Source organism: Enterovibrio sp. FF113, from assembly GCF_041439165.1.
In the GTDB taxonomy this organism is placed as follows: Bacteria; Pseudomonadota; Gammaproteobacteria; order Enterobacterales; family Vibrionaceae; genus Enterovibrio; species Enterovibrio norvegicus_A.
The window spans coordinates 1-57,671 of record NZ_JBGONO010000016.1 but is presented as its reverse complement, the minus strand read 5'-3'; the positions used below and the strand labels follow the sequence as shown (position 1 = coordinate 57,671).

Here is a 57,671-nt window from a genome sequence, read left to right as displayed (position 1 = left end):
TTGTCGGATCGTTTTGAAACGTGCGAATAAGAAGGCTGGTTCGCATCAATTGGGTGATCAAATCACCCGAGGCGACGACCATGGGTGTGGATTGGTTGGTAATTTGTTCTACTTTCCCTTGCAGTGTTTTGGCATTGAACAAACTGATACTGCTAAGTATTGCCATTAACACAAACATCAAGGCAAAACCGGCGATTGTTCTCTGAACGACGGACAACTTCATTGTTCTCTCACTCTACAACAGTCTTGAAAGATAAAGACTAAAAGTCTTGCTGGGCTCTAATTTCACGCTTGAAAATAATTATCTTCAAAGCGGCTAAAAATGCCAGAGATTGTGACACTAATCAGGGGTATCGGCACCCATAAGTCATTTCTTTAATGAAAAAGTGATATATCCACACCAATATTTTACATGACGAATTAAATGAGGAACGAATGTCACACTGTTTCAGGTGGGCATTGGGCGTTGAGTGAGGGGGGGAATGAAGGATGCTTCTTTGGCATAAAAAAAGCCCCAGAAGGGGCTTTTACAGAATGTGTGAAATTACCATTTCTTCTTCGGTGCAAACAGCTCGTCTAGCTCTTTGTTTTCATCATTTTTAGGCCTGTTGGCTTCGTGACCTTTGCTCAGTGATGTGTTGACTTCTTCAAGCATGGCAGAAAGACTTTCTTTTGCAGATTGGCAATACGGGTCACTTTTACTGCTAACCACATCTAATGCCTTTTTCAGCAATTGTTGAGCTGTACCCATCTGGCCTTTGATCTTCGCATCGTTAACGCGTTTGAGAACGTTTTCGATATTGATCTTCATCTGCATCTGTTCCAAGCGCGAATTTTCAGACACAAATGCTTGTGTAGGCAAACGACCTTTGGTGTGCTCAGCTTTGATTACTGCTCTCAAACGTTTTACCAATTTAAGCATTGAGATGGCTTCACGATCGCTGTCAGGTACACGAAAAGACGTCGATTCTTTGTTTTGGTAAGTTTGTTTGATTTGATTGATCTGTGCTTGCACGTCCGAGATGCGCTGTGGAAGTGAGCGATCAGTCTTATCAATATCATGCATTGTCTTCAATGCATCTAGAATTTTCTGGTTAAGACATACCAGCAGGGTGCCGCTATAAGGCAGGTTGTGTGCATTACCGATCAGCTCTTCAGTGGCATCAATAACTGCAATATATTTTGCCATTTCCTGGCGCTTTGATGACTCTACACGTTGACGCTGCTGAGCCATAATGTTGTAGCCAACAATGAGACCGAGCAGGATGACGCATAAGCCAACCACTAAGGCGATATTCATAAGTGAGCGTCGATAATCCCTGTTAAAACTAAGACGGCCTAAGATACACGATCTGCAAGTATGGTCATAGTTTGTTAGTACTATTTTCGATCTTAGCTAAATTCTGGCGTGTCGTATTGCTTTTCTATGATTTAGTGCGTTTCACTGCACGTTTATTTGCGAAGTTATGATGGCATTACTTGGTGTTTCAGCCTGCATTAATATCAGCAACACCGCAGCCAGTTTGTCGGTATTTTGGGCGCTGTGTAATGGTTATGCATCTCAGCACTTCGTCCGCTTGCCAATACACGATATAACATATGTAGAATCATTCACGGTTACTACAACCTTATGAAATTACAACAACTTAAATACATCGTTGAAGTGGTCAATCACGACCTCAATGTTTCTTCGACGGCGGAAAGTCTTTACACCTCGCAGCCGGGGATCAGTAAGCAAGTTCGCGCGTTGGAAGACGAACTGGGGGTGCAAATATTTGGTCGCAGTGGAAAACACTTAACCAAGCTGACACCCGCAGGAGAACAAATTGTTGATATTGCAAGAGATATCTTGTCTCGTGTGGATAGTATCAAGTCAGTAGCTTACGAATACACCACACCCGATAAAGGTAAACTCAACATCGCAACAACCCATACTCAAGCAAGATATGCGTTGCCTGATGTCATATCTCGTTTTGTGAAGCGCTATCCGAATGTTTCTTTGCACATGCATCAGGGCGCGCCAAGCCAGATCGCCGATTTGGTTCTGAAAGGAAAGTCCGATTTTGCTATCGCGACAGAGGCATCCCATCTCTATGAAGATTTGGTCATGCTGCCTTGCTATCACTGGACACGGTCTCTGATTGTGAGAAAAGACCATCCTTTGGCGCGGCGTTCTGCCGTGACCATTCATGATATTGCGCGTTTTCCATTGGTTACTTATGTTTTTGGCTTTACTGGACGCTCTTGTCTTGACAGTGCGTTCAATAACGCCAAGCTGAAGCCGAATATTGTGTTTACAGCAACAGATGCAGACGTTATCAAAACGTATGTTCGCCTTGGCATCGGTATTGGGGTGATGGCGAGTATGGCCTATGACAAAGACCTGGATGAGGATTTGGTCGCTATTGATGCCAGCCACATCTTTGATGCAAGCACGACACGCATCGGTTTTAGGCGTGGCACGGTGCTGCGTAATTACATGTATGATTTTATCGAGAGTTTTGCGCCGCACCTTGATAGGAATACCATTGATACCGCCATGCAGATTAAAGATCCCAGCGAGTTAGATAGCTTCTTTGCACCGTTTGAGCTCCCTATTAGATAGCGTTAGACGCGGTGTACCATATTGTAAGTGCTCTGCTATTCGTGCAGATTTAGGTGTTTTTGCCGCTTTTACGGTGCTATATACTCGGGTATACACTGTTTGTGTCGGCTGATAGTTGGAATTCACCTTGTCTCAATCCTTCCTCGTTCAAAAAGAGCGTTTTCTGCAAATTGATGCCTTACTGCAGCGTCATGTTTCGCTATGGCAAGGAATGCCTTTTGATTGTCTTGATCTGCCGTGGAGAGCTTCTCATCCTGAGCTATGCCAATGGTTAGATTTGCTGTGTCTAAAAGAACTGCAAGCGTATAAGGAATCGCCAGAGCGGTTAGCAGAGACGGTGAAAGCGTGGCTGCCTGAGGCGGCTCAGTTGGTATCATTATGTGGCACTGAAGTAGAACCCCAAAATGGGCCAGAGATACATTGCGACAGCCATATTGCTACAGGTATCCCAGGTCGAAAGTGGTCGCAGATAACTGCTTTCAACAGTGCGATACCACTATCTAGCAAGGGTGCCTGGTTGGAGTGGTGCGCAGGGAAAGGGTATTTAGGGCGTGTCATTTCTGCTACACGTCAGGTTGGTGTCACCAGTCTAGAATGGCAGGAAGCGCTGTGCCAAGACGGCCAGGCTTATGCCAATCAACATCAGTTACCGATGCATTTTGTCCAAGGTGATGCATTTTCCCCCGAGAGTGAATTACTGGTCAGTCATTGTGATCATGCGGTAGCGTTGCATGCCTGTGGTGACTTGCACGTGACACTGTTACGCCATAGTGTGAAAGCCAAACCGCAAAGTCTTTCTGTCTCACCTTGTTGTTATCATCTGATCAATGAAGTCTACTATCAGCCATTGTCCATTGTGGCGACGGGCTCTTTACTGTCCTTGAGTCGTCACGATCTAAAGCTGCCACTGCAAGAAACCGTCACCGCAGGGAAAACGGTGCGAAACAAGCGTATTGTTGAAGTGAGTTTTCGCTTGGGCTTTGATAGCTTGCAGCGTGCTCTAGGCCATAGTGACAGTTATCTGCCTGTACCCAATATACAAAAGTCTTTGTTAAATGAAGGCTTTGAGGCATTTTGCCGATGGGCTGCTGATAAAAAAGGTATTTCCATTCCAGATAACACAGACTTTGCAGCTTTTCTCTCGCAGGGAGAGCAAAGGTTTTCGACCGTTGAAAAAATGGAAACCATACGTACGCTGTTTCGCCGACCATTAGAGATGTGGCTGGTTCTCGATAGAGCGCTGTTTCTGAGCGAAAACGGTTTTGATGTCGACGTAACTACATTCTGTGCGCGTGAGTTGACGCCGAGAAATCTTCTTATTCAAGCCACAAGGAAAGGCTAAATGGAACTGAGCTATGAACAGCTCATCATGGTGATGTTGGCATTGGGTTTGGGCGCGTTTGTTCAAAGCATTATTGGCTTTGGGCTGGCGATTGTTGGCGCACCCCTCCTTATGATGATCGAACCTTCGCTGGTACCAGCGACCGTCACGTTGGTAACCTTGTTTCTTGCCATGGTGAATACGTGGCAATATCGCCGTCAACTGTCATTGCGCGGTATTGGTTGGGCTTTTGTTGGCCGTATCCCTGGTACCTTTGTTGCTGGCGCATTGCTGTTGTATCTCTCAATCAATGCGTTAGAAATTATCATGGGGCTAGCTGTTTTGTTTGCGGTTGTCGCTAGTGTGTTCAAGTTTTCTGTGGAGCCGAGCAATAAGAATATGTTTTGGGCGGGCTTTGCTGCTGCGGTTATGGGCACAACAACCAGTATTGGTGGTCCACCAATGGCATTGGTTTTGCAGAAAATGGACATTGTTAAGTTAAGAGCAAACTTGGCAGGTTACTTTATTTTTAGCTGTGCCATATCTCTTGTTGTGCAGGGAATGACTGGCTATTTCGAATGGTGGCATGTCAAAGTCGGTGTTATGTCGTTGCCCGTTGTATTTCTTTGTTCGTGGGTAGCGTTTAAAGTGGCACCGCGTGTTCGTGCTGAATGGGTAAGACACGGCTTGCTGATTCTATGCTCGTTTGCTGGTGTGACAACATTCGTACGTGGTTTTTCCTGAATCAAAAAAAGCCGACATACATCATGTCGGCTTTTTCTTACCAGCACATTTCAGTGTGCAGTATCAAACTATTCGTTATTAAAACTTCAAGCTGACTTGCATACTAATAAACTGGCTGTCGTAAGGTGCGCCCGCATCTGCTGCATACCGTGCGGCTTCTTGGTTGTTGAACCAAGGGTCATAATTCATGCGCACGTCAGTGTCACCCTGCCACATGTCGGTTATCCAGTGGTGGATATGTCCGACAGGGTTAAGGAAGAACAAGCTGACGCCACCCATTGTGTCTGAGCCCATGACTTCGCCGCCGTTAGCGACAATATCTTGTTCAGTGAGGTACATCCATTCACCGACAGCTGCACCAAATAATGGTGTCACGATAATATCTTGGATAGATGGCACTTCAGCGAAACTCTCTACACCATATTCCCAGAAGAACGTCGACATGGTGAATGAGTACAAGAATGACTCGAATTCATTGAAACCAGAGTGACGCGCAGCCGTATAGTAAACACCGCCAAAGTAAGGGTGCATCACGTAGTTCAGGTAATGGTCGTCCTGGTCCCAGACTGGACCCGCAGACACATTGTCCCACCATTTACTGGAAAGGTTACTAAAGTCGCGATCTTCTGCTGTCCAGTTAGTGACGCTTTCAGGCAGTAATGTCATCAAGCCGACGGTCGCGACACTTAAACCCAAAATGGTATAGGTTTGACCCATCAGGTAGTCCCAGTCTTTTTCTGGGGCCGTAGACAAATATTTTGGTAGACGGTGCGCTGGAGCTTCGTTAAAACGAAGCGCATTGTCTTGGGGTTGTGTTTGCGCCTGGTTCAATGCAAGCGTGTCGAAGCCATAGTTGCTCGAATAGTTATAAGCTTGCTGCTCGAAATCGAGGGTAGATGCATCAAAAGCAAAGGCCGATTGAGCACAGAACAGAGCGGCCGCAGCCACGGTTGAGCGATAGCGCACGTAGGATCTCCCACACAACAAAATGCCAAACCATTCAGCAATGTGTTTTGCTGGTAAGGCCTGGCAAGAAAAGTGTTTAGTAATAAGATGTTATTCAGTCGGTGTTCAGCGAAATACGTCCATGATAACAACACCGATACGGAAGGCGTTAAACCGATACCGCGTACCAATTGTGAGGCACTCACAATTAAGCCGCTAATCATAGCAATGGAAAGGCCCATATTTCCACCAAAAACTTGATAGAGGTCGCACTTTTGTCTTGGTTGAGAGAGCTAATTTCTCTTTAAGTGGGAAGTCTGACGAGAAAATCAACCTAAACCCAGTTCGCCTAGCGGGTTCGAAGCATGAAGTTTCCTAAGGAAAAAACGGCATACTACGATTCATGCGAATAAAAGATATCGCGGGTTGCGATAGCGGTAAGTGTCTGGGCATAATGGATTTACGTCATGGCATACAAGGAGATATCGGTGGGACAGAGCAAACTTCGGGTCGCAATGTTAAGTACTGGCGAGGAAGTGCTGCACGGTGATATCACCGATACCAATGCAGCTTGGTTATCGAGACGCTGTTTTGAGGAAGGCTTTGCTTTGCATCGTCGAGTCACTGTCGGTGATGCGGTAGATGATATTGCCATTGAATTGGTGAGATGCAGTCAAGTTTCCGATGTGGTGATCGTGAATGGTGGGCTTGGGCCAACCACAGATGATCTGACCACTGAAGCCATGGCGATGGCCATGAACGTTGACCTTGAATTAAATAATCACTGGCTAACCGAGCTCAAAGAGCGGTTTGAAAAAAACGGTAAAGCCATGCCGAAAAGCAACATTAAGCAGGCAATGCTCCCTGAAGGTGCCGAACTAGTGGATAATCCAGTGGGCAGTGCGTGTGGATTTGCCGCGACACTTAATGATTGTCTGTTCTTCTTCACGCCGGGTGTACCAAGTGAATTCAAGCACATGTTTGAGAATGAAATTGTGTCACGTCTTCAAACACGATTTCCTAATACGAAAAAGCAAGAAATTCAACGTCTGTACACCTTCGGTTTTTCCGAGTCCCTTCTTAACGACAAGTTAGAAGCGCTCGCACTGCCAGATGATTTTGAACTGGGATACCGTTCATCGTTACCTTTTATTGAGGTAAAGCTGTTCTCTCCGCGTCAACACTCCGATATTTCGTTGATCACCGATGCGATACGAAATGTGTTGGGTGATCGCTTAGTGGGTGACGGTGTGCCGATGCTTGAAACTGTCGGTGGTTTGCTGTCGCAGGAAAATACAACCATTGCAGTGGCTGAAAAATTCTCTGGCGGGTATTTGGCTAATTGGCTAAATCAGGCAGAGGAAACGAAAGAGGCGTTCGTTCAGGGGTGGGTGCTCAGTGACTCGACACTGATTACGGATAGTGAATATAACCCGCTCGCGGCGGTCTTAGCGATGGCAACGGCGTCTCGCGAAAATGCAGGTGTAAACATCGGATTGGCATGTGGAAACATGGAGGCAGGGCGTGTTGCTCTGGGGCTTTCTGCTGCAGATGGTGATTGGGGTATTATAGTGAAGCCTCGTCGTTCTCAGTCCAACGAGAACTTTCGCTGTTACACGGCGACCATGTTGCTTGATATGTTAAGGCGTTATCTTTCGGGGCACACGATGTTCCCAGATATCGCTTCGTTGGTGACGCTAGAATCGCTGCACATTCCTGTCGAAGCTGACGATGCGAATTGATACCCATTGAAGTATTTAGAGAAAAACGCCTGACATTGTCAGGCGTTTTTTTGATTCGCTAAAAGCTGTTACGAAGCATACAAGTTGAGATTCAGTGTCTTAGCAACATGAGAAATCATCCGTTGCGCGCGAACACTATTGCCGGACTCATCCAAGGGTGGGGAGAAGGCAGCAATACCCAGCTTGCCAGGGGCGACCGCCAACACACCACCACCCACCCCGCTTTTACCGGGCATGCCGACTTCAAATGCCCAATCACCTGAGTAGTCATACAGACCTTCCATCGTCATCTCTGCCAGTATGGGTGCAACATTGCCCGCTGAGATGACTTGCTCTCCAGAGATAGGGTTCTTACCGCGATTCGATAATGTTGCACTCAGCACCGCAAGATCTTTGCAGGTGACCAAGGTTGAGCATTGCCGCGTGTAGACATCAACAGCTTCCATTGGGTCGCAGAAACAGTTGCCCGCCGCATACAGAATCCATGCAATACCGCGATTGTGAAAGTTGGTGGTTTGCTCAGACGCATTGATGTCATCAGAAAGCACAATATTTCCAGCCGTGATCCGTTGCTGCATGTCTAGAATACGCGCCCATCGTGTTTCAGGGTCAGAGGCGGTGAGCAAGCTGACACTCGCCATCGCCCCCGCGTTAACGAGAGGTGACAATGGTTTGTCCTGATGTTCACAAAGTGCCACAACAGAATTGAAAGGCAACCCGGTAGGCTCTGCGCCAATTTTTTCACGCACCATTTCTGGGCCAACATCCTCCATCAGTAAAGCCAATGTCGGCACCTTCGAGATGGATTCAATCGCGAAACCATAACTGCTATCGCCTGCCTGATAAATGTCACCATCTGCAGTGACAATCACCAATGCCGCAAGATCGGAAGGCACAGAAGCGAGGTATGGGATATAGCTTGCGTTCTCGCCCCCTGGTAACGCCCGAAATTGAGCATAAGTTTCATCCACTAACGTTTGCAGGGCTTCGGGAGACGGTAATGCACTCATGATGCTTCTCCTTTACCTTCACGATGAATCGCCGTTACGGCTTCAGTGTGTGTGACAGATTCGTTTTTAAGGCCAGGGTGAACGCCTTCAATTTGCCAAGTAAACGGCGCAAAATCTGAGTTCTCGTCTCGCCAATGCGGTTTGCGAATGGCATAGATAACAAAGGGAATCGTGATAAAGACAACGCTTAACCCTACCAGTATTGACATGAACACGGTTGGGCTGCCAACAGCAATCTGGCTTGGTGGAATAAAGCTAAAAGCAAAGGCAATGGCAGAACTTGTGAAACCAACGCCAGCAAAAAGATATAAGCCTTTTTTCCCACCGGGAACATTGTACGGGCGCGGACGATTAGGCTGACTAAAGCGCAGATAAATCGCGGCTGAAAACATCAGCATATATAGGGTGAGGTAAATCACCGCGGCCAGTTGACTCAGAATTTGGTAAGCCGCTTCGACGGAGGGCAGCACGACAAAGGTTATCGCGAGAAAGCTTACGATGATGCCTTGCACCAAAAGGATATGGGTCGCCATTCCGTTTTTGTTGGTCTCTTGCCAAAACCGCGGCATATAACCCGCTTTTGCCACTTCAAGTAAACCGGTCGAGGGACCCGCTACCCAAGTCACAATACCGGCGAGCACGCCAATGGCGAGGCAAATAGCCATAATTGGCCCCAGAAAGCTCAGGCCCGCCCAGCGGAACATATCAAAATAGGCCACAAGCAGACTTTGTGTGAGATTGATGTCGGTACTGGGTATAACAAAGGCGATGGCAAGTGTACCTAGCACAAAGATCACGACGGTACCTAGCGCAGCAATACCTATGGCGATCGGGTAGGAGCGCGTTGGATTATCTAGGTCTTTCACGTGAATCGCATTCATTTCCATCCCCGCATAAAACAGGAAAATACTGGCCGCGAGTACCACGTTATTGAAGTTAGAAAAGTCGGGGATAACGTCTTTCCACGCCATCTCTATTTGGATTTTCTCGCCGCTGAACAGAAAAGCAAAACCAAGCAAAATAAGGATGATCGCGGGGATGATGGTGCCGATGATCCCACCCCACTTGGACAGCAAAGTAAATGCTGAAACACCACGAAAAGCGATGAAAGTGGCAAACCAATAGATAGCCAGCACAATGGCCAGAACAAAGAATTTATTTTGTGACAAGGCTGCATCAAAGGTTTGATCGGGGCCAATGAAGGCCAGTGATACAGCACCAAAGGTGAGCGCAGTGGGGAACCATACACACACTTGAACGAACAGCAGGAACATGGCCATAAAGGCTAACCTTGGACCAAAGGCTTCTCCGACCCAACGGAAGATCCCTCCTTTTTCTGGCCACCCAGTAGCAAGTTCCGCAGCCACCAGTGAAACAGGCACGAGGAAAAATACGGCGGCAAACGCATAATAAAATACAGAGCTGAGCCCGTATTCTGCTTCAGCGGGTAAGCCACGCAGACTCACCACGGCCACAACATTCATAATGGCAAAAGTGAAAACGCTGATTTTGCCGACTGATGAGGCACTGATTTTCTTATCCATCTTTTAATCCTTAGATATGAAGGCCACGGTTTATTTGTGGCCTTTGGACTAAATTGAACGATTCATCGACGCTGTGATGCTCAGTATCAGCCGTGATGGAACGAGGAAGTGGTACCGGATTTTGCTTGCGGGTACTGCTTGAAGTAGTCGATACACCGCTTAAGGTCCTCTAACAGCATCGCAACCATATCTAAGCTAACGCCATGACGGATCATGATGCGCTGTATGACGGTGTCTTGGCGGTTGCTTGGTAGGGGATAAGAAGCAATTTGCCATCCTCGCATTCGCATCCGATCGGATAAGTCATACAGAGTGAAGCCCCAATCGCCTTCTTTTAGGCTGTAGCTGAGTGCAGGAAGTCCACCACGGCCATCGTAGAAGAGATCGAAAGGACCAATTTTGGCAATTTCATCTGCTAGCCATTGTGCTGTGCTGAAACACGATTCGTGAATGCCTTTGTAGCCTTCAAAACCAAGACGCAGAAAGTTGTAGTATTGCGCGACGATTTGACCGCCGGGACGAGAAAAATTGAGCGCGAATGTTGGCATATTCCCGCCGAGGTAATCGACATCAAACACGAGTTCCTCGGGCAGATGTGCCTTATCTCGCCATACTACCCAGCCCACGCCAAGAGGCGCCAGTCCGTACTTATGACCAGAACTGTTGATGGAGACAACGCGAGGTAGCCGGAAATCCCACTTCAATTCCGGGGTAACAAACGGCGCAATAAAGCCGCCCGAAGCACCATCAACGTGAATGGGCACATCGAGTCCGGTCTGTGCTTGGAGCTCATCGAGTTTTTGTGAAATGGTTTCAACGGGTTCGTACACGCAGGTGTAGGTCACACCTAAGGTAGGCACGACGCCTATCGTATTTTCATCTACGTATTGAGAGAGCTTGTCTGGGTTCATTCCCACTTCATCGCCGTCGAGTGGGATTTCACGCATTTCTACATCGAAGTAGCGGGCGAACTTATGCCAGCAGATTTGTACGGGGCCGCAGACAATATTGGGCTTGTCAGTCGCAAGGCCTAAGGCTTCGCGTTTTTTGCGCCAGTTCCATTTCATAGCAAGGCCACCGAGCATGGCAGCTTCTGATGAACCCGTGGTTGAGCAGCCGACGGTGGTGTCACTTTCCGGGCTATTCCAAAGTTTGGCGAGAATATGTACGCAGCGAGATTCAATTTCCGCAGTCTGCGGATACTCGTCTTTATCAATCATGTTCTTGTCGATACATGCGTCCATCAACTCGTGAACACTCGGCTCCATCCATGTTGAACAAAATGTGGCAAGATTTTGTCTGGCGTTTCCATCCATCAACAATTCATCACGTAACAACTGTGCAATCAACTCTGGAGATTGGCTATTGGCTGGTATGGCATGCTTAGGTAATTGAGTGCGGGAAAGAGCCTCTTCATAGAAATCTTCATTTTGAGGGTCTTGTTGTTTGGTGAAATGCAATCCCATTTTGTGTCTCCTGACGCGCTGGAAATGGTTGAGAAAAAGTGTTCTCTGACGAATGATTTCGTCCAGCTATCAGTATTGGAAAGGCAGAGAAAAAGAAGTGTTCAATAAATGAGATGATAACAGTAAAAAAGACGGTTTTTTGGACATCGCAATGCGGGGTGTGATTTTCTATCAATGTAATAACACGAAGAGTCGAGATATTAGCGAGAGATCGGTGGACGAGATTGTAGGCAATGTATCTTGACGATGGGAGTGAAAAAAACGCCGCAGAACCTGAATAAGCGTTTTGCGGCCTATTTTGGCAACAAGATATGCGATGGCATCTTGTTGAAACGATGAATCAATTAAAAAAGGTTTGGTAAGAACATCACCAGCCCTTCCCAGTAAGTCAGAATCATCAATACAGTCAGTAGTGCTGCCAGTAACGGCGCTACTTCTCGCACAAAATCAACCATCCTTACCCGAAGAATGGAGCAAACGGTAAACATCATTGAACCAAACGGTGGAGTGACACCACCAATCATGATATTGACGATGATAATGATACCGAAGTGAACTGGGTTGACGCCGAGATTGAGTACAGCGGGCAACAGCAGTGGTGTCAGGATAATCATTGCTGCGCCACCCTCAATGAACATACCAACAACGATCAGAAGAATATTGATGATGAGCAGCAACACGGCTTTGTCATCCGTCAGGCTAATAAGCATTGACGCAACGTCTTGAGGTATTTGCTCCAACGTCATGTAATACCCAAAGACCATTGCACCAATAATGATGAACATGACGCTGCTGGTGCCCTGAATGGTTTCGCGCAAAATGGCCGCAAAATGATGGATCTTTAACTCGCGATAGATAGCAAAACCAATGATGGTACAGAGCAATACGGCAATAGCGCCAGCTTCCGTCGGGGTAAAGAGACCAAAGCGCATGCCTAATATGATGCCAAACGGGATCAGCAACGCAGGTATCGCTTTGCCGAAGTAGCCGAGCCTTTCTTTTCCGCTCGCAGGGTGCTCCCGTGAAGGCTTGTATTTACGTTTTTTGGAAATGAAAGCAATAGTGATCATCAAGGCTGCAGCCATCATAAACGCAGGGACATACCCAGCGATAAACATGGAATGCACGGATACATTGGCAAGCAAAGCGAAAATGATCAGGTTGATACCTGGTGGTATAACAGGACTGATGCTTGACGACGCCGCAGTGACAGCGGCGGTGAAAGGCAAGTCGTAACCGCGTTTTGTCATCTCTGGTGCGAGTATCTTTGACTGCATGGCAGCATCCGCATTCGCCGACCCAGAAATGCCGCCCATCAAGGTACTGAGCAACACATTCACATGTGCTAATCCACCGACTTTATGTCCGATGAGTGAGTCTGCAAATGCCAGTAGATTTCGGCTTATTCCCGCGTAGTTCATGATTGAGCCAACCATGATAAAGAAAGGGATTGCAAGAAGTGGGAAGGAAGAAACCGTAGAGATGAACCGCTGCATGACCAAACTTACTGGGATGGAGTCATTGATGAATAGGAAGTAAAACATCGATGAAGCGATCAAGGAAAAGGCAATGGGTATGTTGAGAAGGAACAACACAAATAAAAGAATAATAGGTATATAGATATCCACAGCAGCCACCTATTGCGCTTTGTTAAGCGTGTCGTTATCTGACGGCTTCAAATCATCGATGATGAATCTGATGGTGTGAAACGCCATCAAAGAAAAGCAGACAACAAGAACGCTGTTAATTGGGAAATAAGACATGCCCATCACTGGGGTGACCTTTGTCGAAAGCATGGTGTAGCTGACGCTGAGGTAGGCCATCGTAACGTTGAGTACCAATAGGAAAAACGAGATGAAAAGTCTGAAATATCGCTGTCCACTCTGGGGGATGAAGCTCAAGATGACATCGACACCCATATGCAGCTTATGCTTGTAGCAAGAGCTAATGCCGAAGTAGACGGACCATGTAAAACAGATCACTGAAAGCTCTTCACTCCAAGGCACAACAAACCCAAAGCAATAGCGAAGAAAAACATTGATGATAACCACCACGACTGTGATGGAAATGGCGATTGAGGCCAAGATTTCTTCGAAGTTAGCTAGAAACCGCATGGTGACTCCAAGACAGTAAGGCTGAAAAGATCTAGCCCCAGCATGAGATGCGCTGGGGCAGAGGTTAGAGGCTTACTTAGCAGCGCGGATTTTTTCCAATTCTGCGTTGATAGTGCCGTGAACACCTTCGCTCCATGCAGGGAATTGATTATAGACATCAGCGGTTAGCTTGTTGAACGCGGCGGTATCCACATCATTGAACGTCACACCCTGTTCTTTAAGCTTTTGCTCGTACTCAGCGTCAAGCTTCACCAATTGCTCGGTGTTTGATACTGCACCGGCATTGATTTCTTCCATCACGATTTTTTGTTGTTCTGCGGTCAGTTTGTCCCAAACGCTTGGAGAGATGTAAAGGCCAACGGTGCCGAGGAAGTGGCCCGTTTTAGACATGTTCTTCGCCACTTCATAGATTTTGGTCGAATACATAGTCAGAATTGAACCTTCCAGTCCGTCAACCACGCCTTGCTGAACGCCTGCGTAGGTTTCTGGGAACGGCAATGCGGCTGGAGATGCGCCCATTGAGGACAGTGTATTGATGAAGAGCTGGCTACCTGGTACGCGAATACGCATTCCGTCCATGTCTTCTGGTGTATTGATTTCTTTATTGGTGATCATGTGACGGAAACCAAAGATGTAATCCGCGCTGAGCACTTTTATGCCTTTCTTCTCGACTTCTTCAGTTAACTTCGCAACGTAGTCGGTGTCCATCATCGCCAGGTATTCATCGTAAGAGGTATAAAGCATTGGCCCTGCTAGTGCGGCGAAATCAGGGACGTAATCGCCGAGGTAGCTTAAATCTTCAACCGCAATCCAGTTTGCGCCGTTTACAACTTGCTCAAGGTTATCTTTGTATACTGGGAGTTGGCCACCAGGGAAAACTTTGATGTTTACACCGCCGTCAGTGCGTTCTTTGATTTTATCAGCAACTTTAATCAACTCTTGAGTGAGGAGTTCATTTTGGGTGAAAACGAGACTCATATTGATTTTTACTGGGTCATTGTCGCTGGCGATGGCTGCAGTCGAGGCCATACCAAACCCAAATAAGGTTGTGGCAGAAAGTAAGGTTCCAAGTAATAGCTTTTTCATTCGGTCGTTCCCTTCTTTATTGATGAAAGTTCACTTTCTTTCATTGATTTTATATGCAACCGTGATTCTTGTTGCAGAAATGTAACGAGCTCTAGGCAAGATATAGTAAATGGGGTGAGTTTCACATGAACATATAAATGTTCATACGAACGCTGTGATCACGTTAACAAAGCTAAGGGAAGCGCTTTCTTGGCGGAAAGACCCGTGTTTAAAGGGCGTTGTTGGGGATATAAAAGCGGCTGCTCGTTTTCATATGAACATGTTTGAATTGGTGTGGTGCAAAACGCGGTTGAGGCAGTTGACGTTAAGCTAGTCAGCTTGGGTCAGAGTCTAGGAAGGGAATAGTGCCGCGAAGGCTGATTCAGAGGTTCGCGGCTTTTTTAGTGACTAAAGAAACCTGGTAATCAAATTCTAGGTCCACGCTTTCACGTGGTGTAGAACGGCATGTAAGGATTTCACCTGCGGCCAGATAAGCCATCGCATCTTGTTGAGAAACGGCGCCTTTGTCCAACTTGCAACGACACGCGCCGCAAACACCATTTCTGCATTGAAACTCAGGTTGCAACCCAGCCTGCTCGATTTGCTCAAGCAGAGGCTGGTGGGTATTTCCCACCAGCGCTTGTCCGTTCACTGTGATAGTGATTCGACTCATAGTTCGAAGTCACCCAGATCGTCCATATCAACATCGTTGTCGATTTGGCCAACCAGATAAGAGCTGATTTCAGCTTCTTGCGGTGCGACTTGCACGTTGTCAGAAGAAAGCCACGCATTAATCCAAGGAATTGGGTTTTGCGATGCACCCGGATAGGCTGATTTTAGGCCGACCGCTGCCATGCGCAGATTGGTAATGTACTCGACGTACTGACAAAGAATGTCTTTGTTCAAACCAATCATAGAGCCATCTTTGAATAGGTATTCTGCCCATTCTTTTTCTTGCTCGGCAGCTTCTTTGAACAGCGCAAAACACTCCTGCTCGCATTCTTTTGCGATTTCAGCCATTTCTGGGTCGTCATCGCCGCTGCGAAGAATGTTCAGCATGTGCTGTGTGCTTGTCAGGTGCAAAGACTCATCACGTGCGATTAGCTTGATGATTTTTGCGTTGCCTTCCATCAACTCACGCTCTGCGAACGCAAATGAACAAGCAAAGCTGACATAAAAGCGAATGGCTTCAAGCGCATTAACTGACATCAGGCACACATAAAGCTTTTTCTTCAGTTCACGTAACGACACAACCACGGTTTCGCCGTTTACTGTGTGTTCACCTTCGCCTAAACGGTGATAGTCACTGGTGGCCAGGATTAAGTCGTCATAATACTTAGCAATGTCATTTGCACGCTTGATGATCTGCTCGTTGGCAACGATGTCATCAAACACCACGGATGGATTGTTGACGATATTACGAATGATATGCGTGTAAGAACGAGAGTGAATGGTTTCAGAAAAAGACCATGTTTCAATCCACGTTTCTAGTTCAGGAATAGACACCAATGGCAGCAGAGCGACATTCGGGCTTCGGCCTTGAATGGAGTCCAACAGTGTTTGATATTTCAAGTTACTGATGAAAATGTGCTTTTCATGTTCTGGTAGCTTGTTGTAGTCGATGCGATCGCCTGATACATCAACTTCTTCGGGACGCCAGAAAAAGCTAAGTTGCTTTTCGATCAGTCTTTCGAAAATTTCATATTTCTGTTGGTCGTATCGCGCGACGTTAACAGATTGACCAAAGAACATTGGTTCTTTGAGTGCATTGTTGTTTTCTTTTGAAAAAGTGCTGTAAGCCATTGCTTTCAATATACCGTGTAGAATGAAACCTCAAAGAGGGAGCATGTGCTCCCTCCCGTTTGGGTATTAGATTTTACAAGCGCCGCCTGCGCAGTCATCGTCTTGTACTGCTAGATCTTGCTGCGCATCATCCGCACCGTCTCGGGTGTTGTGATAATACAAGGTTTTTACACCCAGCTTGTACGCTGAAAGCAAATCTTTCAACAGCAGTTTCATCGGTGTTTTACCGCCAGCTTGTTTGCTTGGGTCATAGTTGGTGTTTGCCGAGATCGCTTGGTCTACAAACTTCTGCATGATACCGACTAACTGTAGGTATCCATCATTAGATCCGATGTTCCATAGCAGTTCGTAGTTTTCTTTGTACTTGTCGTACTCAGGAACAACCTGCTTCAGAATGCCGTCTTTCGATGCTTTGACTGAAACAAAACCACGCGGTGGCTCGATGCCATTGGTTGCGTTCGAGATTTGTGACGACGTTTCTGACGGCATTAATGCAGACAGCGTCGAGTTGCGAAGGCCATGCTCAACGATTTCACCACGTAAGGTTTCCCAATCGTAGTGAAGTGGCTCTTCACAAACTTTGTCTAAATCGCGCTTATAAGTGTCTATAGGCAGCACACCTTGCGAGTAGGTTGTTTCGTTGAACGACGGGCAAGCGCCTTTTTCTTTTGCTAAACCCAAAGAGGCTTTCAGCAGGTAATACTGAATCGCTTCGAAGGTGCGGTGTGTTAGGCCATTCGCGCTTCCGTCAGAGTAGCGCACACCATTTTTCGCCAGATAGTAAGCGAAGTTGATCACGCCTACACCTAGAGTACGGCGGTTCATCGTCGCTTTGCGTGCCGCTGGCAGCGGGTAGTCTTGGTAATCAAGTAGAGAATCCAATGCGCGGATAGTCAGGTCGGCCAAGTCTTCCAGTTCATCCAACTCTTTAATTGCACCCAAGTTAAACGCCGACAGGGTACAAAGCGCAATTTCGCCATTGTCGTCTTCAACATTGGTCAGCGGTTTGGTCGGCAATGCGATTTCCAAACATAGATTTGACTGACGAATTGGCGCAACTTTTGGGTCGAACGGGCTGTGTGTGTTGCAATGGTCAACGTTCTGAATATAGATACGACCTGTTGATGCTCGCTCTTGCATCATCAAAGAGAACAGCTCAACAGCTTTCACTGTTTCACGTTGGATTGATGTATCTTGTTCATACTGAACGTAAAGACGTTCGAACTCTTCTTGATCAGCAAAGAATGAGTCATAGAGACCTGGGACATCCGATGGAGAGAACAAAGAGATGTTTCCACCCTTGATGAGTCGGGTGTACATCAGTTTGTTGATTTGCACACCGTAGTCCATGTGACGGACGCGGTTCTCTTCAACACCACGGTTGTTTTTCAGGACCAGTAGGTTCTCTACTTCGCGGTGCCACATTGGGTAGAACAATGTCGCTGCGCCACCGCGTACACCGCCTTGTGAGCAGCACTTAACGGCTGTTTGGAAGTACTTATAAAACGGGATACAACCGGTGTGGAAAGCTTCGCCGCCACGAATTGGGCTACCGAGTGCGCGAATGCGACCTGCATTGATGCCGATACCAGCACGCTGGCTAACATAGCGCACTATAGCGCTGGCCGTTGCGTTGATAGAGTCTAGGCTGTCATCACATTCGATCAGTACACACGAGCTGAATTGTCGAGTCGGCGTACGAACACCAGACATGATTGGCGTTGGCAGTGAGATTTTGAATTGTGACACTGCATCGTAGAAACGGCGAATATAAGCCAGGCGCGTTTCTTTGGGATAGTTAGCAAACAGACAAGCAGCAACCATGATGTACAAAAACTGTGCACTTTCGTAGATTTCACCAGTAACACGGTTCTGTACCAAGTATTTGCCTTCTAACTGCTTAACGGCAGCGTAAGAAAAGTTCATATCACGCCAGTGGTCGATATAACCGTCGAGAATGTTTAACTCTTCTTCTGTGTAGTCTTCCAATATGTGTTTGTCGTACTTACCCATATCGACCATTTTGCGGATATGTTCAACCAGTTTCGGTGGCTCAAACTGTCCATAGGCCTTCTTGCGCAAGTGGAAGATGGCAAGACGTGCCGAGAGGTATTGGTAGTCAGGCGTCTGTTCAGAGATTAGATCGGCAGCCGCTTTGATAATGGTCTCGTGGATGTCTTCAGTTTTAATACCGTCGTAAAATTGGATGTGAGAACGGAGTTCGACTTGTGATACTGAGACATTATCTAGATCTTTAGCTGCCCACTCGATAACGCGGTGGATTTTGTCTAGATCAATGTTTTCCTTCGCGCCACTGCGCTTTTGGACGGTAAGTTGTTGGTTCATTTATCTCGTTCCCGGTATTTCCTTGCTTGAAGACGTGTTTTTGAAACATTTCACAAATTGCAAGGAAGATTTGTGATCAATATTAAACTAATGGCGTACACACTCAAACACTATATGTAGGGGGTAGGCCTTACTTGAGTAACAAGATAGTGGTGCACTGATGATATTGCAAGTTGAGTAAATTGTGACTTCTGTGGATATCTTGGGGATGAAGATTGCCATGTTAGTGCTTACTAACTGTTTTGTCCCATAAGATGCAATGGCATAGAGAAATGCAACGATTTTTAGGGTACGGAATCAAATAAAAAAAAATATTATCCTTGCCTAGGAATGCAAACAATGTTTCAAGTTAACTAACTGAAAAGTGGTTATTTTATGTTCTCCATGCTTGTGACGAGGATCAGAATAATGACAGAATTCCTACAGCTTTGTTAAAAATAAGATCTGCATCCCACTCGATAGGGTTTTGCTCCGCGCCGATGTAACCCCAAGCAGCAACAGCAGAATGCATATCCGCAGCTTTAGCGGAGACAATGTCGTTTTTGATATCACCGACATATAAACACTCTGATGGCAGCATAGACAGTAAGCCTGCAGCGAAGATAAGTGGGTCAGGATGCGGTTTCGCTCGGCTGAGCGTGTCGGCACACACGAGTGCTTGTGTTTGTTCGAGTTCGGGAAAGTAGGGGAGTAACATTTCAGTAAGAAAGCCAGGCTTATTAGTGACAATACCCCATGGGATATTGCGCGCTGAGAGTTGCGCAATGAGATCGGTAACGCCCTCGTAAAACTTGGTGTCAGTGCAGATGTTTTTCTCATAGTGGTCAAGAAATGACAGCCGGAGAGAATCAATGTCTCTACCCTCTAGAGAGTCTCCAAACCCTGCACGTAATAGGCCGCGCGCCCCGTGACTGGTGTTAGCTTGAATTTGTGCGTCATTTAAAGGAGGAAGACCGTAGTCACGCAGGACACAGTTAGCGGCATTTGCCATATCGGGCGCGGTATCAAGTAGTGTGCCATCCAAATCAAACAACACAGCTTTGATCGTTCCTTTCATCGATTCATCCTTTAATCGCTGATCGCTAGTGACAAATTAGGGAAGTCAATTCCCGAACAAAAAAACGCCCGGTTATTCCGGGCTATGAGTATGTACGATGTAATTGACGTCTACATTACGAGGCGAGAGCCAGTATTTGTCTGTCAGCGGGTTGTAGTGGAGGCCCGTCATGTGCTGCTCAGTAAGCGGTGTGGCATCAATCATCTTTAACAATTCTGATGGTCGAATGAATTTATTGTGGTCATGGGTACCCTTAGGAACAATCTTCATCAGGTGCTCTGCGCCGACAATGGCAAACAACCAAGATTTTGTGTTGCGATTTAGTGTCGAGAAAAAGACATGACCGCCAGGCTTCACCATTTTTGCGCAAGCGGCAATCACTGAAGCTGGGTCAGGAACATGCTCCAGCATTTCCATGCAGGTGACAATGTCATAGTAATTGGCATGGGTTTCTGCATGTTCTTCAGCGGTAGACTGAATGTAAGATAAAGTAGTGCCTGTTTCCAAAGCATGTAATCGCGCGACAGTAAGAGGCTCTTTACCCATGTCGAGGCCAGTCACTTCAGCACCTTCGCGTGCCATGCTTTCTGCCAGAATGCCTCCGCCACAACCGACATCCAGTACTTTTTTACCGAAGACACCGGCACTGCGTTCAATCACATAATTCAGACGAAGAGGGTTTATTTGGTGAAGCGGTTTAAATTCGCCGTCGAAATCCCACCAACGAGAGGCCATGTCTTCAAATTTTTTTATTTCGGCTGGATCGACATTGAGTTGGGTCGTCATTGCGCAGTTATCCCTAAATTTTTTTTCATTATAACCGCTTTATAAAGATTAAAAACATCAACAAAGAAATGGAGCAGATATTAGAAATTAGGGGAGAGGGCAACTTGAAAGCCGGAGGCGTTGACCCCCGGAGTGAATGTTGAAGCTACATGATTTCTCGGTAAGAAAGTTAAGCTGCGTTGGTCACGGCAACGGCTGCCAGTAGGGCCAATAAAGTGTATTTACCGATAATTATTGCCATACCCACCGCATTGATTGCTTGATGTAACATAGCGCCTCCTTGCAAACACTTGATTGTGTTAGCCCCTATCTTTCCTTACTAAGAGAAGGGATATTGAGAGACGCTTCCCACTCTGATTTTCTTTCTTTTATTACATGACAAATCGTGAGCTAACGAATGTTGATCGTGCTCGATCCTTAAATATCCAGAGGACAGTGAAATATACGCCTACGCTTCTGTGAGCGATTCTGACAATTTTTTCTAGCTCTACCTTGTCACCGAGCATTTTTTCGCCCTGTCGTGCGTTAGAGCGCCAGATTAAGAGTAATTCGTGATTTATCTCGGGTTTAGGCTGTGACTCTTGGGCTGTTTTTGTGGTATTCTCACCGTCTTGCACGTAGTCATTTTTGACATACTTACCTGAGGGATATTGGCTCCATGAGCGATCTTGCTAAAGAGATCACGCCCGTCAACATTGAAGATGAGCTGAAAAGCTCATATCTCGACTATGCGATGTCCGTTATCGTTGGTCGTGCTCTTCCAGACGTGCGTGATGGTCTGAAGCCAGTACACCGTCGCGTTCTTTTCGCGATGAATGTATTAGGCAACGACTGGAACAAAGCATATAAAAAATCTGCCCGTGTTGTCGGCGATGTGATCGGTAAATACCACCCACACGGTGACAGCGCTGTTTATGACACCATCGTTCGTATGGCACAGCCTTTCTCGCTGCGTTACATGCTGGTTGATGGACAAGGCAACTTCGGTTCTATTGACGGCGATTCAGCGGCGGCAATGCGTTATACCGAAGTTCGCATGTCAAAAATCGCCCACGAACTGCTCGCTGATTTGGATAAAGATACTGTCGATTACGTTCCAAACTACGACGGTACTGAACAAATTCCAGACGTGATGCCAACGCGTATTCCAAACTTGCTTGTGAACGGTTCGTCCGGTATCGCAGTAGGTATGGCGACCAATATTCCTCCGCATAACCTGACTGAAGTGGTTAACGGTTGTTTGGCATACATTGAGAATGAAGAAATCAGCATTGAAGAGCTGATGACACACATTCCAGGTCCTGACTTCCCGACGTCAGCAATGATCAATGGCCGTAAAGGCATTGAAGATGCTTACCGTACTGGTCGCGGCAAGATTTATCTGCGCTCTCGCGCGGCAATCGAAGTCGAGAAGAACGGTAAAGAAACCATCATTGTTTCTGAAATCCCTTATCAAGTTAACAAAGCACGTTTGATCGAGAAGATTGCCGAGCTGGTTAAAGATAAGAAGATCGAAGGCATCAGTGCGCTACGTGATGAGTCTGATAAAGACGGCATGCGTATCGTGATTGAATGTAAACGTGATGCGGTCGGCGAGGTTATTCTCAACAACCTTTACTCACAAACGCAACTGCAAACCTCTTTTGGTATCAACATGGTCGCGCTGGACAATAACCAGCCACGCCTGTTCGGCCTGAAAGATATGCTGAAGTGCTTCGTGAATCACCGCCGTGAGGTGGTAACACGTCGTACTATTTACGAACTGCGCAAAGCGCGTGATCGTGCACATATCTTGGAAGGTTTGGCGATTGCCCTTGCGAACATCGATGAAATCATCGAAATGGTTCGTAACGCACAAACGCCAGCTATTGCCCGCGAACAACTGCAACTACGTGGTTGGGATTTGGGTACAGTAGCGGTAATGCTTGAAGCGACTGGTGTTGACTCGGCTCGTCCTGAATGGCTTGAAGATGAGTTTGGTGTTCGTGATGGAATGTACTTCCTGACAGAACAACAAGCCCAAGCAATTCTAGATCTGCGTCTGCACAAATTGACTGGTCTAGAGCATGGAAAGATCCTGGATGAATACAAAGAGCTGCTGACATTGATTGGCGAGCTGATGTACATCCTGTCTAATCCAGATCGTTTGATGGAAGTCATTCGTGAAGAGCTTGAAGCGGTACGTGATGAATATGGTGACGAGCGTCGCACTGAAATCACTGCAGCAAGCCATGACATCGATATTGAAGATCTGATCAATCAAGAAGATGTTGTTGTCACACTTTCTCATGCGGGCTACGTGAAGTATCAGGTTCTGTCTGATTACGAAGCGCAGCGTCGTGGTGGTAAAGGTAAGTCAGCAACACGCATGAAAGAAGAAGACTACATTGAACGTCTTCTCGTCGCGAATACTCATGACACCATTTTGTGCTTCTCAAGCCGTGGTCGCATGTACTGGTTGAAGGTTTATCAGCTTCCATTGGCATCACGTACTGCACGTGGCAAGCCAATTGTTAACCTACTTCCTCTTGAGCCGAATGAACGCATTACTGCGATTCTGCCTGTTAAAGAGTACTCAGAAGACAAGTTTGTCTTCATGGCAACCGGTGACGGTACTGTGAAGAAAACGCCGTTGACTGATTTCAGCCGTCCACGTAGCGCAGGTATCATTGCTGTTAACCTTCGTGAAGGTGATTCGCTAATTGGTGTTGATATCACCGATGGCACGCGTGACATCATGTTGTTCTCTTCGTATGGCAAGGTTGTTCGTTTCTACGAAAGCCCTGTTTATGATGAAGAAGGCAATGCGAAAGGTGGTGTTCGTGGCATGGGCCGTACAGCGGCTGGTGTTCGCGGTATTAAGTTGGCTGAAGGCGATAAAGTGGTTTCACTTATCGTTCCGAAAAACGAAGGCGATGTACTGACTGTGACCGAAAACGGTTACGGCAAGCGTACTGAACTTGGCCAATACCCAGCGAAGAGCCGTGCGACTCAAGGCGTTGTGTCTATCAAGGTTTCTGAGCGAAATGGTTGTGTGGTTGGCGCTGTCCAAGCGACCGACGGTGATGAGTTTATGATGATCACCAACGCAGGTACGCTAGTTCGTACTCGTGTTGCTGAAGTCAGCCAAGTGGGTCGAAATACCCAAGGTGTCACTCTGATCCGCACCAGCGAAGACGAAAAAGTGGTTGGTCTCCAACGCATCGATGAGCCAGAAGAAGAACTAATTCTGGATGAAAACGGCGAAGTTGTAGAGCAAGCACCTGCTGAAGCATCAGAAGCAACATCTGACGATGCGACAGTAGAAACACCTACAGACAAGCCTGAAGACGAAGGAACTGAAGACGAAGGAACTGAAGAGGAATAATCTTTCCTTTCATCCTCTGTCATAGAAAAACGCAGCTTAGGCTGCGTTTTTTTTATCTTCTTTCTAAAGGTCAAAGAAAGTCGAGCATATTTCCCGTTCCAATCCCTTAAAAAAGGTGATAAAACAAAACCAATACGAATTTTTTTTGGCTTTCTTTCTCACCTGATACAGGGCGCTGTCGGCAAAAAAATCATCCGACTCACAGGTCGAAAGTCACTATTAAGCGATTAAACGCAGGAGCATTGATAAATCATGGAAAAGGTACATAACTTCTCAGCGGGTCCCGCGATGTTACCGGAAGCTGTTCTAGCAAAAGTTCAGGCTGAACTGATTGACTGGAACGGCACTGGTTCTTCGGTCATGGAGATCTCTCATCGCAGCAAAGCGTTTCTAGCGGTTGTGGATGAGGCTGAGAAAAACCTCCGTGAATTGCTATCCATCCCAGATAACTATCATGTCCTTTACTGTCAGGGTGGCGCTCGTGCTCAGTTTGCCGCTGTACCGATGAATCTATTGGGCAATAAAACGATTGCTGACTACGTCGATGGAGGCTATTGGGCGACGAGTGCGGTGAAAGAAGCAAAGAAATATTGCACACCAAACGTCGTCAATGTATTGACTGATATTGATGGTAAGCGCGCCGTACAGCCTGCAAAAAATTGGAAGCTGAGCGGTGACGCGGCATTTGTGCATTTTTGCCCGAACGAAACGATAGATGGTATCGAAATTCGCGATCTTCCAGAAACGGACAAACCTATTGTGGCTGATATGTCATCTACGATTTTGTCACGTCCTATCGATGTGTCGAAATACGGTGTCATCTATGCGGGTGCACAGAAAAATATTGGCCCTGCTGGGATCACCTTGGTGATTGTTCGTGACGATTTGTTGGGGCGTGCAAAAGAATTTTTGCCAAACGTACTTAATTACACAACCTTGGTGGAAAAAGACTCTATGTTCAACACACCGCCAACGTTTGGTTGGTATCTGGCGGGTGAAGTCTACAAGTGGCTAAAAGAGCAGGGTGGGCTTGAAGTGATGCAAGCGAAGAATGAAGAAAAAGCCGCATTGCTATACGGCTTCATTGATTCGTCTGACTTCTACGTGAACCAAATTCATGCTGACAACCGTTCATTGATGAATGTGCCATTCCAACTGGTTAACCCAGAACTAGACGACGCATTTCTTACTGAATCTGATGCACTCGGCTTGAAAGCACTAAAGGGACACCGTGATGTCGGTGGCATGCGCGCTTCCATTTACAATGCAATGCCATTGGAAGGTGTTCAAGCGCTGGTTACTTTCATGAAAGAGTTTGAAGCGAAAAACACCTAATACGTTGTTTTCACCGATTGAAGAAACCGCCCAATGTGGTGGTTTTTTTTATTTAAAATATCGCGAGTTGTCTTTCGTTACCATCTGTTTTGTTTGCAACTTGTTAAATGTGCTCACTCTGTAGCCATACAGTTCAACCGCATTGCGCAAACGTTTGCTTTTCATTTTTCGCTGTATAAAATGGCGCGCAAATCACCCCCCACAACAGCCACTTAGCTACCTGATTGCTCTGAGTAACAGCAATCACAGAACATGTATTCAGGTAACTTCTTCACCCATTCAGCGTGATGAAGTAAGTGCATTTAACGTAGGTAGTACGCAATGAGTCTTTCTTCAAATTCGGATACTGTTCGTCCATCAGAGTTGATTTACCGCCTGGATGATCGCCCGCCCCTTCCGCAGACGCTTTTTGCTGCGCTACAACATTTGCTCGCGATGTTTGTTGCGGTAGTGACCCCTTCATTGATCATTTGTCAGGCTCTGGGCTTACCTGCCAGTGACACGAATACCATTGTCAGTATGTCTCTCTTTGCTTCTGGCCTGGCATCTCTTATTCAAATTCGAACCATTGGGCCATTAGGGTCGGGTTTACTCTCAATTCAGGGAACCAGCTTCAACTTCTTGGGGCCAATTATCGGTGCGGGTCTTGCGATGAAAGCGGGCGGTGCAGATACCGAAACCATGATGGCAGCGATATTTGGTACCATCATGATTGCTTCACTAACGGAAGTATTCCTATCTCGTGTGCTGGAGCATGCTCAACGTGTGATCACGCCATTGGTGTCGGGGATTGTTGTGACACTCATTGGTTTGACGCTGATCCAAGTGGGTCTGACTTCTATGGGGGGCGGCTATGCGGCGATTGAGAACGGTACGTTTGGTGAATTAAAGAATCTATTACTCGCGGGCTCCGTACTCGTGGTCATCGTGTTGCTTAATCGTATCAATAACCCTTATTTACGTATGTCCTCGATTGTTATCGCCATGACCGTGGGGACACTGCTTGCCTATGTGCTCGGTATGATAAATACAGCACCAGCACAAGATATTGAGTGGGTTGCTATCCCTCAGCCGATGCAATATGGCCTGTCGTTCGATTTCACCTTACTTGTGCCTCTTGTGATTGTCTTCTTAGTCACGTCATTGGAAGCCATTGGGGATATTACTGCAACGTCTGAAACCTCAGAGCAACCAGTATCAGGTCCTATCTACATGAAACGCATTAAAGGTGGCGTGTTGGCGGATGGTGTTAACTCTGCTTTGGCTGCGGTTTTGAATAGCTTTCCGAATTCAACGTTTAGTCAAAACAACGGCGTTATTCAATTAACGGGTGTGGCGAGTCGTTACATTGGTTACTTCGTCGCGGGAATGTTGGTCATTCTTGGCTTACTTCCGGGCGTTGCAACTTTGGTTCAATTGATTCCGGAGCCTGTGTTGGGCGGCGCAACGATTGTTATGTTTGGCACGATTGCAGCTTCAGGCATTCGCATTATCTCGCGTTGTGATTTGAACCGCCGAGCTATTCTCATCATGGCACTGTCCTTCTCCATGGGGTTGGGTATTGCGCAAAAACCAGAGATCCTGCAATTCATGCCAGATTGGATCAGAAATATCCTTTCTTCAGGTATGGCGGCGGGTGGCTTGACGGCAATCATTCTGAATCTTGTGCTACCAATAGAAGACAAGCGCGAAGAAAAACACGAAGAGAGACAAGAAGCGAAATAACACGCTTTGTTAAGAACAGAGGGTAGCGACTACATAGATCACGGTCGCTACCTTACCTCCTTACCTCTTTACCTCTTTACCTCTTTGGATCCTTTTTCTCTTTCGCCCTCCCTCTACGTCACTACCTCTATGAAAAATAACCGTCTCTCACTTTTTCATTTCAGTCTCTATACTGAGAAATTGGAGGTGCCGTTATGTCAAATAGCTCTGAGTCCGCGCACATTGAAGGCGCAGATACTGTTTCCGAATCATCCTCATCAATCGTTAACGACGACATTCAGCAAGCCATTTGCCGATACTGTGATCCCGATGGCGAGAAACATAGTTGCCATGAGCCAGCGGAAGAGTCAGGTTTTTGTTACTGGCATGACGAGAATCTTTCGAAAGAAGTTCCTGGTGTTAAAGAGAAGCTCGAAGCCTATGCCAAAAGCGGCGGCCAGTTGAGAGGTATCATCGTCAAGCGTGGGGACCTTAAAGACGTGAACCTCGTTAGGCATGGCTCAGGTGGTGGTTATGATCTCAGCCATGCTAATTTCTATCGCTCAAACATGACCTGCGCTCACCTTTTCAATGCCAAATTCGATCACGGCAGCTTGATGAAAGCAGACTTACATGACGCCAATATTCACTGCGCCAGCTTTATCAACTGTAACTTGTTGGGTGTGAAGTTAACTGACACCAAAATTGACAACATTAAGATAGGCCACACTCTGCAACAAGAAGCGGAGGGGCGTATCGCAGAAAAGCATCGTGACATGGAAAAAGCGTTAGACCTGTATGAGCAGTCTGAAGAAATATATCGAGATTTACGTAAGGCGTCGGAAGCGAATGGCATTTTCACCATGGCAGGCTATTTCTTACAAAAAGAACTGACGATGCGCCGTTATCAAATGCCTCTATTTTCCACTCAACGAGCCATGTCAAAAACGGTGGATCTTTTTTGCGGCTATGGCGAAAGCCCGATTCGGGTTGTTTTTTTCTCACTTGCGCTCATCGTCATCAGTGCAATGCTCTATTTTTTCACCGGGATACAGTTTTCAGGTGAACCTGTGGGATATTCAGAGAGTCAGGGGCTTGGGGGAAATGCTCAAGCGTTTGCAGAGTGCCTTTATTACAGTGTGGTGACATTTACCACGCTTGGTTATGGTGACTACATACCGATCGGAATGTCGAGATTAGTGGCTGCGACAGAAGCATTCACTGGTAGTTTCACCATTGCCCTATTTGTTGTTGTATTTGTGAAGAAAATGACACGTTAACATTCTGAATATCAAAAAACGGGCTAAAAAACATCAAAGCAGCGGGGGACTAGCCGAACCGCTGCTTTTTCGTTACTCTCGGGGTACGAAAAATTAAGGATCCCAAGTAGTTCAGATGGAGCAATTGACGTTACAACCTATTTCCAAAATTAACGGTGAAGTGAACCTCCCTGGTTCAAAAAGCGTGTCAAATCGTGCTTTGCTGTTAGCCGCGCTGGCAAAAGGCACAACTCGCTTAACCAACTTGCTAGATAGTGATGACATTCGCCACATGCTCAATGCACTCGCGAAACTGGGTGTTACCTATCGTTTGTCAGACGACAAAACGGTCTGCGAAGTTGAAGGTCTTGGCGGTGCGTTTCAAACATCTGAACCGACAGAACTCTTCCTTGGTAATGCAGGCACAGCAATGCGACCGTTGGCTGCTGCATTGTGTTTGGGCAAAGGAGAATACGTACTCACCGGTGAGCCACGTATGAAAGAGCGCCCGATCGGCCATTTGGTGGACGCGCTTCGTGATGTGGGTGCAGATGTCACTTATCTTGAGAATCAAGATTATCCGCCGCTAAAAATCATTAGCGCTGATATCGCGGGTGGTTCGGTAGAAATCGATGGCACGATTTCGAGCCAGTTCTTGACGGCGTTTTTGATGACCGCACCGCTGTTTAGCGGTGACACAGAAATCCGCATCAAGGGTGATTTGGTGTCTAAGCCTTACATTGATATCACGCTGCACATCATGTCGCAGTTTGGTATTTCGGTTGAGCACGACAATTACCAAGTCTTCTTTGTGAAAGGGAACCAAACCTACACAGCACCAGGTGACTTCTTGGTGGAAGGTGATGCTTCTTCAGCATCATACTTCCTTGCCGCTGCCGCGATTAAAGGCGGAGAAGTGAAAGTAACGGGTATTGGCAAGAAAAGCATTCAAGGTGATGTACAGTTTGCTGATGCGTTGGCAGCAATGGGAGCGGAAATCGAGTGGGGTGATGATTACGTCATTGCTCGACGTGGTGAGTTAAACGCAGTCGATCTCGACTTCAACCATATTCCTGATGCTGCGATGACCATCGCCACAACTGCATTGTTTGCAAAAGGCACGACTTCCATTCGCAACGTGTACAATTGGCGTGTGAAGGAAACAGATCGCCTGTCAGCCATGGCCACTGAATTGCGAAAAGTTGGTGCAGAAGTCGAAGAAGGTGAAGATTACATCACCATTACACCGACGGCGAACCTTAAGCATGCCGCCATTGATACGTATGACGATCACCGTATGGCAATGTGCTTTTCATTGATTGCGCTGAGCGATACGCCCGTCACCATCAATGACCCTAAATGCACATCGAAAACATTCCCAGACTATTTCGATAAACTGGACGCACTAGCGGAAAGATAACGCCACAACACGCATACAAGATATCGACATAACAAAAATAGGTCTGCACATCGCCGACCTATTTTTTTTGGTCGAAATTCCCTATAATACGTCCCCGATTCCTCAGAGTGCCTAAACGTTTGGTGATTCAGCAATCGTCTGCCTTTAATGGTGCTCTGATCGTAAACGATTTGGAGAAGTATATGTCTACGCTCGCGCCCGTAATTACTGTTGATGGCCCAAGTGGTGCCGGAAAAGGGACCCTTTGCATGCTAATAGCTGCAAGGCTGGGCTGGCATTTGCTCGACTCTGGCGCGATTTATCGTGTTCTTGCGCTAGCAGCCATTCATCACGGTGTTGATCCTGAATCTGAGGATGCGTTAGTTCCGCTCGCTGCACACCTTGATGTGCAGTTCAAAGCTGAAGGCGAGTTGGTTAAAGTGATTCTGGAAGGCGAAGATGTTTCCAGTGAGCTGCGTAAAGAAGAAACGGGTATGGCGGCATCTAAAGTTGCGGCATTGCCTCGTGTGCGTGAAGCATTATTGCGTCGACAACGCGCATTTGCCGAGGCGCCAGGATTGGTTGCTGACGGTCGAGACATGGGCACGGTTGTTTTTCCAAAAGCAGAAGTGAAAATCTTCCTAGACGCAAGCGCTGAAGAGCGCGCCAATCGCCGCATGAACCAGTTGCAACTAAAGGGGTTAGATGTTAACTTTGACCGCCTTTTGAACGAAATTCAGGAACGTGATGATCGAGATCGCAACCGCGCAGTCGCGCCATTACGTCCCGCGGACGATGCACTATTGCTAGATTCAACTTCTCTTAACATTGAGCAGGTGCTTGAGCTAGCATTGTCCTATATTGAAAGCAAATTTACCGTTACTTCTTGAAGTAGCGGCAAAGCCGTTGGTCGCAAGGATGATGACCGACATTAATATCAACCCCACGTGGTAGGATACCCGTGGACGTTTAAATAATTGAAGATCAAATTAATGACTGAATCTTTTGCTTCACTCTTTGAAGAATCGCTAAAAACGATTGAAACTCGCCCAGGTGCCATCGTTAAAGGTACTGTTGTAGCTATCGCGAACGGTTACGTTCTTGTTGATGCTGGCCTGAAATCAGAGTCTTCTATCCCTGCTGAGCAATTCAAAAACGCAGCTGGCGAACTAGAAGTTGAAGTTGGCGCTGAAGTTGACGTAGCGCTAGACGCTATCGAAGACGGCTTCGGTGAGACTCAACTGTCTCGTGAAAAAGCAAAACGTCACGAAGCTTGGATCCAACTTGAGAAAGCTTACGAAGAAGCTGAAACTGTTATCGGTGTTATCAACGGTAAAGTTAAAGGCGGCTTCACTGTTGAGCTGAACGGCATCCGTGCGTTCCTACCTGGTTCACTGGTTGACGTTCGTCCAGTACGTGACACTGCTCACCTGGAAGGCAAAGAGCTGGAGTTCAAAGTTATCAAGCTAGACCAGAAGCGCAACAACGTTGTTGTTTCTCGTCGTGCTGTTATCGAATCTGAAAACAGCGTTGAGCGTGATGAACTGCTTGCTTCTCTGCAAGAAGGTATGGAAGTTAAAGGTATCGTTAAGAACCTGACTGACTACGGTGCATTCGTAGATCTAGGCGGTGTTGACGGCCTGCTTCACATCACTGACATGGCTTGGAAACGCGTTAAACACCCATCAGAAATCGTTAACGTTGGTGACGAGATCCTGGTTAAAGTTCTTAAGTTCGACCGTGACCGCACTCGCGTATCACTAGGCCTTAAGCAGCTTGGCGAAGATCCATGGGTAGCAATCGCTAACCGTTACCCAGAAGGTCACAAACTGACTGGTCGTGTAACTAACCTAACTGATTACGGCTGCTTCGTAGAAATCGAAGAAGGCGTTGAAGGTCTAGTACACGTTTCTGAAATGGACTGGACTAACAAAAACATTCACCCATCTAAAGTTGTTAACGTGGGTGACGAAGTTGAAGTTATGGTTCTGGACATCGACGAAGAGCGTCGCCGTATCAGCCTGGGTCTGAAGCAATGTAAGAACAACCCATGGCAAGTATTTGCAGAAATGCAAAACAAAGGCGATCGCGTAACTGGTAAGATCAAGTCTATTACTGACTTCGGTATCTTTATCGGTCTTGACGGCGGTATCGACGGCCTAGTTCACCTGTCTGACATTTCTTGGAATGTTGCAGGCGAAGACGCTGTTCGCGACTTCAAGAAAGGCGACGAGATCTCTGCAGTAGTTCTTCAGGTTGATGCTGAGCGTGAGCGTATCTCACTTGGCGTTAAGCAAATGGAAGAAGACCCGTTCAACAACTACCTGGCTGACTTCAAGAAAGGTACTATTGTTAAGGGTAAAGTAACTGCAGTTGACGCTAAAGGCGCAACCGTTGAGCTGATCGAAGGCGTTGAAGGTTACCTACGTGCTTCTGAAGCATCACGTGACCGCGTTGAAGATGCAACTCTTGTTCTTGCTGTTGGCGACGAAGTTGAAGCGAAGTACACCGGTGTTGACCGTAAGAACCGCGTAATCAACTTGTCTGTTCGTGCGAAAGACGAAGCTGATGAGCAAGAAGCTATGGCTACTCTGAACAAAGCTGAAGAAGGCGCGTTCGGTAATGCAATGGCAGATGCTTTCAAAGCTGCGAAAAGCGAATAATTAATGTGAACTGAGGGGGAAAATTTCCCCCTCTACAGTTATACTGTTGAGAAACATACTAAAAGCGGGGTGTACATGACCAAGTCTGAGCTAATCGAAAGGCTATGCAGTCAACAAACCCATCTTTCTGCCAAACAGGTAGAAGATGCCATCAAGGAAATCCTTGAACACATGGCCACTACACTCGAGGATGGCGACAGAATCGAGATTCGTGGTTTTGGTAGTTTCTCTTTGCATTATCGCGCTCCTCGCGTTGGACGCAATCCAAAGACAGGCGATAAGGTTGAGTTGGACGGTAAATACGTTCCTCACTTTAAACCGGGCAAGGAGCTTCGCGACCGAGTTAATCTTTAAGATTGATTCGCTTTCGAACAAAAAACGGCATGCGTTAAGTGTGCCGTTTTTTTTATGTCTATTACAATGGTCTGACAAGCCAAATTACTGCATAATCACAGGTATACCCAAGCCACTTCTGATGGTCAGATTTTGAGGCGGCTTAGGTATAATTAGTCCAACAACTGAATCTGGACGTTAGACGTCTATTCTTATCTTCCGTTGGAAATAATAGAGAGGGAGTGACTGTGAAGATTATTGGTATCGTTTTACTCGTCTTGTGTTTTCTAATCACACTCGCCCTTGGTGCGCAAAATCAGGAAGTGGTTCACTTCAACTATCTGGTAGCACAAGGTGAGTTTAGATTGTCGTTACTTCTGGGCGTTGTATTTGGCACCGGGTTTGCCCTCGGCTGGCTAATTTGCGGTATGCTTTACCTGAAAGCCAGAATGTCTGCCGCCATGCTGAAAAAGCAAGTCAACAAACAGCGTCAGGAATTAGATAAACTGCGAATCGACCCAGTTAAGGAATAATCGTACATGCTTGAGCTGTTGTTTCTGTTGCTGCCAATCGCCGCTGGTTACGGTTGGTATATGGGCAATAGGAATGCTCGTCATCGCAAACAGGATCAGTCTCATCATCTATCGAGACAATATGTCGCGGGCCTGAACCTTCTTTTGTCTGACCAATCAGATAAAGCCGTCGACCTATTTATAGAACTGTTGCAAGTCGATAACGAGACGATTGATACACACTTAGCACTCGGCAACCTTTTCCGCTCCCGCGGGGAAGTAGACCGAGCGATTCGCATTCACCAAAATCTCATCGCCCGTCCTAATCTCACGCTCGATCAACGTAACCTCGCACTGCAACAACTCGCCAAAGATTATATGGTGGCAGGCTTTTTTGACCGCGCAGAGAAAATCTTCCATCAGTTGATTGATGAACCTGATTACAAACAATTTGCCCTGCAACAGTTACTCGCCATTTATCAGCAAACCCGCGAATGGGATAAAGCTATCGACATCGCCAGTCGTCTGGTTAAATCGGGGAAAACGAAGCTAAAACGTGATATTTCCCACTTTTACTGCGAGCTTGCTACGCAATCGTTGGCCGAGAGTGACGAGAAAACCACCAGGCAACTGCTGCGTAAAGCGCTATCGATTGATAAAGGATGTGTGCGCGCTTCCCTGATGCTGGCGCGTATTGATATTCAAAACCAAGATTACAAAGATGCCACCAAAGGGCTTGAGCAGGTGCTTGAACAAGACCCTGACTTTGTCAGTGAAGCATTACCTTTATTAGAGCAGTGCTACCAACACATGGACAAAGAGATGTCGTTGGTGCGCTTTCTAAAGCATTGCATTGAGAAAAATACTGGCGCGTCGGCAGAGTTGATGATGTCAGATATAATCAGCGACCACGAAAACCCCGCTATGGCGCAAAGTTTCTTAACACGCCAATTGACCAAGAATCCGACCATGAAAGGCTTCCACAAACTCATGGAGCTTCATGTCGAACAAGCTGAAGAAGGGAGGGCGAAAATGAGCCTGACAACCCTGAAGCACTTGGTTGCAGAACAACTAAAAGTGAAGCCGCATTACCGTTGCAGGAAGTGCGGTTTCTCCACCCATTCTTTGTATTGGCATTGTCCATCATGCAAAGGATGGGGTTCGATAAAACCCATCAGAGGCCTAGACGGAGAATAATTGGAAATGCAGGATCCAAAAGTTATTGTTGCATTAGATTACCCAAACATTGATCAAGCGCTTGCGTTTGTTGATCGTATCGAGCCAGGCAGTTGTCACTTGAAAGTGGGTAAAGAGATGTTCACCCTTTACGGTCCTGACTATGTACGCAAGCTTCATGAGCGTGGTCATACTGTTTTTCTGGATCTGAAATTTCACGATATTCCAAATACTTGTGCGCGAGCAGTGGCAGCAGCAGCTGAGCTTGGCGTGTGGATGGTGAACGTTCACGCCAGCGGCGGTGAGCGAATGATGGTTGCTGCGCGTGAAGCGTTGGAACCGTATGGCAAAGACAAGCCATTGCTGATTGGTGTGACTGTGCTGACCAGTATGGATCAGAGTGATCTGGCAGGTGTTGGCATTAGCCGTGAACCACAAGGGCATGTTTTATCGCTGGCGACGCTAACCCGTAACAGTGGTCTAGATGGCGTAGTGTGTTCGGCACACGAATCAAGCATGCTAAAAACATCCCTTGGTCAGGATTTCAAACTGGTCACCCCTGGCATTCGCCCAGCAGGCAGTGATGCTGGTGATCAGCGCCGTATCATGACCCCAGTGGAAGCGGTGAGTGCAGGTTCCGATTATTTGGTGATTGGTCGCCCTATTACGCAAGCCGCCAACCCTTCAGCGGTGCTGGCTGAGATCAACGCATCGTTGGCTTGATAAGATAGTAGCGATAATTCGTCGATTCAGTTTTCACGCTGGGGTAGACACCCATCTAACGCGTTGAAAACAGACGTTGAAGACAAAGAAAAAGAGCGACCATCTTGGTCGCTCTTTTTCTTTTAAGCCATGTTGTAGCGAGAGCGCCTGTCGAGCGTTGGCGCCGTGAAATGGCTTTCAATCAAGCGCTGTGTCAGTGCGTGTTTGGGTTCAGAGAAAACAGTTTGTGTGCTGCCTGACTCTACGACCTCACCGTTTTGCATCACCATCACTTTGTCGGCCACGTGCTTGACCACCCCCATGTGCTGAGACACATAGATATAAGACAATCCCATCAGCTCCTGCAGTTCGAGAAGAAGATTCAGGATTTGAGAGCGCATGGACATATCCAATCCATTCAAAGCTTCATCGGCAACAATCACACAAGGTTGTAAGATCAATGCGCGAGCTAACGAAATGCGTTGTTTTTGCCCCGTGGCTAACATCTGCGGATAGAAATAGGCATGCTCTGGAAGCAAACCGACCTGACGCAGCGTATCTATCACTCGGCGTTCACGCTCTTGCGGCGTCATATTGGTGTTTCTTTTTAGGGGACTTTCCAAAATCTGGCCAATCTGATTGCGTGGATTGAGCGAGGTATTGGGGTCTTGAAAAATCATGCGGATCAGTTTGCAACGCGTTTTGTAATCGTTCGGTCTCAGCACTTCACCATTAACACGCACATCTCCACCTGATGGCATGACGACGCCAGCCAACATTTTAGCAAGCGTAGACTTACCTGAACCGTTTTCGCCAATCAGCGCTAATGTTTCACCCGCATCCAATGAAAAAGAAACGGGCTTAACCGCCTCAATCACACGTTTGGTAAAGAGCCCGGTGCGATATTGATAGTCTTTTCTTAAGCCTTCAACTTCAAGCAGTGCGGTCATGCTTTTTGACTTCCATATTGAGAGGGAAATGACACGCAAACTTGTGATTTTTCACCTTGCGAGTACGCGGTACTTCTACGCATTTACGTTGTGCATAAGGGCAACGTGGTCCCAGTCGGCAACCGATCGGCAAATGCTGCAATGGGGGAATAGAGCCGGGCAGTGCGGCGAGCTTGCTCTTGTGCGGTATATCTTTGCTAAAGTCTGGCATCGCGCGAAGCAAGGCATCAGTATAAGGGTGATGCGGCGCCTCTATAATTTGCTTTCGCCCCGCAGATTCAACGGATTGGCCACAATACATAACCGTGATACGGTCAGCCCATTGTGTCACGGTTGTTAGGTCGTGACTGATCAACAAAATGGTAGTGTTGGCGATCTGATTCGTTCGACTGAGCAGTCGGAAGATCTGAGCCTGAGTGATCGGATCCAAATCGGCAGTCGGTTCATCAGCAATCAAAAGGCGAGGGCGATTCGCGATCGCCATTGCGATCATAACTTTTTGGCATTCGCCGTCGGTTAATTCATAGGGGTAGCTTTTCATCACACGCTTGTGATCTTTAATCCCTACTTTGTGTAACAGCGCGACGGATTGCTGCTTACGCCAAGATAGACGCTGCCACCAACTGCCGCTAAATGAGCTAGAAGGAATCGCCTCTTCAAGTTGATACCCCACTTCTTCTGATGGATCGAGACACGTCGAAGGTTCTTGGAAAATCATCGCAATGTCTTTGCCAACTAAATGGCGGCGTTCGCGCGCCGGTAGCGAGAGCAAATCAATATTGCCTAAGCGCATACGGTCAGCGCTGACTCGCCAATTGTCTTTGGTGACGCCACAAATGGCTTTCGCCACCAAGCTTTTCCCTGAACCTGATTCGCCTACCAGACCGCGAATTTCGCCTTCATTGATAGTCAGACTCATTCGGTCTACCGCTTTAACGGGGCCTTGAGGCGTATCAATTTCAATGGTCAGGTGTCTAATATCTAACAGCGGCATTATTCTGTCCCCGCGTTTATTGCCTGACTGACGCCATCACCCACAAGGTTGACCACCAGTACGCTTATCATGATAGCCAGCCCTGGCAGTGTGACCGTCCACGGTGCTGTAAATACCAACTCAATGGAATCACCCAACATGGCTCCCCATTCTGGGGAAGGCGCTTGTGCGCCCAACCCGAGAAACCCCAGAGCTGCAATGTCCAGAATAGCCACAGAAATCGCGCGCGTCAGTTCTGTATTCAACACAACAAGGATGTTTGGTAGCACAGAGTGATAAAGAAGATAGAAGCTGTTAGCGCCATCAAGGCGTGCTGCCAGAATGTATTCTTTTTCCATTTCGGCGTGAACGGCGGTGTAAACCGCCCTAATGAAACGAGGGATCAATGCTAGCCATACAGCCAGCAAGATATTCATTTCCCCAGGGCCTTTAAATGCGACCACGACGATAGCCAGCAACAGCGATGGAATAGACAGTATGGTATCAAGCAAGTGATTAAGAAAACTGGATTTTAGGCCTGATGTCATGCCTGCCAAAATACCAATCAACACGCCCAAGACACCCGCCGCCAGTGCCACTAGAATCGCATAACCGAAGGTTAAGCGGGAACCAGCAATAAGGCGAGATAACATGTCTCGTGTTAAGTCATCGGTTCCTAAGAAATAATCAACGGTACCTTTGTTATCCCATGAAGGGGGCTGCAGAAGATGCCCCGTTTGAAACTGCGGATCATAAGGTGATATCCAAGGCGCCAGTAATGTGATGAGCACGAGCAAGCAAAGGCACCAGAAGCCAAACACGGCCAAAGTGTTCTCACGAAAAGCACTCCAAGAGCGCTCCAGCTGCGTAGGAATATGCTGTTCAACGTAAACGCTATTTGAGGGCATACCATTCCTTCCTTGCTAGAGGGCTTATTGCAGCACCTGCTAAGTCGGAAAATATGTTGGCAAGCAATACAACGCTGCCAACTGCCAGCACACCTGCTTGAACTGTCACATAATCTTGGAAGCTGAGTGCATCCAGCAACCACGTGCCGATACCTGGCCAGTTAAATATTGATTCGGTAATAATAGCGAATGTCATCATGGTAGAAATTTGAATGCCAAATTTTGGAATAATTGGAGGTAGCGCATTTTTAAGCACATGGCGCATGACGATTTCAGACTTTGATAAGCCTTTCGTCGCGGCCGCCTTGATGTAATTTTGGCTCATCACGTCAGCCACAGAATCGCGCAATAGCTTGATAATTTCTGTAGTGGGGGCAACGGCCAACACCAAGGTTGGCATGATCAGGTGTCGAATGATGTCTTCAATAGCTTGGCTTCGCTGAGGGTGATTAGATAGCAATACATCCACTAACGCGAAACCGGTGACCGTTGGGATCTCAAACAACAAGTTATACCGGCCTGAAACCGGCAGCCAACCAAGGTACAACGAAAACACCATGATCATTAATATTGCCATCCAGAAGATGGGCATGGAAAACGTTAGCAATGTAATAGAAGAAATCATCACGTCAGCGACAGAGCCGCGGCGAATTCCAGCAAGCGTGCCAAACGGAATACCGATGATCAGCGCCAGTAAAAAGGCGAAGAAACATAACTCCATGGTAGCGGGAAACACTAACGAGAGAGATTCGGTCACCGGAAGGCCGTTGGCTGCAACCCCCAGGTTACCTTGCATCAATTGACGCAAATATTGCACCCATCCAGCCCAAAACTCTTGTTGGTTATAGATAGAAAAATCGTCGAGACGAACAATGTTGTAGCCGATCAAAGTCAGGATGAGCAAAGTGATGATGAAGAGATTGAGCCGGCGTATTACATAGATCAACATAGATCACTGGCTCCTAGAAACATTGGCAAAAGATTTGTCTCCGAAAGGACTAAGAGTAATGCCCTGCAATTTGGCATTTCGAGCTTGATAATGAACGCCATGCGCGAGAGGGATAAGTGGCATGCGATCTTGAAGAATAGCTTGAGCTTGTAAGTAAATTTCTCTGCGATCTTCACGAACATCGGTTGCGATAGCGCTATCTAAATGACGGTCAAAATAGCGGTTACACCAATTAGATAGATTCCAGCCCGTGAATTTCGCATTGCAAGAAAGAAGTGGGCGAAGGAAGTTGTCGGGGTCACCGTTATCAGCAATCCAACCGGTTAGGACCATATCTAAATTACTCGGGTCTTGCTTTAGCTGCTTACGGTTAATGTCCTCTTGAGCAACGATATTAACGGTAATGCCAATTGCAGCAAGGTTCGATTGAATAAGCTCTGCGGCTTTTCTCGGGCTTGGGTTATAGGACTTGGGCGTCAGCGGCACCAAAAGTTCTACCGTAAAGCCATGTCGATAGCCTGCTTTAGCCATCAGTCCAAGCGCAAGTTGAGGATCAAACGCCGTGGTGCTTTCACTGTCGTAAGCCCAAGACATGGGAGGAAGCATGCCCGTTGCGGTTGTGCCAGTGCCGTAGTAAACCGATTGAATGAGCGCATCGCGGTTGATAGCCAAGCTAATGGCTTGACGCACCTCAAGTTCTGATAACGCAGGGTGGCGAGTATTCAACGCAAGAAAGGCGACGTTCATACCGGTTTGTGACGCGAGAACAAAATCAGGGTTTTTCTCGATGACAGATAACTGACTGGCGATAGGCGACGACAACACGTCACACTCACGTGTGATCAGCTTGGTAAATGTCCCCGTTCCGCGTGTACTGATGTCAAAGACAACTTGTTCCATTGGCGCTGCACCATTCCAATACCCCCAATGGCGTTTCAATCGGATATAGCGGTGAGGTTGGTACTCATCCAAATAGAATGCGCCGGAACCCACGGGATGCGTATCAATACGTCCCGGTGTGCCTGATGTGAGTAGATGCTTGGCGTACTCCGCAGAATGAACAACAGCATAAGTCGTGGCGAGTGTAGAAAGGAACGACACATCAGGTCGAGACAAAGTGAATCTCACCTGATATTGACCGATGGCGGCGACATTATCGACAAGGCCTCGGAAATCCATGCTGTCAAACCAAGGGTATTCGCCGCCGGACACCTTATGAAAAGGATGGTCAGGATCAATCAGTCGCTCGAAACTGAACACCACATCTTCTGCTGTCAATCCGCGGTGTGGAATAAACCAATCTGTCACTTGAAACGTCGCGCTTTTTCTCAGATTGAAGGTGTATTCCTTGCCATCTGGGCTGACTTCCCAACTCTGCGCAAGCATCGGCTTGGGCTGATAGGTATTGGGGTCCAACTGCAATAGGCGATCGAATAATTGGCTAGAAAGGGCGTCAGCGGTTAAGCCACCGTCGGTTAGCTGCGGATTGAATGTATTTGGCTGACCCGGTCCACAATAGATAAACCCGCGATTTCGCGCAGAGTTGTCTGAGAACGGATCTTCACATCCAGCCAGAAGGAGAATGGTTACGCTTGCAATCAGCAAGCGGCTTAACGCGCTCATAAGCCAATGATTAGGTAATAAAGTTAAGATGTTAATTTACCACTGAAGCAACAAAGTCACCAAGTCACGGTGTAAATAAGAGGGTAATTTCAGAATAACAAACTGAAAACTCAGTCTGAATCGATGTTTTCATCACCAACCAGATTGTATTTTCGCAATAACCCTCTTACTTGATGGTAGCTTAACCCCAACAGCTCTGCGGCGCGTCTTTGATTGAACTTGGCATGTGTCATCGCAAATTCAACGATTTCTTTTTCTTGGTCTTGTTGCCACTGCCGCAAATCCATAGGCAGCACAAACTGAGGTGTTGCTTTCACTTCTGACGTTGGCATTGCTGCCCAAGGTGCTTTGTAAGGGTCTAACAGTATGGCATCGACAGGGCTGTCCTCGTCTGCATGACGATAGATTGCACGTTCAACCACGTTCTTTAATTCGCGCACATTGCCTGGCCAATGATAGTCGTTAAGGGCTTGTATTGCGCCAGAGGTAAAACCAGAGAAATAGTGATACCCAAGCTCTCGGCACATCTTCAATGCGTAGTATTCCGCCAGCAGCAAAATATCCCCGTGACGTTCGCGAAGCGGGGGAAGATGAATCACATCAAACGCGAGGCGATCGAGCAGATCTGCGCGAAATTCACCGTCAGCAGCCAGTTGTGGCAAGTTTTCGTTGGTGGCACAAATGAGCCGGACATCAGCGCTTAACATATCGCTGCCACCGACGCGTTCATACTCGCCATATTCAATCACACGAAGCAGCTTTTCTTGTACACCTAGTGGTGACGTCGCCAGTTCATCCAAAAACAGTGTTCCGCCTTCGGCCCGCTCGAAGCGTCCTTTGTGGCGGCCTTTGGCACCGCTGAATGACCCCGCTTCATGACCAAATAGCTCTGAATCAATTAAGCCTTCGCTAAGGGCTGCGCAGTTTAGGCTCACCAAGGGGCCATCCCAACGTCGTGACAAATAATGAAGCCGTTTCGCAATCAGCTCCTTACCCGTTCCTCGTTCGCCAAGCAGCAGCACGGGTCTGTTTAATGGCGCGATTCGGGAGACATGATCGAGTACCGAGAGAAAGTGGTCAGACTCGCCGATAAGGTTGTCAGGCTTTTGCATGGCTAAATTTACCAACTGTTAGTTTATTTCATCATACGCTTATCACCCTACAATTCACTAAATTATTTAACCTATTGATATATATTGATAATAAAAGTTGGCACGTTGCTTGATATAGACATTACCAAATGAGGTATTCCCTCAATCGGTAGGCGCACAGAGCGCATTCGGCATAAGGAGCATCACAATGGGTATTTTCTCTCGCTTTGCAGACATCGTTAACGCTAATGTCAACTCACTGTTGGACAAAGCAGAAGATCCACAAAAAATGGTTCGCTTGATCATTCAAGAGATGGAAGACACGTTAGTCGAAGTGCGCACTTCATCTGCCCGTGCACTGGCTGACAAAAAAGAATTGGCGCGTAAGATTGACGGCATCGAACGTCAAATGACAGATTGGCAGGAAAAAGCGACGCTGGCGTTGCAAAAATCTCGCGAAGATCTGGCTCGCGCCGCGTTAATTGAAAAGCAGAAAGTGCACGATATCTTGCTGACGCTAAAAGAAGAGTTCCATTTGGTAGAAGAAACCATTGGTAAGCTTGGCAATGAAGTCGCTGAACTGGAAACCAAATTAGCGGAAACCCGCGCACGTCAACAAGCGTTGGTGATCCGCCGTGAAACCGCAGGCAAGCGTCGTGACGTACGTCGTCAGCTAGACACCGGCCGCACCGATGAAGCGTTGGCAAAGTTTGAGCAGTACGAGCGCCGTATCGATGAACTTGAAGCGGAAGCAGACAGCTACAGCATTGGCAAAGGAAAGCATCTCGAAGACGAATTTGCCGATCTTCAAGCGCAAGATGAAATTGAAAAAGAACTCGCTCGTATGAAAGCGGAACTCAAGGACAAAGAATAAAACCTAACAAGGTAAGGAGTTGGCATGTCAATGGCGTTTTTATCCATCCCGTTGGTGGTGTTTCTCGTTTTCGTCGCACCCCTGTGGCTGTGGCTTCATTACCGCAGCAAGCGTCAAGTGGGTCAAGGCTTGAGTGGTGATGAGTACGAGCAGTTACAAACACTGGCAGATCGCGCAGAAGCGCTGCAAGACCGCATTCATTCATTAGAGAGAATTCTTGATGAAGAAGCACCAAATTGGAGACATAAAGAATGAGCAAAACGTTGTATCGTGATCCTGTAAATGGGAAGCTCGGCGGCGTTTGTGCAGGTATCGCCGATTACTTGGGTGTAGAAATTTGGTTGGTAAGGATCATTACCGTGTCGGCTTTTCTGATTGGTCTGGGCTTTTTCGTGATTGTGGCATACATTGCTGCGACGTTGATTCTCGAAAAAATGCCGCCGGAAGAAGCAAAGAAAACTAACCATTTCCGAGAACATCAGGTCAAACAAAAACCTTGGCAACAAGGTAAATCAGCGAGTAACTTACTGGCCGATATTGATCAGGAAATGATGCAGATGGAGCAAGGGGTTGCCAAAATGGAAGCCTATGTGACCTCGAGCGAATTCGATCTTAATCGCCAGTTTAAAAAGCTATAATTTTTTAAGCTGTTATCCTCATCCCTCGCTCAAATAGCGGGGGATTTCTTGTTATAAGAGGAGCTGCTGCCGTCCATGAAATCTGTGAAAAGTCATGTTAATAAATGGGTAAGCCGCGGGCTTGACCGTCATGTTCGCCTTGCTGTAACAGGGTTATCCAGAGCCGGTAAAACGGCTTTTATCACGTCGCTCATCAATCAACTTCTTCATAGCGCCACAAATCCGCGGATGCCGCTTTTTCAGCCCGTGCGAGAAGGGCGCGTGCTAGGCGCACGTCGGGTTCAACAAACGCAGTTACACATTCCAGCGTTTGATTACGATCAGGGCATACAAGCATTGCGTTCGCAGCCGCCTCGCTGGCCGTCGCCAACACGCGATGTGAGCGAAATTCGATTAGCCATTCGTTATCGTCCTGATAGCGGCGCAATGAAATTGCTGCAAGAAACGGCAACCTTGTATGTGGATATTGTGGATTACCCAGGCGAGTGGTTATTGGATTTACCGCTGCTTTCCATGAGTTTTGATGAGTGGTCGAGAAAACAATCCGGTATTTTAATCGGCAAACGTAAAGCGCTCGCAGAAGATTGGCTTGCGTCTTTAGAGACGTTTGACCCGCTGGCAGACGCAGATGAAGCGCGCATTGCGGAATTGTCTGAAAAATTCACCGCCTATTTGCATGCCTGCAAAGACGAAGCGGGCTTGCACTGGGTTCAGCCAGGGAGATTCGTGTTACCCGGTGAATATGCTGGCGCTCCGGTGCTGCAATTCTTCCCTTTAGTGAATGAAAAGTATGGTGAGAGCCAGTTGGCGCAAGCTTCGCCTAGCAGCAACTATGCAATACTCAAACAGCGCTACGACTATTACTGTCAGCACATCATAAAAGGCTTCTATCAAGATCACTTTTCAAAAGTGGATAGACAAATTGTGCTGGTGGATACCTTACAGCCCTTAAACGCAGGGCCAGAGTCATTCAATGACATGCGTTTGGCCTTAGAGCAATTGATGCAAAGCTTTCGGTATGGCAAAAGTGGCTTGTTGCGTCGTCTCTTTGCACCGAGTATCGACAAAATATTGTTTGCTGCGACCAAAGCGGATCACGTGACGCCCGATCAGCATCCAAACCTTGTTTCCTTGTTGCAGCAGCTTATTCACGAAGCTTGGCAAACTGCCGCGTTTGAAGGTATTGATATGGAGTGCATCAGTTTGGCATCCATTCAGGCGACAGAACCGGGAATGGTTGATCACAAAGGCGAGTCAGTTTCGGCGCTTCGCGGCACACTCGAAACGGGTGAGCCAATGTTGATGTATCCGGGAGACGTGCCTCCGCGACTACCGAATGATGCATTCTGGCAAAACAGCCACTTTGAATTTCGACAGTTCAGACCCATGCCCAACGATGTTGATGAGCCATTGCCTCACATTCGGGTGGATAAAGCACTGCAGTATTTGCTGGGTGACAAACTCAGATAAAGGTACGACATGAGTGATTATAAAAAAGCGATTGTGTTTGAAGACACAGAAAAACCAGAAGAAGCGCCAGAGTTGACGGCACAGCGCCAGTTTGATGCTGGCGCGGCAACCTTCTCCGTTGCTCAAATTGAAGAAGAAACTGACGCCGAGCAAAGGCTTGAAGCTGCGCTGAAGCCAAAGAAAAAGCGTTGGGGTATGCGTGCGTTAGCCGCAGCAGGCATTGGCTTGGTGTGCTGGCAAACCGTCGACAGTGTTTGGACAGCCGTACAAGGCGGTGATTGGCTGACGGTGGGCTGGAGTGGCTTTGTCGCCGGTATTGCCGCATTAGGCGTGGCTGCTATTGGCCGGGAATTCATGGCATTACGTCGCTTAAAAGGGCGGCAAGATGAGCGCGATCAGGTATTAGCGATCATAGATGCTGACGGCATTGGTAAAGCCAAAGGCGTGTGTGAAAAGCTTGCGAAACAAGCGGGCACGCAAATGACGGCGGGTTATGACAAGTGGCAAACCTCGTTGGCTGCTACACACAACGACAAAGAAGTGTTTGAGTTGTATGACCATATGGTGGTGACCGAACAAGATGTTCGTGCGAAGAAAATGGTCACTAAATACGCGTCTGAAGCAGCCTTAATGGTGGCATTGAGTCCTTTAGCGATTGCCGACATGTTGCTGGTGGCATGGCGTAACTTCCGTCTGCTCGAGCAAATATCTACCGTGTATGGCGTCAAACTCGGGTATTGGTCTCGTATTCGTTTGCTGCGCTTGGTGCTGGCTAATATGGCATTTGCGGGCGCCAGTGAAGCGCTCACCGACATTGGCACCGATCTACTTTCTGTTGATTTGGCGGGTAAACTGTCTGCGCGTGCTGCGCAGGGTCTAGGTGTCGGTTTGCTGACAGCGAGACTTGGTTACAGAGCCATGGCGGTGATGCGACCGCTGCCTTATGTCGGGACTAAAGCACCGAAATTGTCAGATATGCGTAAGCAACTGCTCGGCAGGCTGACGTCAGGCAACAAGAGCGCTGACAATAGCCGAAGCTGAACATTTTGCAGTTAAAAGACGACGAATCATAGATGTTGGCTCGTCATAGATAAGGGGCAGGGGATATCAACTGCTCCTTTTTTCATCCCGCTCATCTCTTTTCATTCTCACGTTTTACACTGTGCTGCTTGACTCATACAGGCTTCGGGCGCAAACTTCGAAAACTGTCAACAATTCATGACACTTGGTGTGCGGATTTAATCTGGCGCACTGTGACCTCGAATTAACGCACCCTTCACATCAACATGGTCGGCATCGGTACATAGAAATATTGGACGATATCGACCTTATTGCTAGCAGGACATCACCGTGAGACTACAGGTCTTTTGCGAAGATCGACTTGGCTTAACCCGCGAGTTACTCGATATTCTGGCCAGACGCAGTATCGACTTGCGTGGCATCGAGATCGACCAAGTCGGGATTATTTACCTCAACTGCCCCGAAATAGAGTTCGACGAATTTCGACAATTAATGTCGGAAATTCGTCTGATAAGCGGCGTAACTGACGTACGGAAAATCCAATTTCTCCCTGCAGAGCGAGAGCACCGCGAACTTCGCGCGCTACTTGAAACCCTAAGCGATCCCGTTTTTTCCGTTAACCTTAACGGCAAAGTCGACATGGCAAATAAAGCCGCGTTTCGCCTGATGGATTGTAAAGAGGCTGATGTTATTGGTGAAATCGCGAACAACCTGTTCCCAGACTTCAACTTTACCCATTGGTTAGAGCGTGATAACGCCGGACAAATGTGTCGTCAAGTTGTTCTTTCAGGTATGGACTACCTGATGGAAGTGATGCCCGTGTATGTCACAGACAACGAAGACAAAGACGTACTTGCCAGTGCGGTGATTCAGTTGAAACAAGTGTCGATGAGTCACTTGCCGACCACGCTGTATCGTACGCCAGGCGAGCATGGTTTTGAGCACTTGGTGGGTCAGTCGAGCAAGTTCCGTGCACTGGTTAATCAGGCCAAGAAATTTGCGATGTTGGATGCTCCTTTGCTTATTCAAGGCGAAACGGGCACAGGTAAAGAGCTGTTAGCGAAAGCCTGTCACCAGCGCTCGCATCGTGCAGAGCAACCATTTTTGTTGGTTAACTGCGTGTCGATGCCAGATGATGCCGCTGAAACCGAACTGTTTGGTTGTGCGCCGGGTTTGGACCATGATGGCAAAAAAGGGCAATTTGAGCAGGCCGATGGCGGTACCGTTTTCCTTTACGAAGTGGGAGAAATGAGTCCGCATTTGCAAATTAAGCTGCTGCGCTTTATGCAAGACGGCACATTCCGCCGCGTTGGGGAAGAGCGTGAAATCAAAGTCGATGTTCGCGTGATCTGCTCAACACAAAAGAACTTGGCAGAGCGTGTCGCTGCGGGACAGTTTAGAGAAGATTTGTTCTATCGACTCAACGTATTGTCGCTAACCGTGCCGCCACTTCGTGAGCGTCCATCCGACGTGCAGCCTTTGGCTGAGTTGTTCCTCAATCAGTTCTCGGCAGAGTTGGGACAGGAAAAGCCAGCGCTTCAGCAAGGCATTCCTGAGTTTCTTTCCCAATATTCTTGGCCGGGGAACATTCGCCAATTGCGCAATGTACTGTTCCGTGCGATGACCCAGATTGAAGAGGGTTGCTTGACCAAAGACGACATCCAATTGCCAGAAACTGAGCAAGCGGCGTTTTTGACAGAAGAGACAATGGAAGGCTCGTTAGATGACATTATGAAGCGTTACGAGTCGGGTATTTTGTCGAACTTATATCGTAGTTATCCGTCGACACGTAAGCTAGCAAAACGCCTGAGCGTGTCGCATACAGCGATAGCGAACAAATTGCGTGAATACGCGATTGGCAAAAAAGCTTAACGAAAAAGTGACGAAAAGCGGCTAGTTTGCCGCTTTTTCTTCAAGAGTTAGCAGCCTCTGTTTGATCTCCAGCCCATAACGATAACCTGTTAGCTTACCGTCACTGCCAATCACGCGATGGCAAGGTACGATAAGCGGAATGGGATTGACATTATTCGCCATTCCCACCGCACGATATGCTTGAGGGTTACCAATGTCTTCGGCAATTTGGCTGTAGGTTCTCGTTTCACCATAAGGAATACGGGCCAACGCCTGCCAGACTTGGCGCTGAAATTCTGTGCCTTCCGGGGCTAATGGAATATCGAATTGAGTGCGTTTACCGGAGAGAAATTCGAGCAGCTGTTTTTTATACGGCGCGATCTGCGAGGGAGAGTGTTTCCACTCAAGGCTTTGCTCGAAGGGATGATAAAGACATAGCGAAAGTTGCCTAAGTCCGGATTCATCCGCCAACATGTGGATTTTCCCTAATGGGGAATCAAAGCTATCGTAGTACATAGGTCCAACACAAAAAATTAGACAGGAGGCGAGTTGTCAGTCGAAATTATAAACCCTTTCCCTAGTTTAAGCGTTGATAATCTAGTCATCCGCGCGATACAAAAAGCCGATGTCGCAAGAGTGGTTCGATATTTTCAGGTGAATCGCACATTTCTGTCGCCCTGGGAACCGCTGAGACCAGATGGCTTTTTCACCTATGAAGGATGGGAAAGACGCGTTGTTCAGCTCGCCGAATTGCAACGTCATGGGCTGGCGTACTACTTTCTGATCTTTGAAAAAGGCAGTGATGATGTCGCGGGTGTGATCACCTACAACAATATTATGCAGTTCCCTTTTCACGCCTGTAACGTTGGATACTCTCTGGCGGAATCATCACAGGGAAAAGGGCTGATGCGTCGGTCATTAAAAATCACCAACCAATGGCTGTTTGATAATCTTAACTTACACCGCATTATGGCGTCCTACATGCCGAGGAACACGCGAAGTGAAGCGGTATTACTGGAGGCGGGTTTTACCAAAGAAGGTGAAGCCAAAGATTATTTGCTGATCAACGGTCAGTGGGAAGACCACATTTTGACGTCCGTGATTAACCCCGATTGGGTGGCATCGATTAACGAGTAGTCAGTGTCAGTCGATCGATTAGCAGTAAGTCGTATGCCGCAAGTGTGAAATAGAAAAACTGAGTCACTTCCCTCAATAAAGAGCCCCGCCATGCAGCGGGGCTTTTTATTTCTAGCTTCTAGCGCTTAGGTCACAGTAATCATTCGCATGGTGTTGGTTGTACCCACATAACCCATGACATCACCTTGTGTGAAAATCACCACATCCCATGGCTGTAGGAAGCCTTGCTCTTTCAATAGTGTGATTGCCTTGTGTGCCACATCAGGTCCTGCGCCTGTATCACTTTGGAAATAGATAGGTGTGACACCACGATAAAGCGCAGCGCGACGCAGTGTCGCTTCATGTTGAGACAAAGCAAAAATCGGTTTGCCCGAACTGATACGAGACATCATCAACGCGGTTTTGCCTGATTCGGTCAGCGATACCATCGCTTTTACCTTTGGCATATGGTTGGCAGCATACATACTTGCCATCGACACCGTTTCTTCAATCAACTCGAACTCTTTATTGAGTCGGTGATTGGACACGTTGATAGACGGCATTTTCTCCGCACCAATGCACACTTCTGCCATGGCTTTAACGGTTTCAAGCGGGTAATCCCCCGCGGCGGTCTCTGCCGATAGCATCACCGCATCGGTACCATCAAGAACGGCATTCGCCACGTCCATGACTTCTGCGCGTGTTGGCATCGGCGCTTTTATCATTGACTCCATCATTTGTGTCGCAGTAATCACACAGCGGTTGAGAGCACGTGCACGGCGAATCAATTTTTTCTGTACGCCGACCAATTCTGGGTCACCAATTTCTACCCCGAGGTCACCACGTGCCACCATGACGACATCGGACGCTTCGATAATGTCATCGATATTTTCGTCAGTCGCGACCGTTTCCGCCCGTTCCACTTTGGCCACCAAGCGAGCGTCCAAACCCGCATCGCGCGCTAAAGAGCGGGCAAGGCGCATATCTTCGCCGTTACGAGGGAAGGAGATAGCAAGGTAATCCACGCCAATTTTCGCCGCGGTTAAAATGTCTTGTTTGTCTTTGTCTGTCAGTGCGGGAGCTGAAAGGCCTCCCCCTTTTTTGTTGATGCCTTTGTTGTTAGAAAGTGGGCCACCGACCGTTACGTCGGTATGTACACAGGTGCCCTCAACAGAAACAACTTTGAGTTGCACACGACCATCATCAAGAAGCAACAAATCTCCAGGGCCCACATCTTTTGGCAAATCTTTATAATCGAGACCCACGCGCGCTTTATCGCCTTTGCCCGCAGGTAAATCGCTGTCGAGGATAAAACGATCGCCAATCGCGAGATTTATCTTTCCGTCTGCAAACGTCGAAACGCGAATTTTGGGGCCTTGCAAGTCACCGAGAATACCAATGTGTGTGCCGAGTTTTGCCGCAATGGCACGAACTTGGTTGGCACGCTCAATATGGTCTTCTGCACTGCCGTGCGAGAAGTTCATTCGTACGACATTAGCGCCGCTCGCGATAAGCGCTTCTAACACGCCCTCTTTGTCAGTCGCAGGTCCTAAAGTTGTTACGATTTTTGTCCGTCGCATTGGGTCAGTCATGAAAGTCCCCTGAAGATAAGATAGTTATTATTGATATGGGCAAGAGCTATTGATAATTGAATCTATAAGACAAGTGTAGCCGAGAGAGTGGCAGAGAAAGAAAAAGGGCAGACATTCTGTCTACCCTTTCAATTGCCTACGCTGTTTTATGTCAGCGCTTCTTTGTTGAATCGCGAATCTTTAATGGCTTCTTTCACGCGTTTTAAGTTTTCTCTAAACCCTGGGCCACGGCGCAGCGTAAAGCCCGTCGCCAGAACATCAATCACGGTCATTTGCACGACACGACTTGCCATTGGCATATAGATGTCCGTGTCTTCTGGCACATCTAGCGTGATGGTCAGGGAGCAGACTCTGTCTAGCGGTGAATTCTTTTCGGTGATACCGATAACGGTCGCACCGTTTTCTTTTGCCAATGTTGCTACGTCAACCAATGACTTGGTGCGTCCCGTGTGGGAAATAACAACAACGACATCACCGTCGCTGCAGTTAATGCAACTCATACGCTGCATAACAATGTCATTGAAGCAAACAATGGGAATATTGAAGCGGAAGAATTTATTCTGTGCATCGTGTGCCACAGAGGCAGATGCACCTAGGCCAAAGAAGGAAATCTTCTTAGCTTGCGTCAGCAAATCGACCGCACGATTGATTTGGAGGGTATCAATGCTATTTTTCGCCACATCTAAGCACGCCATGGTCGATTCGAAAATCTTGGCGGTGTAGGCATCAGCGCTGTCGTGTTCTTCGACGTTGCGGTTAACGTATGGAGTGCCATTGGCAAGGCTTTGCGCAAGGTGAAGTTTAAAGTCGGGAAAGCCCTTGGTATCGAGACGACGACAAAAGCGATTGACCGTCGGTTCGCTGACATCCGCCAGTTTTGCCAAAGTAGCAATACTTGAGTGGATAGCCGTTTGGGGCGAAGCGATAATAACTTCTGCCACCTTTCGTTCCGACTTACTAAAATTTTCAATATTTTTTTGTATTTTTTCTAGCGTGTTCATTCAGATTACCGCGTGGCTTCCGCTGTCTAAATTATCAGCAAGTGTTGTCGACATGATGAGTCGGTCGTCGCTGACCTCTTGGGTGAAATAAATCTAAGTTCAACAATGTTATAGTTGAGTCTAACGGGTACATTCACTGAAAGACATTTTAACCAAGAATTGACGTTAAAAAATTTGTATTCATTCACGCTTTTAGTTGCTTAATTACACAAAAGCGGTGTTTTTTTTCATCGTTCATGCGTTGCATTCCGATCTTGTGGCACGTGTTCGCTGGTTTTTTCGTATAAGTGAAAATGGATTACAGGGGGCTTTCGATGCCGAAACCATATAAAACAGTGTCAGTATGCGGATGCGGGTGGCTGGGTTTAGCGCTGGCAGAAAATCTAGTCAAAGATGGCATTGACGTACAAGGAACCAAGCGCTCGAAAGAAGCCGCTTTTGATCTGTCAAAAAAGGGCATTCACGGTGTGGTTTTTGATATCTATGATCAAAACCGACATAGTGGGGAGATCAGCGAAGCGAACAGTTCGTCGCTTTTTGGTAGCGATGTCTTTGTCGCCAACATTCCACCAGGCAGACGCACATTCGATCGCACTGAATTTGTCGTCGCCATGAAATCCTTGGTTGATCGCGCAAAAGCAGGCGGCACGCAACAGTTTATCTTCATCAGTACGACATCGGTATATGGGCAAGCCCAAGGCAAAATTTCTGAAGATAGCGTATGCCATCCGAATACAGAATCGGGCATTGCTCATCGAGAAATAGAACGCTATATCCTAGAGGCGTTTCCGAACGGTGGTGTGGTGTTGAGGCTTTCAGGACTAGTGGGCGCATCCAGACACCCGGCAAAGCACATGGCAGGCCGAACCGGTATTACAGGTGGCAAAGACCCCGTGAACTTGATTCATCGTGATGATTGCATTCGCGCTATTTCAGCCATCATGAAACAACAGCTTGGCGGTGAAACGCTGCACTTGAGTGCGCTAGACCATCCAACTCGCAGTGATTTTTATCGATGGGCGGCACAGGCAATGGGGCTACCCCAGCCAGAATTTATTGAAGATGGTGGAGAAGGGAAGTGGATATCATCAGATGTTACCCTTCAGCGCTTAGGTATGACGCTGCGTTATCCATCGCCATATGACATGCCGCTGCCTGCATTAGACAGCTAGAACACCCTGCACAAGCCAGCCTTTTTGTCGCCTTGTTTACTGATCTTGTTTGCTCACCAAATAGTACAGATAAAAAAAGCCCGCTTCAGAAGAAGCGGGCAACAAAAATGTTTGTAATTAGGAGTAAGAAAAAGCAGCAGTATTTAGTGATAAGTTGAAATTCATGTGTGGCGGCCAGCGATACATTTAAAGGCACTTATCATTTATCTACAGGTATTCAGACGCTGTGTATTTCAATAAGTTCAAAAAAAGTGAAATTTTTCTCTTTCTGATTTTCGTTGCGCTTCATTGACCCCTCGATCAGCACACTTCTCTTGTCTCCAGACGAAAAAAAGCCCGCTCTCAATATCTGATGCGGGCACTAGAAGATCAATAATTCTAAAAAAAAGCAGTGGCATTATATGTGACCTGAGTAACCAGACATTGTTCCCGAAAAACGTGATTTTTTTCTCAAAAATGAGCGTTTTTATCTTTTCAATTCTCTTAATGTCTTATTAAACAGTTGGTTATTAATCGCTCTTTTTTTCATGTCGGAGAGAAAAATCGCCGATAAATGTTTTGGGGTTGTTATTAATGCTAACGAGATGTAAAGTTAAACGGTTGTTTAATACAGGTGAGTGAATATGGCAGGGAAAGGCGAAACCAAAGGCAAAATCCTTGATGCCGCAGAGCAACTTTTTGCAGAACATGGGTTTAAAGACACCTCTCTTCGCACGATCACGAGCAAAGCTGGGGTGAATCTCGCATCGGTTAACTATCACTTTGGCGACAAAAAATCCTTGGTGCGTGCGGTGTTAGCGCGTTATCTCGAAGAGTTCATGCCATTGCTTGAGCAAGAGCTGAAGTTACTGATGGTGAAAGACGATATTTCGATGGAAGACGTGTTCGCGTGCACCAAAAAACCGTTGCTGGGTTTAGATACCTTCCGTCGTCACGGTGCGTCTGTCTTCATGCAGCTTATCGGTCGAGGCTACACCGATGTTCAAGGTCACTTGCGTTGGTTCATCACAACCCGTTACGACAGTGTACTCAAGCTGTTCACGCAAGCGGTGATTAAAGCGAACCCATCGCTGAAACCAGAACATGTGTTTTGGCGTCTGCACTTTACCTTGGGTGCGGTCATTTTCACCATGGCTTCTAACGTTGCTTTGAGTGAAATAGCCGAAAACGATTTTGGCCACAATGTGTCAACAGAAGACATTGTGGACAGACTGATCCCTTACTTGGCTGCAGGCGTAGATGCACCAGCAGGTAAGGAATTATCACTTGTGCCGAGCGATTCATCGCGCAGTGCAGGGTAAGAAAACAATAAGAATAAAAAAACATTAACGTCTGACGAAACAAAAGGATCTGAATCATGAGCTCTCAACCATCACTAAGAAGACGCTACATCAGCGACCCTGCATTTAAGTTTTTTAAGAAAGTTCTGCCACCGCTTTCGATCACGGAACGAGAAGCCATGGAAGCGGGTAGTGTTTGGTGGGACGGCGAGTTATTTGCAGGCAATCCAGATTGGAGCACACTGCTGCATTACCCGAAACCACGTCTCTCGTCAGACGAGCAAGACTTCCTTGATAACCAGTTAGAAACCCTACTGGGTATGCTGGACGATTTCGACATTGTTCAAGAGCGCAAAGACTTGCCACCTGAAGTGTGGGAATTCATGAAAAGAGAGAAATTCTTTTCACTCATTATTCCTAAAGAATTCGGCGGTTTGGCGTTTTCTGCTTACGCAAACTCAACCATCGTTTCTCGCATCGCAACGCGCAGCTTGAGTGCGGCAGTAACGGTCATGGTTCCTAACTCTTTGGGCCCTGGCGAGCTGCTGACTCACTACGGCACAGAAGATCAGAAAAACTACTGGTTGCCACGTTTGGCAAACGGCGACGATGTCCCTTGTTTCGCACTGACAGGTCCGGAAGCGGGCTCTGATGCAGGCTCTATCCCAGATATGGGTGTGGTTTGCATGGGAGAGTTTGAAGGCAAAGAAGTGCTGGGCATTAGCCTCACGTGGAACAAGCGTTATATCACCTTGGCGCCCGTCGCCACGGTATTGGGCTTGGCGTTCAAACTGCAAGATCCCGACGGCTTACTGGGTGAAGAGTCGCCACTAGGTATTACCTGTGCGCTGATCCCTGCGGATCACAAAGGGGTTGAAATTGGCGAGCGCCATAACCCACTCGGTCTTTCATTTATGAATGGGCCAACTCGTGGCCAAGATGTGTTTATCCCAATGGATTGGGTCATCGGTGGACAAGACTATGTTGGCAAAGGCTGGCGTATGCTGGTGGAATGTTTGTCAGCCGGGCGTGGTATCTCATTGCCTGCACTAGGCACGGCTGTGGGCCACTTAACTGCTCGCACCACAGGCGCTTATGCTTACGTGCGCAAACAGTTCGGTATGCATATTGGTAAATTTGAAGGTGTCGCAGAGGCCATGGGACGTATTGGTGGTTACACCTACATGCTCGAAGCGGCGCGTACACTGACAACCACGTCATTAGATATGAAAGAAAAACCGGGCATTGTCACGGCTATTGCGAAATATCACATGACAGAGCTGGCACGAACCATCTTGAATGATTCAATGGATATTCATGCCGGACGCGCGATCCAATTGGGGCCAATGAACTATATCGGCCACCACTACTTCGGGATGCCTGTTGCCATCACGGTAGAAGGCGCAAATATCCTCACGCGCAACTTGATGATCTTCGGTCAGGGCGCGACACGATGCCACCCTTATGTCCTTCAGGAAATGGAAGCGGCGGCTAACCCTGATTCAGCGAAAGGCGCAGAAGAGTTTGATGGCTTATTGATGAAGCACATCGGCTTCGCAACCAAAAACGTGATGATGGCGGTGACCAATGCGTTTACCCGTTCACGTTTTAATGGCTCACCAGTGTCTGGTGAAACGGCTGACTATTATCGTCAACTATCACGCATGAGCCGTGCGCTGGCTGTTACCGCAGACGTATCCATGCTGTCGCTTGGTGGCGAACTAAAACGCCGCGAAATGCTATCAGCGCGTTTAGGTGATGTGCTCAGCCATCTGTATTTGGCGTCTGCAGTATTGAAGCGATTTGAAGATGAAGGCCGTCAGCAAGCTGATTTGCCGTTTGTTCACTACTCGCTGCAACATTGCTTGCACCAGTGTGCTAACGCATTTGATGGCGCGTTTAACAACTTCCCTCGCAAAGGCGTGGGTCGCACGCTAAGAACCTTATTGTTCCCCATTGGCATGCACTACGATGCGCCGTCAGATGTTGTGGCAAATCAAATTGCAGACCTACTGATGACGCCGGGCGCACATCGTGAACGCTTAACGCACCTTTGTTATGTGGGCACGAAAGAAAGCGACCCAATCGCGATTATGGAAAGGGCATTTGACGCCATGCAAGGCATTAAACCGCTTGAGAAGAAACTGGCTGTCGCTGCGAAAAAAGGTCAGTTGCCTGCGAAGGGCATTCTGGCAGAGCGACTCGAGAAAGCACTGGAACTTTACGTGCTGACCAAAGACGAAGTCGAGCAAATCAAACAGGCTGATGCACTGCGCTCCAAAGCCATACAGGTTGATAACTTTGACCCGTCTTGGTTTGCCGATACGACGAAATCTGCAGCGTCTCGTAGCAAAAAGGGAAAAGCGGCTTAACATCGCGATCTTATCGACAAAAACGCCGCAATTGCGGCGTTTTTTTTCGTCAACACCTCCAACCACTGGCTGAATCCCGCCTTTTGCGACAAAAACGAGTGCTAAAACAAGATGAAGTATTTATCCTAAGCCCATCTTTGAAAGGAACATTGAATATGATCATCAAACCGAAAATTCGCGGATTTATCTGTACGACCACTCATCCAGTAGGATGTGAGGCCAACGTAAAAGAGCAAATCGAATACACCAAGGCTCAGGGTCCCATTGCAAATGCACCAAAGCGTGTACTGGTAGTCGGTTCCTCTAGTGGCTATGGCCTGTCATCGCGCATCACTGCAGCGTTTGGCGGCGGTGCAGCGACCATCGGTGTGTTTTTCGAGAAGCCGGGCACAGAGAAAAAGCCAGGCACAGCAGGTTGGTACAACACTGCCGCATTCGACAAATTCGCTAAAGAAGAAGGCCTGTACTCGAAGAGTTTGAACGGTGATGCCTTCTCTGATGAAGCTAAAAAGAAAGCCATCGAGCTAATCAAAGAAGACCTCGGTCAGATTGATATGGTGGTTTACTCACTGGCATCGCCAGTCCGTAAATTGCCAAAAACGGGTGAAGTGGTGCGCTCTTCACTGAAGCCAATCGGTGAGGTATACACCTCAACAGCGGTTGATACCAACAAAGATGAAATCATCTCTGCCAGTGTTGATCCAGCCACCGAAGAAGAAATCAAAGACACCATCACCGTGATGGGCGGCGAAGATTGGGAACTATGGATCAAAGCATTGGGTGATGCTGGCGTATTGGCAGACGGCTGCAAAACCGTTGCTTATAGCTACATCGGTACTGAGCTAACCTGGCCAATCTACTGGGACGGCGCGCTAGGCCGCGCGAAGATGGATCTTGATCGTGCTGCGACTGCGCTGAATGAGAAACTGTCTGCGACCGGTGGCAGCGCGAACGTTGCTGTACTGAAAAGTGTCGTGACACAAGCATCTTCAGCGATCCCAGTGATGCCACTGTACATCGCGATGGTGTTTAAGAAAATGCGTGAAGAAGGCGTGCACGAAGGCTGTATTGAGCAAATCAACCGCATGTTCAACCAACGCCTGTACAAAGCAGATGGCACGGCACCAGAAGTGGACAGCGAAAACCGCTTACGTTTAGACGATTGGGAACTGCGTGATGACATTCAACAGTACTGTCGTGAGCTGTGGCCTCAAATCACCTCAGAGAACTTGAAAGAACTCACCGACTACGTTGAGTACAAAGAAGAGTTCCTGAAACTGTTTGGTTTCGGTATCGACGGTGTGGATTACGACGTAGACGTCAACACAGAAATTGAATTTAACGTTCAAGCTATCTAACGAGCGACGGATCTCCCGTTAGTTTGTTATTGAAAAGCCAGCAAAACCTTGCTGGCTTTTTTGTATCTCAAATCTTGAGACCACGTCCTATATGGGCTGTGACGAAAATTACCAGAAAAAATTGCTAAAAATTTGATCAATGTGGCTGATATTTATCATATTTGGTTGATAAAGAAGCAAACGAACTAAAACCCCTAAATTTATGCGTGACAGCCTCAAAAAGTTATGTAGAATGCCAACCCATACCGCAGCGGGAATCAATTCCTAGAAGCGGATGGAAACAAAGGCGCGTTGGCAGAGTGGCTATGCAGCGGATTGCAAATCCGTGTACCTCGGTTCGACTCCGGGACGCGCCTCCATATTTGCGACACTAGCTCAGTTGGTAGAGCGCAACCTTGCCAAGGTTGAGGTCATCGGTTCGAACCCGATGTGTCG

The 57,671-nt window shown here is 47.4% G+C and carries 49 protein-coding genes and 1 tRNA gene (1 of these 50 running past the window's edge); 27 read left to right on the top strand and 23 right to left on the bottom strand.

Annotated features, from left to right (window positions below):
• Both ACED36_RS13970 and ACED36_RS13965 read right to left on the bottom strand, forming a co-directional pair.
• Positions 1–223: the 5' portion of a methyl-accepting chemotaxis protein gene (locus tag ACED36_RS13970; protein ID WP_016960523.1), read on the bottom strand. Its footprint begins 1,751 nt before the window's first position; the window shows 223 of its 1,974 coding nt (coding positions 1–223); the start codon lies at positions 221–223; its stop codon lies beyond the left edge, outside the window.
• A gap of 321 nt (positions 224–544) precedes the next feature.
• Complete coding sequence (locus ACED36_RS13965; RefSeq protein ID WP_016960522.1) at positions 545–1,300, bottom strand: hypothetical protein; 756 nt, start codon at positions 1,298–1,300, stop codon at positions 545–547.
• A 330-nt stretch (positions 1,301–1,630) separates the two neighbouring features.
• Between ACED36_RS13965 and cysB the strand changes: the two genes are divergently transcribed.
• The 3 genes from cysB (at position 1,631) to ACED36_RS13950 (ending at position 4,670) form a co-directional block, all read left to right on the top strand.
• Complete coding sequence (cysB, locus tag ACED36_RS13960) at positions 1,631–2,605, top strand: HTH-type transcriptional regulator CysB (protein ID WP_016960521.1); 975 nt, start codon at positions 1,631–1,633, stop codon at positions 2,603–2,605.
• Positions 2,606–2,732: 127 nt separating this feature from the next.
• Entirely contained in the window at positions 2,733–3,947 is a 1,215-nt protein-coding gene (locus tag ACED36_RS13955; protein WP_017007241.1) for a methyltransferase, read from the top strand.
• The gene (locus ACED36_RS13950) at positions 3,948–4,670 is read left to right on the top strand and encodes a sulfite exporter TauE/SafE family protein (RefSeq protein ID WP_016960519.1); all 723 of its coding nucleotides are present in this window, start codon (positions 3,948–3,950) and stop codon (positions 4,668–4,670) included.
• A 78-nt stretch (positions 4,671–4,748) separates the two neighbouring features.
• Here ACED36_RS13950 and ACED36_RS13945 read toward each other — a convergent pair whose 3' ends face one another.
• Positions 4,749–5,636 (bottom strand): DUF3943 domain-containing protein, encoded by an 888-nt coding sequence (locus ACED36_RS13945; RefSeq protein WP_016960518.1) that lies wholly within the window; start codon positions 5,634–5,636, stop codon positions 4,749–4,751.
• Positions 5,637–6,103: 467 nt separating this feature from the next.
• Between ACED36_RS13945 and ACED36_RS13940 the strand changes: the two genes are divergently transcribed.
• The gene (locus ACED36_RS13940) at positions 6,104–7,357 is read left to right on the top strand and encodes a CinA family nicotinamide mononucleotide deamidase-related protein (protein WP_241819045.1); all 1,254 of its coding nucleotides are present in this window, start codon (positions 6,104–6,106) and stop codon (positions 7,355–7,357) included.
• A 68-nt stretch (positions 7,358–7,425) separates the two neighbouring features.
• Here the strand turns inward: ACED36_RS13940 and glsA are convergent, their stop codons facing one another.
• The 11 genes from glsA to ubiG all read right to left on the bottom strand — a co-directional run bounded on the left by glsA (position 7,426) and on the right by ubiG (position 20,548).
• Complete coding sequence (gene glsA, locus ACED36_RS13935) at positions 7,426–8,367, bottom strand: glutaminase A (protein ID WP_016960516.1); 942 nt, start codon at positions 8,365–8,367, stop codon at positions 7,426–7,428.
• Positions 8,364–9,911: a putative glutamine/gamma-aminobutyrate antiporter GadC gene (gene gadC, locus ACED36_RS13930; protein ID WP_016960515.1), complete on the bottom strand. Its 1,548-nt coding sequence runs from the start codon at positions 9,909–9,911 to the stop codon at positions 8,364–8,366. Before gadC ends, glsA begins: the two co-directional genes overlap by 4 nt.
• 86 nt (positions 9,912–9,997) lie before the next feature.
• Positions 9,998–11,377, bottom strand: a complete 1,380-nt coding sequence (locus ACED36_RS13925) for a glutamate decarboxylase (RefSeq protein WP_016960514.1) — start codon at positions 11,375–11,377, stop codon at positions 9,998–10,000.
• 344 nt (positions 11,378–11,721) lie between these two features.
• The gene (locus ACED36_RS13920) at positions 11,722–13,005 is read right to left on the bottom strand and encodes a TRAP transporter large permease (protein WP_026024056.1); all 1,284 of its coding nucleotides are present in this window, start codon (positions 13,003–13,005) and stop codon (positions 11,722–11,724) included.
• Positions 13,006–13,014: 9 nt separating this feature from the next.
• Positions 13,015–13,491 (bottom strand): TRAP transporter small permease, encoded by a 477-nt coding sequence (locus ACED36_RS13915; protein WP_016960512.1) that lies wholly within the window; start codon positions 13,489–13,491, stop codon positions 13,015–13,017.
• A gap of 72 nt (positions 13,492–13,563) precedes the next feature.
• The gene (locus tag ACED36_RS13910; RefSeq protein WP_016960511.1) at positions 13,564–14,577 is read right to left on the bottom strand and encodes a C4-dicarboxylate TRAP transporter substrate-binding protein; all 1,014 of its coding nucleotides are present in this window, start codon (positions 14,575–14,577) and stop codon (positions 13,564–13,566) included.
• 361 nt (positions 14,578–14,938) lie between these two features.
• Complete coding sequence (locus ACED36_RS13905; RefSeq protein ID WP_016960510.1) at positions 14,939–15,229, bottom strand: 2Fe-2S iron-sulfur cluster-binding protein; 291 nt, start codon at positions 15,227–15,229, stop codon at positions 14,939–14,941.
• Positions 15,226–16,359, bottom strand: coding sequence for a class Ia ribonucleoside-diphosphate reductase subunit beta (nrdB, locus tag ACED36_RS13900; RefSeq protein WP_016960509.1), 1,134 nt, complete (start codon positions 16,357–16,359; stop codon positions 15,226–15,228). The genes ACED36_RS13905 and nrdB overlap by 4 nt, the downstream gene beginning before the upstream one ends.
• A 66-nt stretch (positions 16,360–16,425) precedes the next feature.
• Positions 16,426–18,705 (bottom strand): class 1a ribonucleoside-diphosphate reductase subunit alpha, encoded by a 2,280-nt coding sequence (gene nrdA, locus ACED36_RS13895; protein WP_017007243.1) that lies wholly within the window; start codon positions 18,703–18,705, stop codon positions 16,426–16,428.
• Between the two features lie 400 nt (positions 18,706–19,105).
• On the bottom strand, positions 19,106–19,762 hold the full coding sequence (locus tag ACED36_RS13890) for an HAD family hydrolase (protein WP_371733437.1): 657 nt from the start codon (positions 19,760–19,762) through the stop codon (positions 19,106–19,108).
• A 72-nt stretch (positions 19,763–19,834) separates the two neighbouring features.
• Positions 19,835–20,548: a bifunctional 2-polyprenyl-6-hydroxyphenol methylase/3-demethylubiquinol 3-O-methyltransferase UbiG gene (gene ubiG / locus ACED36_RS13885; RefSeq protein ID WP_016960506.1), complete on the bottom strand. Its 714-nt coding sequence runs from the start codon at positions 20,546–20,548 to the stop codon at positions 19,835–19,837.
• Between the two features lie 658 nt (positions 20,549–21,206).
• Between ubiG and gyrA the strand changes: the two genes are divergently transcribed.
• The 11 genes from gyrA (at position 21,207) to pyrF (ending at position 35,019) form a co-directional block, all read left to right on the top strand.
• Complete coding sequence (gene gyrA, locus ACED36_RS13880; RefSeq protein ID WP_371733436.1) at positions 21,207–23,915, top strand: DNA topoisomerase (ATP-hydrolyzing) subunit A; 2,709 nt, start codon at positions 21,207–21,209, stop codon at positions 23,913–23,915.
• Positions 23,916–24,167: 252 nt separating this feature from the next.
• Positions 24,168–25,250 carry a 3-phosphoserine/phosphohydroxythreonine transaminase gene (gene serC / locus ACED36_RS13875; RefSeq protein WP_017004842.1) on the top strand — a complete coding sequence of 361 codons (1,083 nt, stop codon included), beginning with the start codon at positions 24,168–24,170 and terminating at the stop codon, positions 25,248–25,250.
• A 321-nt stretch (positions 25,251–25,571) separates the two neighbouring features.
• A complete protein-coding gene (locus tag ACED36_RS13870; RefSeq protein WP_016960501.1) occupies positions 25,572–26,975 on the top strand; it encodes a uracil-xanthine permease family protein in 1,404 nt (467 codons plus the stop codon).
• 194 nt (positions 26,976–27,169) lie between these two features.
• Positions 27,170–28,234, top strand: coding sequence for an ion channel (locus ACED36_RS13865; RefSeq protein WP_017004843.1), 1,065 nt, complete (start codon positions 27,170–27,172; stop codon positions 28,232–28,234).
• A gap of 115 nt (positions 28,235–28,349) precedes the next feature.
• On the top strand, positions 28,350–29,633 hold the full coding sequence (aroA, locus tag ACED36_RS13860; protein WP_016960499.1) for a 3-phosphoshikimate 1-carboxyvinyltransferase: 1,284 nt from the start codon (positions 28,350–28,352) through the stop codon (positions 29,631–29,633).
• Positions 29,634–29,815: 182 nt separating this feature from the next.
• The gene (cmk, locus tag ACED36_RS13855) at positions 29,816–30,502 is read left to right on the top strand and encodes a (d)CMP kinase (RefSeq protein ID WP_016960498.1); all 687 of its coding nucleotides are present in this window, start codon (positions 29,816–29,818) and stop codon (positions 30,500–30,502) included.
• A 102-nt stretch (positions 30,503–30,604) separates the two neighbouring features.
• A complete protein-coding gene (gene rpsA / locus ACED36_RS13850; protein WP_016960497.1) occupies positions 30,605–32,275 on the top strand; it encodes a 30S ribosomal protein S1 in 1,671 nt (556 codons plus the stop codon).
• Between the two features lie 75 nt (positions 32,276–32,350).
• On the top strand, positions 32,351–32,629 hold the full coding sequence (ihfB, locus tag ACED36_RS13845) for an integration host factor subunit beta (protein ID WP_016960496.1): 279 nt from the start codon (positions 32,351–32,353) through the stop codon (positions 32,627–32,629).
• A 227-nt stretch (positions 32,630–32,856) separates the two neighbouring features.
• Complete coding sequence (locus ACED36_RS13840; protein WP_016960495.1) at positions 32,857–33,141, top strand: LapA family protein; 285 nt, start codon at positions 32,857–32,859, stop codon at positions 33,139–33,141.
• Positions 33,142–33,147: 6 nt separating this feature from the next.
• On the top strand, positions 33,148–34,317 hold the full coding sequence (lapB, locus tag ACED36_RS13835; RefSeq protein WP_016960494.1) for a lipopolysaccharide assembly protein LapB: 1,170 nt from the start codon (positions 33,148–33,150) through the stop codon (positions 34,315–34,317).
• A gap of 6 nt (positions 34,318–34,323) precedes the next feature.
• The gene (gene pyrF, locus ACED36_RS13830) at positions 34,324–35,019 is read left to right on the top strand and encodes an orotidine-5'-phosphate decarboxylase (RefSeq protein WP_026024057.1); all 696 of its coding nucleotides are present in this window, start codon (positions 34,324–34,326) and stop codon (positions 35,017–35,019) included.
• 122 nt (positions 35,020–35,141) lie between these two features.
• Here the strand turns inward: pyrF and ACED36_RS13825 are convergent, their stop codons facing one another.
• The 6 genes from ACED36_RS13825 to pspF all read right to left on the bottom strand — a co-directional run bounded on the left by ACED36_RS13825 (position 35,142) and on the right by pspF (position 41,513).
• Positions 35,142–35,948 carry an ATP-binding cassette domain-containing protein gene (locus ACED36_RS13825; protein ID WP_016960492.1) on the bottom strand — a complete coding sequence of 269 codons (807 nt, stop codon included), beginning with the start codon at positions 35,946–35,948 and terminating at the stop codon, positions 35,142–35,144.
• The gene (locus ACED36_RS13820; protein ID WP_016960491.1) at positions 35,932–36,942 is read right to left on the bottom strand and encodes an oligopeptide/dipeptide ABC transporter ATP-binding protein; all 1,011 of its coding nucleotides are present in this window, start codon (positions 36,940–36,942) and stop codon (positions 35,932–35,934) included. The genes ACED36_RS13825 and ACED36_RS13820 overlap by 17 nt, the downstream gene beginning before the upstream one ends.
• Positions 36,942–37,829, bottom strand: coding sequence for a putrescine export ABC transporter permease SapC (gene sapC, locus ACED36_RS13815; protein ID WP_016960490.1), 888 nt, complete (start codon positions 37,827–37,829; stop codon positions 36,942–36,944). Before sapC ends, ACED36_RS13820 begins: the two co-directional genes overlap by 1 nt.
• On the bottom strand, positions 37,816–38,778 hold the full coding sequence (locus ACED36_RS13810) for an ABC transporter permease subunit (RefSeq protein WP_016960489.1): 963 nt from the start codon (positions 38,776–38,778) through the stop codon (positions 37,816–37,818). The genes sapC and ACED36_RS13810 overlap by 14 nt, the downstream gene beginning before the upstream one ends.
• Positions 38,779–38,781: 3 nt before the next feature.
• Complete coding sequence (gene sapA, locus ACED36_RS13805; RefSeq protein ID WP_016960488.1) at positions 38,782–40,401, bottom strand: ABC transporter substrate-binding protein SapA; 1,620 nt, start codon at positions 40,399–40,401, stop codon at positions 38,782–38,784.
• A gap of 110 nt (positions 40,402–40,511) precedes the next feature.
• A complete protein-coding gene (gene pspF, locus ACED36_RS13800; protein ID WP_017004845.1) occupies positions 40,512–41,513 on the bottom strand; it encodes a phage shock protein operon transcriptional activator in 1,002 nt (333 codons plus the stop codon).
• Positions 41,514–41,700: 187 nt separating this feature from the next.
• Here pspF and pspA point away from each other — a divergent pair, with 187 nt between their 5' ends.
• The 6 genes from pspA to tyrR all read left to right on the top strand — a co-directional run bounded on the left by pspA (position 41,701) and on the right by tyrR (position 47,366).
• Positions 41,701–42,366 (top strand): phage shock protein PspA, encoded by a 666-nt coding sequence (gene pspA, locus ACED36_RS13795; protein WP_016960486.1) that lies wholly within the window; start codon positions 41,701–41,703, stop codon positions 42,364–42,366.
• A gap of 24 nt (positions 42,367–42,390) precedes the next feature.
• A complete protein-coding gene (gene pspB / locus ACED36_RS13790; RefSeq protein WP_016960485.1) occupies positions 42,391–42,621 on the top strand; it encodes an envelope stress response membrane protein PspB in 231 nt (76 codons plus the stop codon).
• Entirely contained in the window at positions 42,618–43,004 is a 387-nt protein-coding gene (gene pspC, locus ACED36_RS13785) for an envelope stress response membrane protein PspC (protein WP_016960484.1), read from the top strand. The genes pspB and pspC overlap by 4 nt, the downstream gene beginning before the upstream one ends.
• Positions 43,005–43,079: 75 nt before the next feature.
• The gene (locus tag ACED36_RS13780; protein ID WP_016960483.1) at positions 43,080–44,474 is read left to right on the top strand and encodes a YcjX family protein; all 1,395 of its coding nucleotides are present in this window, start codon (positions 43,080–43,082) and stop codon (positions 44,472–44,474) included.
• 9 nt (positions 44,475–44,483) lie between these two features.
• The gene (locus ACED36_RS13775; protein ID WP_016960482.1) at positions 44,484–45,515 is read left to right on the top strand and encodes a YcjF family protein; all 1,032 of its coding nucleotides are present in this window, start codon (positions 44,484–44,486) and stop codon (positions 45,513–45,515) included.
• A 309-nt stretch (positions 45,516–45,824) separates the two neighbouring features.
• The gene (tyrR, locus tag ACED36_RS13770; RefSeq protein ID WP_016960481.1) at positions 45,825–47,366 is read left to right on the top strand and encodes a transcriptional regulator TyrR; all 1,542 of its coding nucleotides are present in this window, start codon (positions 45,825–45,827) and stop codon (positions 47,364–47,366) included.
• A gap of 21 nt (positions 47,367–47,387) precedes the next feature.
• Here tyrR and ACED36_RS13765 read toward each other — a convergent pair whose 3' ends face one another.
• Complete coding sequence (locus tag ACED36_RS13765; RefSeq protein ID WP_026024058.1) at positions 47,388–47,861, bottom strand: methylated-DNA--[protein]-cysteine S-methyltransferase; 474 nt, start codon at positions 47,859–47,861, stop codon at positions 47,388–47,390.
• Positions 47,862–47,894: 33 nt separating this feature from the next.
• Between ACED36_RS13765 and rimJ the strand changes: the two genes are divergently transcribed.
• The gene (gene rimJ, locus ACED36_RS13760; RefSeq protein WP_016960479.1) at positions 47,895–48,482 is read left to right on the top strand and encodes a ribosomal protein S5-alanine N-acetyltransferase; all 588 of its coding nucleotides are present in this window, start codon (positions 47,895–47,897) and stop codon (positions 48,480–48,482) included.
• 125 nt (positions 48,483–48,607) lie between these two features.
• On the opposite strand, the gene pyk is transcribed toward rimJ, so the two are convergent.
• Together pyk and ACED36_RS13750 are read right to left on the bottom strand one after the other, a co-directional pair.
• Positions 48,608–50,053, bottom strand: a complete 1,446-nt coding sequence (gene pyk, locus ACED36_RS13755) for a pyruvate kinase (RefSeq protein ID WP_016960478.1) — start codon at positions 50,051–50,053, stop codon at positions 48,608–48,610.
• Between the two features lie 146 nt (positions 50,054–50,199).
• The gene (locus ACED36_RS13750) at positions 50,200–51,054 is read right to left on the bottom strand and encodes a MurR/RpiR family transcriptional regulator (RefSeq protein WP_016960477.1); all 855 of its coding nucleotides are present in this window, start codon (positions 51,052–51,054) and stop codon (positions 50,200–50,202) included.
• 314 nt (positions 51,055–51,368) lie between these two features.
• Between ACED36_RS13750 and ACED36_RS13745 the strand changes: the two genes are divergently transcribed.
• The 5 genes from ACED36_RS13745 (at position 51,369) to ACED36_RS13725 (ending at position 57,595) form a co-directional block, all read left to right on the top strand.
• Positions 51,369–52,226, top strand: a complete 858-nt coding sequence (locus tag ACED36_RS13745; protein ID WP_016960476.1) for an SDR family oxidoreductase — start codon at positions 51,369–51,371, stop codon at positions 52,224–52,226.
• Between the two features lie 623 nt (positions 52,227–52,849).
• Entirely contained in the window at positions 52,850–53,527 is a 678-nt protein-coding gene (locus tag ACED36_RS13740; RefSeq protein ID WP_016960475.1) for a TetR/AcrR family transcriptional regulator, read from the top strand.
• 56 nt (positions 53,528–53,583) lie between these two features.
• Complete coding sequence (locus tag ACED36_RS13735; protein WP_371733433.1) at positions 53,584–55,878, top strand: acyl-CoA dehydrogenase; 2,295 nt, start codon at positions 53,584–53,586, stop codon at positions 55,876–55,878.
• A gap of 155 nt (positions 55,879–56,033) precedes the next feature.
• Positions 56,034–57,236 carry an enoyl-ACP reductase FabV gene (gene fabV, locus ACED36_RS13730; RefSeq protein ID WP_016960473.1) on the top strand — a complete coding sequence of 401 codons (1,203 nt, stop codon included), beginning with the start codon at positions 56,034–56,036 and terminating at the stop codon, positions 57,234–57,236.
• Between the two features lie 285 nt (positions 57,237–57,521).
• Positions 57,522–57,595 (top strand) — tRNA-Cys (locus ACED36_RS13725).
• Positions 57,596–57,671 lie beyond the last annotated feature (76 nt).

Excerpts from the sequence above, each read along its gene's own strand:
- ACED36_RS13820 (WP_016960491.1), bottom strand. The coding sequence starts at position 36,942 with ATGCCGCTGTTAGATATTAGACACCTGACCATTGAAATTGATACGCCT.
- ACED36_RS13905 (WP_016960510.1), bottom strand. The coding sequence starts at position 15,229 with ATGAGTCGAATCACTATCACAGTGAACGGACAAGCGCTGGTGGGAAAT.
- cysB (WP_016960521.1), top strand. The coding sequence starts at position 1,631 with ATGAAATTACAACAACTTAAATACATCGTTGAAGTGGTCAATCACGAC.
- nrdA (WP_017007243.1), bottom strand. The coding sequence starts at position 18,705 with ATGAACCAACAACTTACCGTCCAAAAGCGCAGTGGCGCGAAGGAAAAC.
- ACED36_RS13865 (WP_017004843.1), top strand. The coding sequence starts at position 27,170 with ATGTCAAATAGCTCTGAGTCCGCGCACATTGAAGGCGCAGATACTGTT.
- ACED36_RS13735 (WP_371733433.1), top strand. The coding sequence starts at position 53,584 with ATGAGCTCTCAACCATCACTAAGAAGACGCTACATCAGCGACCCTGCA.
- ACED36_RS13775 (WP_016960482.1), top strand. The coding sequence starts at position 44,484 with ATGAGTGATTATAAAAAAGCGATTGTGTTTGAAGACACAGAAAAACCA.
- aroA (WP_016960499.1), top strand. The coding sequence starts at position 28,350 with ATGGAGCAATTGACGTTACAACCTATTTCCAAAATTAACGGTGAAGTG.
- ACED36_RS13825 (WP_016960492.1), bottom strand. The coding sequence starts at position 35,948 with ATGACCGCACTGCTTGAAGTTGAAGGCTTAAGAAAAGACTATCAATAT.
- ACED36_RS13870 (WP_016960501.1), top strand. The coding sequence starts at position 25,572 with ATGAGTCTTTCTTCAAATTCGGATACTGTTCGTCCATCAGAGTTGATT.
- glsA (WP_016960516.1), bottom strand. The coding sequence starts at position 8,367 with ATGAGTGCATTACCGTCTCCCGAAGCCCTGCAAACGTTAGTGGATGAA.
- nrdB (WP_016960509.1), bottom strand. The coding sequence starts at position 16,359 with ATGGCTTACAGCACTTTTTCAAAAGAAAACAACAATGCACTCAAAGAA.
- sapC (WP_016960490.1), bottom strand. The coding sequence starts at position 37,829 with ATGCCCTCAAATAGCGTTTACGTTGAACAGCATATTCCTACGCAGCTG.
- ACED36_RS13740 (WP_016960475.1), top strand. The coding sequence starts at position 52,850 with ATGGCAGGGAAAGGCGAAACCAAAGGCAAAATCCTTGATGCCGCAGAG.
- ACED36_RS13750 (WP_016960477.1), bottom strand. The coding sequence starts at position 51,054 with ATGAACACGCTAGAAAAAATACAAAAAAATATTGAAAATTTTAGTAAG.
- ACED36_RS13810 (WP_016960489.1), bottom strand. The coding sequence starts at position 38,778 with ATGTTGATCTATGTAATACGCCGGCTCAATCTCTTCATCATCACTTTG.
- ACED36_RS13965 (WP_016960522.1), bottom strand. The coding sequence starts at position 1,300 with ATGAATATCGCCTTAGTGGTTGGCTTATGCGTCATCCTGCTCGGTCTC.
- ACED36_RS13925 (WP_016960514.1), bottom strand. The coding sequence starts at position 11,377 with ATGGGATTGCATTTCACCAAACAACAAGACCCTCAAAATGAAGATTTC.
- pspC (WP_016960484.1), top strand. The coding sequence starts at position 42,618 with ATGAGCAAAACGTTGTATCGTGATCCTGTAAATGGGAAGCTCGGCGGC.
- pspA (WP_016960486.1), top strand. The coding sequence starts at position 41,701 with ATGGGTATTTTCTCTCGCTTTGCAGACATCGTTAACGCTAATGTCAAC.
- fabV (WP_016960473.1), top strand. The coding sequence starts at position 56,034 with ATGATCATCAAACCGAAAATTCGCGGATTTATCTGTACGACCACTCAT.
- ihfB (WP_016960496.1), top strand. The coding sequence starts at position 32,351 with ATGACCAAGTCTGAGCTAATCGAAAGGCTATGCAGTCAACAAACCCAT.
- serC (WP_017004842.1), top strand. The coding sequence starts at position 24,168 with ATGGAAAAGGTACATAACTTCTCAGCGGGTCCCGCGATGTTACCGGAA.
- gadC (WP_016960515.1), bottom strand. The coding sequence starts at position 9,911 with ATGGATAAGAAAATCAGTGCCTCATCAGTCGGCAAAATCAGCGTTTTC.
- cmk (WP_016960498.1), top strand. The coding sequence starts at position 29,816 with ATGTCTACGCTCGCGCCCGTAATTACTGTTGATGGCCCAAGTGGTGCC.
- ACED36_RS13910 (WP_016960511.1), bottom strand. The coding sequence starts at position 14,577 with ATGAAAAAGCTATTACTTGGAACCTTACTTTCTGCCACAACCTTATTT.
- pspF (WP_017004845.1), bottom strand. The coding sequence starts at position 41,513 with ATGCAAAAGCCTGACAACCTTATCGGCGAGTCTGACCACTTTCTCTCG.
- pyrF (WP_026024057.1), top strand. The coding sequence starts at position 34,324 with ATGCAGGATCCAAAAGTTATTGTTGCATTAGATTACCCAAACATTGAT.
- pyk (WP_016960478.1), bottom strand. The coding sequence starts at position 50,053 with ATGACTGACCCAATGCGACGGACAAAAATCGTAACAACTTTAGGACCT.
- ubiG (WP_016960506.1), bottom strand. The coding sequence starts at position 20,548 with ATGACGACCCAACTCAATGTCGATCCAGCCGAAATAAAAAAATTTGAA.
- pspB (WP_016960485.1), top strand. The coding sequence starts at position 42,391 with ATGTCAATGGCGTTTTTATCCATCCCGTTGGTGGTGTTTCTCGTTTTC.
- gyrA (WP_371733436.1), top strand. The coding sequence starts at position 21,207 with ATGAGCGATCTTGCTAAAGAGATCACGCCCGTCAACATTGAAGATGAG.
- sapA (WP_016960488.1), bottom strand. The coding sequence starts at position 40,401 with ATGAGCGCGTTAAGCCGCTTGCTGATTGCAAGCGTAACCATTCTCCTT.
- lapB (WP_016960494.1), top strand. The coding sequence starts at position 33,148 with ATGCTTGAGCTGTTGTTTCTGTTGCTGCCAATCGCCGCTGGTTACGGT.
- ACED36_RS13915 (WP_016960512.1), bottom strand. The coding sequence starts at position 13,491 with ATGCGGTTTCTAGCTAACTTCGAAGAAATCTTGGCCTCAATCGCCATT.
- ACED36_RS13745 (WP_016960476.1), top strand. The coding sequence starts at position 51,369 with ATGCCGAAACCATATAAAACAGTGTCAGTATGCGGATGCGGGTGGCTG.
- ACED36_RS13765 (WP_026024058.1), bottom strand. The coding sequence starts at position 47,861 with ATGTACTACGATAGCTTTGATTCCCCATTAGGGAAAATCCACATGTTG.
- ACED36_RS13950 (WP_016960519.1), top strand. The coding sequence starts at position 3,948 with ATGGAACTGAGCTATGAACAGCTCATCATGGTGATGTTGGCATTGGGT.
- ACED36_RS13780 (WP_016960483.1), top strand. The coding sequence starts at position 43,080 with ATGAAATCTGTGAAAAGTCATGTTAATAAATGGGTAAGCCGCGGGCTT.
- ACED36_RS13890 (WP_371733437.1), bottom strand. The coding sequence starts at position 19,762 with ATGAAAGGAACGATCAAAGCTGTGTTGTTTGATTTGGATGGCACACTA.
- rpsA (WP_016960497.1), top strand. The coding sequence starts at position 30,605 with ATGACTGAATCTTTTGCTTCACTCTTTGAAGAATCGCTAAAAACGATT.